The 57,671-nt window shown below is 69.9% G+C and carries 32 protein-coding genes, 5 tRNA genes and 1 pseudogene (1 of these 38 only partly in view); 20 read left to right on the top strand and 18 right to left on the bottom strand.

Annotated features, from left to right (window positions below; genetic code table 11):
* Nucleotides 1-2,744: the 5' portion of a polymorphic toxin-type HINT domain-containing protein gene (locus AC5JJ2_RS01950; protein ID WP_495856278.1), read on the bottom strand. 11,866 nt of this gene lie to the left of the window's left edge; 2,744 of the gene's 14,610 nt are visible here — the first part of the coding sequence; the start codon lies at nucleotides 2,742-2,744; the stop codon falls past the left edge of the window.
* A gap of 236 nt (nucleotides 2,745-2,980) precedes the next feature.
* Here AC5JJ2_RS01950 and AC5JJ2_RS01945 point away from each other — a divergent pair, with 236 nt between their 5' ends.
* The 3 genes from AC5JJ2_RS01945 to AC5JJ2_RS01935 are packed head-to-tail and all read left to right on the top strand — an operon-like array spanning nucleotide 2,981 to nucleotide 9,663.
* The gene (locus tag AC5JJ2_RS01945; RefSeq protein WP_495856277.1) at nucleotides 2,981-6,481 is read left to right on the top strand and encodes a glycosyltransferase; all 3,501 of its coding nucleotides are present in this window, start codon (nucleotides 2,981-2,983) and stop codon (nucleotides 6,479-6,481) included.
* A 22-nt stretch (nucleotides 6,482-6,503) separates the two neighbouring features.
* Nucleotides 6,504-9,215, top strand: a complete 2,712-nt coding sequence (locus AC5JJ2_RS01940) for a class I SAM-dependent methyltransferase (protein WP_495856276.1) — start codon at nucleotides 6,504-6,506, stop codon at nucleotides 9,213-9,215.
* A gap of 4 nt (nucleotides 9,216-9,219) precedes the next feature.
* Complete coding sequence (locus tag AC5JJ2_RS01935; RefSeq protein ID WP_495856275.1) at nucleotides 9,220-9,663, top strand: hypothetical protein; 444 nt, start codon at nucleotides 9,220-9,222, stop codon at nucleotides 9,661-9,663.
* Between the two features lie 122 nt (nucleotides 9,664-9,785).
* Here the strand turns inward: AC5JJ2_RS01935 and AC5JJ2_RS01930 are convergent, their stop codons facing one another.
* Both AC5JJ2_RS01930 and AC5JJ2_RS01925 read right to left on the bottom strand, forming a co-directional pair.
* Entirely contained in the window at nucleotides 9,786-11,042 is a 1,257-nt protein-coding gene (locus tag AC5JJ2_RS01930; protein WP_495856274.1) for a DUF1552 domain-containing protein, read from the bottom strand.
* A 41-nt stretch (nucleotides 11,043-11,083) separates the two neighbouring features.
* The gene (locus AC5JJ2_RS01925) at nucleotides 11,084-13,468 is read right to left on the bottom strand and encodes a DUF1592 domain-containing protein (RefSeq protein WP_495856273.1); all 2,385 of its coding nucleotides are present in this window, start codon (nucleotides 13,466-13,468) and stop codon (nucleotides 11,084-11,086) included.
* 238 nt (nucleotides 13,469-13,706) lie between these two features.
* On the opposite strand from AC5JJ2_RS01925, the gene AC5JJ2_RS01920 reads away from it, so the two are divergent.
* Nucleotides 13,707-17,537 (top strand): serine/threonine-protein kinase, encoded by a 3,831-nt coding sequence (locus AC5JJ2_RS01920; RefSeq protein ID WP_495856272.1) that lies wholly within the window; start codon nucleotides 13,707-13,709, stop codon nucleotides 17,535-17,537.
* 64 nt (nucleotides 17,538-17,601) lie between these two features.
* On the opposite strand, the gene AC5JJ2_RS01915 is transcribed toward AC5JJ2_RS01920, so the two are convergent.
* The 3 genes and pseudogenes from AC5JJ2_RS01915 to AC5JJ2_RS01905 form a co-directional block, all read right to left on the bottom strand.
* On the bottom strand, nucleotides 17,602-18,387 hold the full coding sequence (locus tag AC5JJ2_RS01915; protein ID WP_495856271.1) for an SDR family NAD(P)-dependent oxidoreductase: 786 nt from the start codon (nucleotides 18,385-18,387) through the stop codon (nucleotides 17,602-17,604).
* Between the two features lie 18 nt (nucleotides 18,388-18,405).
* Nucleotides 18,406-19,203, bottom strand: a complete 798-nt coding sequence (locus AC5JJ2_RS01910; RefSeq protein ID WP_495856285.1) for an SDR family NAD(P)-dependent oxidoreductase — start codon at nucleotides 19,201-19,203, stop codon at nucleotides 18,406-18,408.
* Nucleotides 19,204-19,353: 150 nt separating this feature from the next.
* A pseudogene (locus AC5JJ2_RS01905) lies at nucleotides 19,354-19,677 on the bottom strand (protein kinase domain-containing protein); the annotation flags it as partial.
* On the opposite strand from AC5JJ2_RS01905, the gene AC5JJ2_RS01900 reads away from it, so the two are divergent.
* A complete protein-coding gene (locus tag AC5JJ2_RS01900) occupies nucleotides 19,676-21,142 on the top strand; it encodes a DUF1501 domain-containing protein (protein WP_495856270.1) in 1,467 nt (488 codons plus the stop codon). The pseudogene AC5JJ2_RS01905 and the gene AC5JJ2_RS01900 sit on opposite strands and share 2 nt — an antisense overlap.
* A gap of 105 nt (nucleotides 21,143-21,247) precedes the next feature.
* On the opposite strand, the gene AC5JJ2_RS01895 is transcribed toward AC5JJ2_RS01900, so the two are convergent.
* The 5 genes from AC5JJ2_RS01895 to AC5JJ2_RS01875 all read right to left on the bottom strand — a co-directional run bounded on the left by AC5JJ2_RS01895 (nucleotide 21,248) and on the right by AC5JJ2_RS01875 (nucleotide 27,143).
* Nucleotides 21,248-21,793 carry an FHA domain-containing protein gene (locus tag AC5JJ2_RS01895; RefSeq protein ID WP_495856269.1) on the bottom strand — a complete coding sequence of 182 codons (546 nt, stop codon included), beginning with the start codon at nucleotides 21,791-21,793 and terminating at the stop codon, nucleotides 21,248-21,250.
* A gap of 141 nt (nucleotides 21,794-21,934) precedes the next feature.
* Nucleotides 21,935-22,585, bottom strand: coding sequence for a hypothetical protein (locus AC5JJ2_RS01890; RefSeq protein WP_495856268.1), 651 nt, complete (start codon nucleotides 22,583-22,585; stop codon nucleotides 21,935-21,937).
* Nucleotides 22,582-23,742: a hypothetical protein gene (locus AC5JJ2_RS01885; RefSeq protein WP_495856267.1), complete on the bottom strand. Its 1,161-nt coding sequence runs from the start codon at nucleotides 23,740-23,742 to the stop codon at nucleotides 22,582-22,584. The genes AC5JJ2_RS01890 and AC5JJ2_RS01885 overlap by 4 nt, the downstream gene beginning before the upstream one ends.
* 21 nt (nucleotides 23,743-23,763) lie before the next feature.
* On the bottom strand, nucleotides 23,764-25,647 hold the full coding sequence (locus AC5JJ2_RS01880) for a hypothetical protein (protein ID WP_495856266.1): 1,884 nt from the start codon (nucleotides 25,645-25,647) through the stop codon (nucleotides 23,764-23,766).
* Nucleotides 25,644-27,143: a hypothetical protein gene (locus AC5JJ2_RS01875; protein WP_495856265.1), complete on the bottom strand. Its 1,500-nt coding sequence runs from the start codon at nucleotides 27,141-27,143 to the stop codon at nucleotides 25,644-25,646. The genes AC5JJ2_RS01880 and AC5JJ2_RS01875 overlap by 4 nt, the downstream gene beginning before the upstream one ends.
* A 480-nt stretch (nucleotides 27,144-27,623) precedes the next feature.
* Here AC5JJ2_RS01875 and AC5JJ2_RS01870 point away from each other — a divergent pair.
* From AC5JJ2_RS01870 to AC5JJ2_RS01820, 11 genes are all read left to right on the top strand, one after another.
* Nucleotides 27,624-27,697, top strand: a tRNA-Leu gene (locus tag AC5JJ2_RS01870).
* Between the two features lie 91 nt (nucleotides 27,698-27,788).
* Nucleotides 27,789-27,859 (top strand) — tRNA-Ala (locus tag AC5JJ2_RS01865).
* Nucleotides 27,860-27,868: 9 nt separating this feature from the next.
* Nucleotides 27,869-27,957 (top strand) — tRNA-Ser (locus AC5JJ2_RS01860).
* 5 nt (nucleotides 27,958-27,962) lie between these two features.
* Nucleotides 27,963-28,036: transfer RNA gene (locus tag AC5JJ2_RS01855), tRNA-Arg, on the top strand.
* Between the two features lie 4 nt (nucleotides 28,037-28,040).
* A tRNA-Val gene (locus AC5JJ2_RS01850) sits at nucleotides 28,041-28,113 on the top strand.
* A gap of 140 nt (nucleotides 28,114-28,253) precedes the next feature.
* Entirely contained in the window at nucleotides 28,254-28,415 is a 162-nt protein-coding gene (locus AC5JJ2_RS01845) for a hypothetical protein (RefSeq protein WP_495856264.1), read from the top strand.
* A gap of 159 nt (nucleotides 28,416-28,574) precedes the next feature.
* On the top strand, nucleotides 28,575-28,883 hold the full coding sequence (locus AC5JJ2_RS01840) for a hypothetical protein (RefSeq protein WP_495856263.1): 309 nt from the start codon (nucleotides 28,575-28,577) through the stop codon (nucleotides 28,881-28,883).
* A gap of 240 nt (nucleotides 28,884-29,123) precedes the next feature.
* Nucleotides 29,124-29,771 carry a hypothetical protein gene (locus AC5JJ2_RS01835; RefSeq protein WP_495856262.1) on the top strand — a complete coding sequence of 216 codons (648 nt, stop codon included), beginning with the start codon at nucleotides 29,124-29,126 and terminating at the stop codon, nucleotides 29,769-29,771.
* A gap of 84 nt (nucleotides 29,772-29,855) precedes the next feature.
* On the top strand, nucleotides 29,856-30,590 hold the full coding sequence (locus AC5JJ2_RS01830; protein ID WP_495856261.1) for a hypothetical protein: 735 nt from the start codon (nucleotides 29,856-29,858) through the stop codon (nucleotides 30,588-30,590).
* Between the two features lie 9 nt (nucleotides 30,591-30,599).
* Entirely contained in the window at nucleotides 30,600-30,917 is a 318-nt protein-coding gene (locus tag AC5JJ2_RS01825; protein WP_495856260.1) for a hypothetical protein, read from the top strand.
* On the top strand, nucleotides 30,914-31,303 hold the full coding sequence (locus AC5JJ2_RS01820) for a hypothetical protein (RefSeq protein ID WP_495856259.1): 390 nt from the start codon (nucleotides 30,914-30,916) through the stop codon (nucleotides 31,301-31,303). The genes AC5JJ2_RS01825 and AC5JJ2_RS01820 overlap by 4 nt, the downstream gene beginning before the upstream one ends.
* A 113-nt stretch (nucleotides 31,304-31,416) precedes the next feature.
* Here AC5JJ2_RS01820 and AC5JJ2_RS01815 read toward each other — a convergent pair whose 3' ends face one another.
* The 5 genes from AC5JJ2_RS01815 to AC5JJ2_RS01795 form a co-directional block, all read right to left on the bottom strand.
* A complete protein-coding gene (locus AC5JJ2_RS01815; RefSeq protein ID WP_495856258.1) occupies nucleotides 31,417-32,385 on the bottom strand; it encodes a hypothetical protein in 969 nt (322 codons plus the stop codon).
* Between the two features lie 369 nt (nucleotides 32,386-32,754).
* The gene (locus AC5JJ2_RS01810) at nucleotides 32,755-33,657 is read right to left on the bottom strand and encodes a DUF1559 family PulG-like putative transporter (protein WP_495856257.1); all 903 of its coding nucleotides are present in this window, start codon (nucleotides 33,655-33,657) and stop codon (nucleotides 32,755-32,757) included.
* The gene (locus AC5JJ2_RS01805; RefSeq protein WP_495856256.1) at nucleotides 33,654-34,751 is read right to left on the bottom strand and encodes a hypothetical protein; all 1,098 of its coding nucleotides are present in this window, start codon (nucleotides 34,749-34,751) and stop codon (nucleotides 33,654-33,656) included. The genes AC5JJ2_RS01810 and AC5JJ2_RS01805 overlap by 4 nt, the downstream gene beginning before the upstream one ends.
* A gap of 11 nt (nucleotides 34,752-34,762) precedes the next feature.
* Nucleotides 34,763-35,719 (bottom strand): hypothetical protein, encoded by a 957-nt coding sequence (locus AC5JJ2_RS01800; protein ID WP_495856255.1) that lies wholly within the window; start codon nucleotides 35,717-35,719, stop codon nucleotides 34,763-34,765.
* Nucleotides 35,720-37,070: 1,351 nt separating this feature from the next.
* Entirely contained in the window at nucleotides 37,071-44,381 is a 7,311-nt protein-coding gene (locus tag AC5JJ2_RS01795; protein ID WP_495856254.1) for an SdrD B-like domain-containing protein, read from the bottom strand.
* Between the two features lie 706 nt (nucleotides 44,382-45,087).
* Between AC5JJ2_RS01795 and AC5JJ2_RS01790 the strand changes: the two genes are divergently transcribed.
* The gene (locus AC5JJ2_RS01790; RefSeq protein WP_495856253.1) at nucleotides 45,088-45,801 is read left to right on the top strand and encodes a response regulator transcription factor; all 714 of its coding nucleotides are present in this window, start codon (nucleotides 45,088-45,090) and stop codon (nucleotides 45,799-45,801) included.
* Between the two features lie 104 nt (nucleotides 45,802-45,905).
* Here AC5JJ2_RS01790 and nusG read toward each other — a convergent pair whose 3' ends face one another.
* Nucleotides 45,906-46,493, bottom strand: coding sequence for a transcription termination/antitermination protein NusG (nusG, locus tag AC5JJ2_RS01785; RefSeq protein ID WP_495856252.1), 588 nt, complete (start codon nucleotides 46,491-46,493; stop codon nucleotides 45,906-45,908).
* Between the two features lie 225 nt (nucleotides 46,494-46,718).
* Here nusG and AC5JJ2_RS01780 point away from each other — a divergent pair, with 225 nt between their 5' ends.
* A complete protein-coding gene (locus tag AC5JJ2_RS01780) occupies nucleotides 46,719-47,765 on the top strand; it encodes a polysaccharide biosynthesis/export family protein (RefSeq protein WP_495856251.1) in 1,047 nt (348 codons plus the stop codon).
* A 79-nt stretch (nucleotides 47,766-47,844) separates the two neighbouring features.
* Nucleotides 47,845-48,303 (top strand): hypothetical protein, encoded by a 459-nt coding sequence (locus AC5JJ2_RS01775; protein ID WP_495856250.1) that lies wholly within the window; start codon nucleotides 47,845-47,847, stop codon nucleotides 48,301-48,303.
* Nucleotides 48,304-48,508: 205 nt separating this feature from the next.
* Here AC5JJ2_RS01775 and AC5JJ2_RS01770 read toward each other — a convergent pair whose 3' ends face one another.
* A complete protein-coding gene (locus tag AC5JJ2_RS01770; RefSeq protein ID WP_495856249.1) occupies nucleotides 48,509-52,762 on the bottom strand; it encodes a tetratricopeptide repeat protein in 4,254 nt (1,417 codons plus the stop codon).
* Between the two features lie 710 nt (nucleotides 52,763-53,472).
* Between AC5JJ2_RS01770 and AC5JJ2_RS01765 the strand changes: the two genes are divergently transcribed.
* Nucleotides 53,473-57,552 (top strand): G8 domain-containing protein, encoded by a 4,080-nt coding sequence (locus AC5JJ2_RS01765; RefSeq protein ID WP_495856248.1) that lies wholly within the window; start codon nucleotides 53,473-53,475, stop codon nucleotides 57,550-57,552.
* Nucleotides 57,553-57,671: the final 119 nt, after the last annotated feature.

The following is a 57,671-nucleotide window of genomic DNA, read 5'->3' as shown; positions in this document are numbered from 1 at the left end:
CCGGACCCGCTGCCGGACCCGATCGTCGTGTTGGTCGAACTGCCGGTCCCGCTGCCGGTCCCGCTGCCGGTCCCCGAACTCGTACCGGAGCCCGTGCCGGACCCCGTTCCCGAACTCGTGCCGGACCCGGTCCCGGACCCGCTGCCGGTCCCGGACCCGGAGTCGCAATCGCAGTAGCAGTAGTACCAGGGGTACCAGTACCACGGGACGTAATGCTTCGTGACTTCAATCGAGATGGTGACGGACGCGGAGATGTTGATGTGGCTGGACTGCGGGTACAGGTCGTAGCTGGCGGCCGTGTACGTGCCGTAGGGGTAGCCGGAGTAGTACGGGTAGCCGTAGTAGTTCTCGTTGCCCCGCTCCCAGATCGTGACGGTCGCGTTCCACGTCTTGCTCGTCGATTCCGGCGGGTTGGAGATCGGCATGTACGGGCTGCCGTAGACGGTGAAGTACCCGTCCTCGCCCTTCGTGACGTACGCCCCGCCGACCCGCCCGTCGCCCCAGTCGATGAACCCGGTGAAGTCGCCGGCCTGGGAGTCGACGTCCGCGTCCTTGAACTGCGTGACCGGGACGCTCGTCCAGTACCCGTAGGACGACCCGGCGTACCACCCCCAGTACCCGCCGTACCACCCGCCCCAGTAGTACGCCGTGTACGGGTCGTAGACCCACACGTCCCACTTGTACTCGGCCCCGGACTTGAAGTCGCCGGCCGTCTCCGCCGTCAGCGGCACGCCCTCGACGAGCACCTTCCCGAACCCGGAATCCTTGTCCTCGGCGATCGACACCACGTCGAGCTTCGGCAGGAACGCCCCCTCTTCCGGGTACTTGTACGCGGCCGTGACGGTGAACTTCGCCGTCTTCCCCTCCACCCCGTCGGCCACGATGGTCAGGTCGTTGGCCGGGTTGTTGTCCTTGTCGTTCGTCACGTAGCTGACGCCGTTGCCCCAGTTCAGGGTGGCGTTGAAGTCGGCCGGCGTGGCCGTCGGGTTGTTCACGGTGAACCCGCCCACCACGGTCGTCGGCAGCGGCTGGTTCTCCCCGGCGAGGAGGTCTTCCTTCACCGTGGCGGTGATGTCGCCGACGCGAACCGTCGTGTTCGTGGTGGCGATCGTCTTCTGGACGAACTCCGGCCCGTACTCCAGCGTCGCCTTCACCGGCAGCGGGGTGTTGTACCCGTTCTCGTACGTCACCTTCGTGAACGTGTGCTTGCCGGTGACGACGTAGTGCCCGGCCCCGAAGTCCTCGATCTCGAGTTGCTCGTTGGAGGACGACGTGCCGTCGCCCCAGTCCACGGTGACCTTCATCTCCTCGATCGGCCGGCCGAGGGTGTTCTCGTCGATGAACCGGGCGATCACGCCGTCGAACTCGACGCCGCGGCGGGCGTCGATCGTCACGTCCCGCGGGTCCTCGTTGATGTGCGGCTGGGACACGAGCGCGAGCGTCGTCCACTCCCACAGCTTGCCCTCGTCCGTGTCGAGCAGCTTCACGCCGACGGTGTAGCTCTTCGTGTCCGCGTACCGGTGCGTCCCCTTGATCTCGAACAGGCCGTTCTGGCCGACGACCTCGCCGACCGTGGTCTTGTCGTCGCCCCAGTTAATTTCGGCCTTGAAGATGCCGGCCCGCTCGAACGCGTTGGCGTTCTGGAACCGGGCGACGACGCCCTCCCAGTGCTCGCCGGCGACCGGCTCGAACGACCCGTTCGGCTCCGGGGCGACCGGGGCGTTGCCGACGAGCACCTGGTTGCCGGTGACGACGATCTCTTCCTGGACGGTGCCGCCCTCCGACCGGGCGACGATCGCCGCCTGCGGGAACCGGCCGGCGTCCTTGTAGGCGTGCGACCCGGTGACCTGGAACGTCGGCCGGCCGTTGACCGGCGACCCGGCCACGACCTGCCCGGCGGACGACTCGCCGTCGCCCCAGTGGATGACGGCCGTGAAGTTCCCCGCCGTGTCCGTGTTGAACGGGGCCTTGAACCCGTTGATGACGAAGTCGTACTGCTTCCCCTCGTACCGGCCGGTGTTGTCCACCGGGACGGCGTTCGAGTCGATCGGGGCGAACGCCCCGGCACCGAACGCGCCGGCCTGCGGCTCGTACCCGCCGGCCGGGCTTTGCGGCCCCGGCCCGGCCGCCGCCGTGCCGAGGAACGACTGGTCGGTGAGCGGGGCGTCCGGCCCGGCCGACAACGGCGCGGGCGCGAGGAACGTCGTCCCGACGGCGGCCGCCCCGGCCACCTCCACCCCGCCGCCGCTGCCGCCGCCGCCGAGGTCGAACCCGGCGTCGTCGCCGACGAACGAGAACAGCCCGGCGTACCGGAAGTCGTCCTCGTCCGACCGCCGCGGGTCGCCGAACTCGTACGCGGCCCCGCGGGGCGTCCCGCGGACCGGCGGCGCGAGCGGCACGGCGTCCGGCCCCGCCGGCGAACCGTCCTCCCCGAGCGCGACGCCGTCGGTCGCCGTTGCCGCCGCCCGCGGGTCCGCCGGCGGGGTCGTCCAGAGCGTCGCGAGCGGGTCGAACCCGATCACCCCCGCCCCGAACCCGCTCGCCGCGATCGCGCTAAGGCTGTCGCTGGCGGCCCCCCGCATTTCCATTTCCGTCGCCGCCAGCCGCGGCCCCTTCGTCGGCTTGCCGGGCAGTCGTCGGGTCCGGCGGGCCGAGAGGTAGCCGGCCGTGAGATAGTCGAGGGCGTCGAAGATGGCATAGAACGGACGACCGACCGTGCCCGAGATGAGGCGGAAGCGCGTCATGCTGCACCTACGAGGGGTAGGAAGTGCTGGCGAACAGATGGGCGACGGTCTGATTGAGCGAGTCAGCGGCGACGATCCTAACTTCGCCAAATCCCCTCGTCAAGCGAAGAGATGGGATTTTTCTGAGATTAACGAATTTTTAGTTTTTTCCGTTTTTTTGCTGGCATCCCCGTGCGGCATTTTGCATTCTGTCAACCAATCCACGTCGCCCTCCCGATCCCGAGCACGGCCGGATCATGTCGAACATCCTGTTCGGCCCCGCGAGTAAGTCATTCACGGAACGTTACTTATACCGCGACCGCGGTAACGCCAACGTCCGCACGTTCGGCCCCGAGGGGTGCGATCATGCCCCCCCGCCGGGTGCCACGTGGTCCGCGGTCGCCGCCGAGTTTCCGCCGGGCTGGACGCCCGAATTGCTCGTACTGTGGCTGCCTTACACATCCGTCCCGCTGTCGGACTGGGTCTGGTCGGCCCCGGTCCCGGTCGTCTGTCTGGCCGGCGACTGGAACTTGTGCTGGCACTCGTTCCGGCAAATGATCCCCTTGTGCGATACAGCCCTTACCGACGAGCCGGGGCGGGCCGCCTTCCGGCGGGCCGGATTCGACCACGTTCACGCCGCGAACCTGCACGGGCTTGGCCGCGAGTTCTTCGACGAGTGGGACGAGGAATCGCCCGGCCGGGACATCGACGTGCTGTTCGTCGGGAGCATGAACCCGGCCGTCCACCGGGACCGGGTGCGGTGGCTCGGCCGCGTCGCCCGGCTCGCCGACCGGCACGCGGTCACGATCGCGACGGAGACGTTCGGCCGCGACTACCGCGACCTGCTCCGGCGGGCGAAGGTCGTGTTCAACCGGTCGGTCCGCGGGGAGTGCAACCAGCGGGCGTTCGAGGCCGCGGCGTGCGGGGCGGTCGTGCTCCAAGAGGCCGAGAACCGGGCCGTCGCGAACTACCTCGCGGCGGGGGCGGAGTACGTGCCGTACACCGGCGAGAACTTCGAGGAATGCGTCCGCGCGGTACTCGCCGACGACGGGCGGCGGGCGGCGACGGCGGCGGCGGCACGGGGGCGGGTGAAGAACTACTCGTTTGAAGCCTTACTCCGCGACGGGCTGGCGCGGCTCGACCCGGCGGAGTTGCAGGCCCGGATGCGGCGGCGGCTCGACGCGGCGGCCCGGCCGTCGCTCGTCGGGCGGGCGTGGCAGCGGGTGAACCTGTCGGGGGCCGACGCCGACCCGGTGCTCTCCGCCGACCTGGCGGCGACCCCGGCCGGCGACCCGTTCCTCGGGTTGCTGGCGGAGGAACGGGCGGTCGCGGAGCCGGCCCTGCGGCGGGCGGCGGCGGTCAACCGGGTGTCCGCCCTCACGCTCGCGGAGGCGCTCGCCCGCACCGACCCGGCGGCCGCGATTCGCGAAGTGGAACACGTTCTCGACGACCTCGATCTCTCGCCGCTGACGGCCTCCGAACTCGACACCCCGGCCGGCGCGCGGCGGTTCGACACGTACCGCGTCGAGTGGGAGGCGGCCGCGTGGCGGCCGGCCGACGAGGCGGGGGAAAAGGCCCGGCTGCTCCGCTGGCGGGCGTTCACGCTACTCGCGGAACTGACCGGCGACGTGACCCACTTCCACGAGGCGGCCGCGGCGCGGCCCGACCTGCCGGGGACGCGGGCGGCGCTCGGGTGCTCGCTGGCGCGGGCCGGGCGGCTGCGGGAGGCGATCCCGCACCTCCGCGAGGCGTGCCGGCTCGACCCGTTCGACGGCCCGGCGGCGCGGGCGTACTGGGCGGCCCTGACGGACGCCGGCGAGGCCGTCGCGGCCGGCCGGTTCCTCCGCGACCGGCAGTTGCTCCGCCGCGCCGCCCCCGGCCTGGTCGGCGACGAAGCCCCCGACCCGCCCTCGGTCGGCGACGAGCTGGCGTCCGTCGTCGTCCTCTGCTGCAACGCCGCGGACGTGTCCCGCGTGTGCCTCGACAGCGTGTTGGCCCACACGCGGCCGCCGTTCGAGGTGGTCGTCGTGGACAACGGCAGCACGGACGCGACGCCGGACCTGCTGGCGGAAGTCGCGACGCGGCCCGGCCCGGTTCGCGTGCGGGTGATCCGCAACGCGGAGAACCGCGGGTTCGCCGCCGGCGTGAACCAGGCGCTCGCGGCGGCGGCCGGCGCGTGGGTCGTGCTGCTGAACAACGACGTGGTCGTCACCCCGCGGTGGCTCGACCGGCTGATCGCGCCGCTGGTCGGGCCGGGCGACCGGCCGGCGGTCGTCGGCCCGGTGACGACCGCCGCCCCGGCCCCGCAGCACGTCCCGGCCCCGTACCACGACCTCCGCGACCTGGACGCGTTCGCGCACCGGCACTGGCTGACCGTCGGCCGGCGGTGCCGGGTCGTGCCGCGGCTGACCGGGTTCTGCCTCGTCGCGGCCCGCGAGACCGTGGACCGCCTCGGCCCGATGGACGAGCGGTTCGGCGTCGGCTTCTTCGAGGACGACGACTGGTGCGCCCGCGCCCGGACCCTCGGCCTGCGGATGGCCGTCCACGAGGGGGTGTTCGTCCACCACTTCGGCGGCCGGACGTTCGCGGCGCTCGGGCTGAACGCCGACGAACTGCTCGACCGGAACTTCGCCCTGTTCCGCGAGAAGTGGGGCGAGGCGGAGGCCGCGCCGTACGTCCGGCTCGCGGCCCCGCCGGCCCGCGTCTCGCTGACGATGATCGTCAAGGACGAGGAACGCAACCTCCGCGACTGCCTCGCCGGCCTCGCGCCGCTGTTCCACGAGATCGTCGTCGTGGACACCGGCTCGGCGGACGGCACGAAGGCACTGGCCGCGGAGTTGGGCGCGAGGGTGTTCGACTTCCCCTGGGTGGACGACTTCGCCGCCGCCCGGAACGCCGCCCTCGACCGGGCGACCGGGGACTATGCGTTCTGGCTGGACGCCGACGACCGGCTCGACGCCGAGAACCGGGAGAAGCTCGCCCGGCTGTTCGCGACCCTCGGCGGGCGGAACGAGGCGCACGTCATGAAGTGCCGCTGCCTGCCGGACCGGCCGGGCGGCGGGGTGACGGTCGTGGACCACGTCCGGCTGTTCCCGCTCCGGCCGGGCGTGCGGTGGGAGTTCCGCGTCCACGAGCAAATCCTGCCGGCGCTCCGCGCGGCCGGGACGGACGTGCGGTGGGCGGACGTGGCCATCGACCACGTCGGGTACACCGACCCGGCGGTGCGGGGGCGGAAGCTGGAGCGGGACACGCGGTTGCTGCTCCGGGAGTTGGAGGAGCGGCCGGGCCACCCGTTCCCGCTGTTCAACCTCGGGTCGGTCCACCTGGAGCGGGGGCGGCCGGCGGACGCGCTGCCGTGCCTGCGGGCGAGCCTGGCGGCGTCGGAGGTGCGGGACTCGATCGTGCGGAAGCTGTACGCCCTGATCGCGCAGTGCCACGCCCGGCTCGGGGACCGGGCGGCGGCGCGGGCGGCCGTCCGCGAGGGCCGCGGGCATTACCCGGCGGACGCCGAGTTGCTGTACCTCGACGGGTCGCTCGCGCTCGACGCCGGGGACCCGGCCGCGGCGGAACGGGCGTTCGGCGAACTCCTCGCCGGCCGCGACGAGGAGCACTTCGGCAGCACGGACGGCGACCTGCGGGGCGACCGCGCCCGGCAAGGGCTGGCGGCCGCCCGCGCCGCGGTCGCGGCCGCCGACCGGCCGGCCGAACCCGCGGCCGAGCCGGACGAGTTGGCGTTCTCGATCCCCGTCGACCGTTGACCACACCCCGAGGCGGCATCCCATGAGCGCGTCGTGCGTCATCTTGGTTCCCGTGAACGGCTCCCCGGTGCCGGAGTGCGAGGAGGGCCTCCGCGAGTTGGAGCGCCGCGGCTACCGCGTCTGGCGGGTCCGCGGGTACTCGGCCATCGACGCCGCCCGCTGCCAGATGGCCACCGACGCGCTGGCGCAGAACTTCGACGAGCTGTTCTGGATCGACTCCGACATCGTGTTCGACCCGAACGACGTGGACCGCCTCCGCCGGCACGACCTGCCGTTCGTCTGCGGGCTGTACGCCAAGAAGGGGTCGCGGCAGTTCGCCGCCTCGTTCCTGCCCGGCACGGAGCAGCTGCTGCTCGGCAAGGACGGCCGGCTGGCCGAAATCCAGGGGTGCGGGTTCGGGTTCACCCTCACCCGCCGGGTCGTGTACGAGACGATGCAGCGGGACCTGCAACTGCCGGTGTGCAACGAGAAGTTCGGGAAGAAGCTCGTGCCGTACTTCTGGCCGACGATCGCCGCCGACGGGCCTGGGACGCACTGGTACCTGTCGGAAGACCTGGCGTTCTGCGCCCGCGCCCGGCACGTCGGGTTCCCGGTCGTCGCGGACCTCGGCGTGCGGCTGTGGCACGTCGGGTCGTACAAGTACGGGTGGGAGGACGCCGGGAGCGAGAAGGAGCGGTACGAGAGCTACCGGTTCAACCTGCCGAAGGCGACCGCGCCGCCGGCGCTCGAGTACCCGCGGCTGGTGACCGGCCCGGCCGTCGGGCCGCCGCAACCGATCCCGGCCGCCCCGGCCGGCAACCAGTTGCTCGCCCCGCCGCGGGGGGCTATGCCGCCCCCGCCGCCGGCCGCCAAGTGGCCGCGGACCGCCCTCCGCGGCCCGGCCGCGCCGCTGCCGGAGGGATTCCCGCGATTCCGCGCCTACGTCGTCACCTACGCGGCCAACCTGGAGAGCGCCACCCTGACGATGGCCGACTTCGAGCAGTCCGACTGGGGGGAGCCGGCCACGCTATTCGTCCAGCCGGAGGACTGGCCGGTCGGCCTCGACTCGGCGGCGCGGAACTACAAGCGGGCGCTGCAGGCGGCGGCGGACGACGGGTGCGACTTCGCCCTCATCCTGGAGGACGACGTGCGGGTGAACCGCCACGTCCGGCGGAACCTGTCCGCCATCCCGCTGGTCCAACGCGACCAGTGCGATTACTTGAGCCTGTACATCCCCGACCTCGTCGCCGCCCCGTGGGAGCGGGCCGAGCCGCACCTCGGCTACCGGCTGGCCCGGCCGCTGTACTCCGGCCCGAACCGCATGTGGGCGAAGCACCGGCTGTGGGGCAGCCAGGGCTACCTGCTCTCCCGCCGGTTCGTCCTCAAGGCGCTGGAGCGGTGGGACCGGCTGAAGAACGGGCTGGACACGCGGGTCATCTCCGTCTGCTCCGAGCTGAAGCTGCCGATGTGGTACACGGACCCGTGCCTCGTCCAGCACCGGCCGCTCCGCTCGGCCCACGCGACGCCGACGGCCCACGCCCCGGACTTCCGGCCGGACCACGTGCTCGACGTGCGGCCCGGCTACCAACCGCCGGAGGAAGTCCCCGGCTGGCTGACCCACGCCGAAGGGGGGCTGCTGTGGGAGGTGGCGAACGGCCGCCACGTCCTGGAACTCGGCACGGCCGGCGGGCGGGCGACGGTGTGCCTCGCGCAGCAGGCGGCGAGCGTCCTCAGCCTCGACACGGCCGAGCAGACGGAGGCGGCCGAGTGGGTCCGGCGGTACGGCGTGGCCGACAAGGTGACGTTCGCCGCCGGGAACGTCGGCGTGATCTGCGACGGGCTGCGGCAGACGTTCGACCTGATCCTGATCGACCTGGAACACGACGCCAAGAGCGTGACCGCGGACATCGAGCGGGCGCTGCCGCTGCTCCGGCCGGACGGGCTGCTCGCGTTCCACGACTACCCGGACCCGGCGTGGCCGGACGTGCGGCGGGTGGCGGACGACTACGCCGCCCGGTGCGGGTGGGAGCGGGTCCGGCAGGCCGACTACCTCGGCGTGTTCCGCGTCCCGGACCCGACCCGCCGGCCGCCGCCGGCCGGCCCGACGGACGCCGACGTGTACGAGTACTTCCGCCCGCGGTGGACGCCGGCCGAACTCGACCGCGGCCGGCAACTGCTCGCCGCCGTCGGGGCCGTCCTCGCGGAGATCGACGCGCCGTGGTTCCTGTACGGCGGCACGCTCCTCGGCCACGCGATCGACGGCACGGTCCTGCCGTGGGACGACGACCTGGACGTCATCACCGTCGGCCCGTTCGACCCGGACCGGGTCCGGTCCGCCGCCGCCCGCCACGGGCTGCGGACGACGCCGCACCCGCACCCCGGCTACCTGAAGCTGTTCTTCGCGAACGACCCGCCGGTCGCGGGCAAGCCGTGGGCGTTCCCGTTCCTCGACCTCTGCCACGGGGCCGCGCGGGACGGGCAGTTCGTCCACAAGTCGGTCTGGGGGGGGGCCGAGGACGCCTTCCCCATCGCGGCCGTGTTGCCGGTGCGGTCCGAGTCGTTCGCCGGCGTGCCGGCGGGCGTGCCGGCCGACGCGGCGGCCGTCTGCCGGGCGAAGTACGGCCCGGACTGCCTGACCTCCGCCGTGCCGCCGAGCTGGGACCACCGGGCCGAGCGGCCGACCAACTACCCGGCCGTCCGGGTTCCGCTGGACCGCATCCGGGCCGTCGTCGCGGCCGTCTCGTCTAAGGGGTAACGCCATGCCGGTCGAAGTGAGCGCCGAGCACGGCGTGCGGGTGACGACGCCGGACGGGTGGCAGCGCGGGGCGGCGGCGAACCCGGCCGTCGTCCTCGCGGTGGTCCGGCCGGACCGGCCCGACGAGTTCCAGCCGAACGTGCAGCTCGTCCGCCACCCGCGGACGCCGCTGACGCCGGAGGAGTACGTCACGCTGTCCCGGCTGGAGGCGAAGCGGCTGTCCGGCCGGGCCGACCTCGCCGCCGACGGGCCGCCCGCGGCCGGGACCGCCGCGTGGGTACTCGAGTACGAGACCGACCGGCTCGCGGGCCGCAGCCTGCGGTTCCGGCAGCACGTCCACTTCCTGGGCGACGACGCGTTCGTCCTTACCGCGACCGCCCCGCCGCAGGCGTTCGAGCGGCTAAGGGCCGAGATCGAGGTCGTGCTCTCGTCGTTCGAGCGCGCCTAGTTCGAGTCCCGCCGTCACCGTTGGGACGAAGGGACGCCGGGAGACATCCGACTCGTGCCTGGTCTTGCGGCGACATCCCCGTTTCCCGCCGCGACCCGGCTGGTCCGTGGGGCTACCGCGTCTCACCCGGCTTCTTCCAACCCGGTCAGGGTCCCGGTGCTGCTACCGAACTTGTCCACCTCCAACCCGAGCCGTTGGAGCATCGACACGTAGAGGTTGCACAGCGGCGGGTTGGCCTTCGGGTCGAACGCGAGGTGGCGGCCGTGCTTGAACCCGCCCCCGGCGAGCAACACCGGCAGGTTCTTCACGCCGTGCGTGCTGGCGTCGGCGAGGTTGCTGCCGAAGAACACCGTCGTCCGGTCGAGCAGGGAGACGCCGTCTTCCTTTGTGTTCTTCAGGAGCTTGAGGAAGTCCCGGAGGGTCTTCATCTTCTCCGTCTCGAGCTTCTTGAGTTGCCCGATCTTGGTCGGGTCCTTCCCGTGGTGCGACAGGTCGTGGTGGCCGAGTGACACGCCGGGGATCGGCGGCACGCCGCTCGTGCCGAGCAGTTGCAGCGTGACCAGCCGCGACGAGTCCGTCTGGAGCGCGAGGTGGATGAGGTCGAACCACACCCGCGTCTTGGCGATCAGGTCGGTCGCGTTCGCCACGTTCTGCGGCGGCTTGGCGTCCACCTTCGGCTTCGGCCTCTTCGCCCACGCCTCGTCCTGCGCCAGCCGCTGTTCCAGCTCGCGGACGCTGGTGAAGTACTCGTCGAGCTTGTCGCGGTCCCGGGCCCCCGCGGCGGCGCGGGCGTCCTTCGCCTGGTCGCGGACCGCGTCGAGGATGCTCCGGCCGTCCTGGAGCCGCCGCGCCTGCGCCTCGACCTCGTCCGGCCGCCCCGCGATGAACAGCCGGGCGAACACGGCCGCCGGCCAGGACTCGGTGGGCACGGGCGCGCCGCTCTTCGTCCACGCCAGGCCGAACCCCTCGCACGAGAGCGGCAGGCTGGCGTACCGGGTCCGGCCGCGGAGGAAGTCGGCCGCGAACTGGTCGAGGGAGACGCTGTTCTTGAACCCGGCCCGCTGCTCCGGGTGCGGCGCGCCGGTCAGGAAGCTGTAGTTGGAGTCGTGGCTCGGGCCGACGTCGGGGTGCGACAACCCCGAGATGACCGTGAAGTCCTCGCGGAAATCCTTGACGACCTCCAGGTACGGCGAGAGCGCGTAATCCGCCCCCGCCTTCTCCGGGAAGAACGCGGCCGGGTGCAGCCCCAGCGGCGTGTTGATGCACACCATCCGCCGCGGCGGCTTCGCGGCCGGCCCGCCTGCCGCCCGCGATTCGAGCAGCGGGAGGGCCAGCGAGACCGCGCCGGCGCGGAGGAAGGTTCGGCGGGAAAGGTTCATCGGGGACTCGTGGTTGGTGTTGGGCGTCGCGGACCCGAACGCTACTTGGTTTGAAACGGCCGGCTCCGCACGACCTCGTGGACCAGCGTGCGGAACCCGTATTTCCGTTCGCGCAGCGTCCGCACGATCGCCTCGATCTCGGCCCCATCCGACGCCTCCGGCGCGGCACCGGTCGCGTAGGTGAGCAGCTTCCCGGCCAGCGCGCGGGCGAGCCGGTCCTTGTCCTTCAGCAGCAGGTGCTTGAACTCGTCGATGTTCGCGAACTTCGACCCGTCGGGCAGTGCGTTCGACGGATCGATCCTCGCTCCCATGCGGTACGGCATCCGGCGGCCGTTCACGACCACGTCCTTTCGGTCGCCGGTCCCGGTGGTGCGGTACTGCTCGCGCCACCCGCCGATCACGTCGAAGCTCTCCAGCGCGAAGCCGGGCGGGTCGATCGCGGCGTGACACGCGGCGCACGCCGCGGCCTGCCGGTGCTTGGCCAGTTGCTCGCGGATCGTCGTGGCCCCGCGGATGTCCGGCTCGACGGCCGGCACGTCGGCGGGCGGCTTCGGCGGGGGCGCGCCCAGGATGCGGTCCATGACCCACACGCCGCGGGTGACGGGCGACGTGGTCGTGCCGTTGGCGGTCACCTTCAGCACGCCCGCCATCGTCAGCACCCCGCCGCGGTGGCTGCCCTCCGGCAGCGCCACCTTGCGGAACGCGAACCCGTCCGGCCCGGGCAGGCCGTAATGCCGCGCGAGCCGCGCGTTGAGCATCGTGAAGTCCGAGGCCACGAAGTTCGTCAGGCTCAGGTCGTCCTTCAGCACCTCCGCGAAGAACAGTTCCGCCTCGCGGATCATCGACACCTTCAGCAGGTGGTCGAATTCCGGGTAGAGCAGGTGGCTCGGCTCGGTGGCGTCGATCTCGCGGAGGCCGAGCCACTGCCCGACGAAGTTCTCGGCGAACGCCCCTGCCTTCGGGTCCTTCAGCATCCGCTCGACCTGCCCGCGGAGCGTTTCCGGGTGCGACAGGGTGCCGCCCTCGGCCACCGCCAGCAGCTCGTCGTCGGGCATCGTGCTCCACAAAAAGTACGACAGCCGCGACGCCAGCGCGAAGTCGTCGAGCTTGCCGGGCTGCTCCCGGAGGAACAGGAAGTCGGGCGACACCAGGATCGCCGTGAGGCCGACCCGCACGGCCTTCTCGAACGACTGGCCGGCGGCGAGCTTTGCCTTCACGAGCCCGAGGAACGGCTTCACGTCCGCGTCGGTCACGCGGCGGCGGAAGGCCCGGCGGGCGAAGTCTCGCAGAACCTTCTCGGCGTCCGCCTCGGGGTCGGCGGAGGCCACCTCGACCCGCTTGCCGTTGTTGAAGACCGGGACGGGTTTCTGCGCGCGGTCGCCGAAGAGGCGGCGGTGGCTTTCGGGCGGCCACGTCTCGTTCAACGGCCCCTCGATCTCGACGGACTGCACCGCCAGCCCCGGCCCCGCGTACTTGTCGGCACCGACCTTGTGGACGGCCTGCGCGGTCGCCAGCCCGTACGGAAGAATGTGGATGGTCGTCCGCGGTTCCATGAACGCGACGAACTCGGTGACGGTGGGCTTCCCGGCTGGGGCGTCGTAGTACCCGATCAGCCCGCGGGTCCCCGCCATCTGCTTCCCGGTCACGGCCACGCAGTACGTGACCGGCTTGTCGCCGCTCTGGACCGCGGCGGCGGTGATGCGGAAGCGGTACCGGCCGCGGTCCGGCGGGTAGAACTGGTAGACGTGGACCGCGTTCCACGCCGACGAACTGAAGAGCGTGACGGCGTCGCCTTGAACGCGGTACACGTTCTCGGTCGTCGTCTTCACGTGGTGCTGGTCCTTGAGGCTGTACCGCTTCTCGGTCGCCGGCGGCCGCGGGCCGTTCGCGACGGCGAGGCCGAGTGCGGCGTCGGCCGCCTCCAGGTACTTCTCCATGAGGAACGAGGAGACGTGCAGCCCCTCGCCGCCGGTGTCGAACCCGTTCGCCGCCGCGTCCGCGGGGAGCAGCTCCTGAAAGTCCGCGTCGATGCCGAGCAGGTCGCGGACGGTGTTCTGGTACTCGACGCGGTTGAGCCGCCGCAGGACCGCCCGGCCGTTGGCGAGCCGGGCGGCCCCGGCCTTCGCATCCACCCACCCGGCGAGCGCCCGAACGTCCTTCTCCGCCGGCCGCGGCTTCCCCTCCGGCGGCATCTCGCCCGCCGCCAACCGCTTCCGCACCGCGAGCCAGCGGGCCCGGTTCGCCGCGTCGTCGAAGTCGGCGGACAGTTTTTCCAGGCCGAAGTCCCCCTTCGGCTTCTCGCCGGCGTGGCACCCCTGACAGTGCGTGGTCAGGAACGTGCGGAACGGGATGTCAGGCCCTTGGGCCGGCGGGGCGGCGGGCTGCGTCAGGAGGAGGGGGGTGAGGGCGAAGAGGAGGGCCGTCATGGAACCGAGTTCCCAGGCAGGGGGGGCGGCGGGCCGGGCAGGGGTAACCACCAGTATGACATCCCGCGGCCCGCGCCGATAGCACGATCATCCGGCGGCGGCGGCCGGGGCGCGGTCGGCCGGTGATGATCCGGCGTCGCGGGCCGATATACTCAAAGCAAACGCTTCTCCACCCGGGCGGCCGCCGCGGACGTGCCGCACCGGGCGTTCGGACGTGGCCCGCCGGCAGGACTTCGGGATGTCAGACCAGACCCGGCCCGGGAACGGGTCGGCGAGTTCGGCCGACGAAGACCACGAGGGGTTGATCCGCCGGTTCGAGCAGGACTGGGCCGACGGCCGGCCCCCGGTCCTGGACGACTACCTCCTCGCGGCCGGGCCGGCCGGCCCCGGCCTGCTCGTCGAACTCGCGCACATCGACCTCGAGTTCCGGATCAAGACCGAGCGGCACGCGAAGGCGGCCGACTACCTCACCCGCTACCCCGCGCTGGCGGCCGACCCGGAATCGGCGGCCGACCTGATCGCCACCGAGTACGAGCTGTCCCGGCGGCACGACCCGGCCCTGTCGTTCGAGGCGGTCGCGGCCGCGTACCCCGCGTACCGGGAGCAGCTCGCCCGCCTCCGGCTCCGGCTGACCCGGACGCTCGGGCCGCCCGGCCGGCCGCGGCCGGCGGCGGCCGCCGACCTGCCGACGGCGGCCGGGTACGCGGTCGTCGCCCGGCTCGGGGGCGGCGGCATGGGCGTCGTGTACAAGGCCCGCGACGAGCGGCTCGGCCGGGTCGTCGCCCTCAAGTTCCTCCCCGTCGAGTACGCCCGCGACCCGGACCGGCTGGCCCTGTTCCACCGCGAGGCCCGGACCGCGTCGGCCCTCAACCACCCGCACATCTGCACCGTCCACGACCTCGGCGACCAGGACGGCCGGCCGTTCATCGTCATGGAGTTCATCGACGGCCACACGCTCCGCGGCGTCCTCGCCGAGCGGCCGCCGGTCGAGACCGTCGCCCGGTTGATCGGCCAGGCCGCCCGCGCGCTGGCGGTCGCCCACGCGGCCGGCGTCGTCCACCGGGACGTGAAGCCCGAGAACCTGATGGTACGGCCGGACGGGTACTTGAAGGTGCTCGACTTCGGCCTCGCCCGGCGGCTGCCGGGGTCCGCCCTGCCGGACGGCTCGACGGCCGCGCGCAACGACTCGCAGGCCATCGTCGGGACGGTCCCGTACATGTCGCCGGAGCAGGCCCGCAGCCAGCCGCCCGGCCCGGCGTCGGACGTGTTCTCGCTCGGCGTCGTGCTGTACGAGGCGGTCACCGGCCGCCACCCGTTCCCGGCCGACAACCCGCTCGACGTGCTCAACGCGATCGTGGAAGACCACCCGGTCCCGGCGGCCCGGCTCGACCCGCGGGTCCCGCCGGCGCTGGACGCGCTGATCGGCCGGATGATGGCGAAGGACGCGGCCGACCGGCCGTCCGCCGCCGAGGTGGACGCGGCCCTGTCCGGGCTGGCGGCCGGGCTGCCGGCGACCGCCCCGCCACCGCCGCCACCGCCACGGCCGACGGTCGGGCGGGCGGAGGAACGGGCGGCGCTCGCGGCGGCGTTCGCGGCGGCCGCGGCCGGGACCGGGAGCCTGGTCTGCGTGGCCGGCGAGCCGGGGATCGGGAAGACGACGCTGGTGGAAGAGTTCCTGGCCGACATCGCCGCCGGGGGGCCGCACGTCGCCCGCGGCCGGTGCTCCGAGCGATTGGCCGACGCCGAGGCGTACCTGCCGGTGCTGGAAGCCCTCGACGCCCTCGTCCGCGGGCCGAGCGGGCCGGCCGCCGCCCGCTACCTGCGGACCCTCGCCCCGACGTGGGCGGCCGAACTCGGCCCGACCGCGTGGGCGGACGGCGCGTCCCCGGCCGCGTCCCAGACCCGGCTCAAGCGGGAGCTGGTCGTGTTCCTCCAGGAGCTGTGCCGGCGAACGCCGGTCGTCCTGTTCCTCGACGACGTTCACTGGGCCGACGTGCCGACGGCCGACCTCGTGGCGTACCTCGGCCGGCACGCCCCCGGCCTGCGGCTGCTCGTGGTCGTCACGTACCGGCGGGACGAGCTGCTGGACGCGAACCACCCGTTCCTGGCCGCCGTCCGGGACCTCCAGGGCCGCGGCGCGTGCCGGGAGATCGAGCCGGACCTGCTCGGCCCGGCGGACGTGGCGCGGTATCTGGACCTGGCCTTCCCCGGCCACGCCTTCCCGCCGGCGTTCGCCGCCGCCGTCCACGCCCGGACCGGGGGCAACCCGCTGTTCGCGACCGACCTGCTCCGCTACCTCCGGGACCGCGGCGCGATCGCCCGGCGGGACGACCGGTGGACACTCGTTCAAGAAGTCCCGGCGGCGGTGGCGGAGATGCCGGAGTCGGTCCGCGGGCTGGTCGGCCGGAAGCTCGACCAACTCGACGCGGCCGACCACCGGCTGCTGGCGGCGGCGAGCGCGCAGGGGGCGGAGTTCGACTCGGCGGCCGTCGCCCGCGCCCTCGGGGACGACCCGGCGGACGCGGAGGACCGGCTGCAGCGGCTCGACCAGGTCCACGGGCTGGTCCGGCTCGTCCGCGAGGACGAGTTCCCGGACCGCACGCTGTCCCGGCGGTACGAGTTCGTCCACGCCCTGTACCACGACGCGCTGCTCGCCCGGCTGCCGCCGGCCCGCCGGGCTGCCCTCAGCCGGGCGGTGGCGGACGCGCTGCACGCCCTGCACGGCGGGCAGCCGGGGTCGGCGGCGGCCGAGGTGGCGGTGCTGTACGAGGCCGGGCGGGAGTTCGGCCGGGCCGCCGACCTGTTCCACGCGGCCGCCCGGAACGCGGCCCGCGTGTTCGCCCACCGGGAGGCGGTGCAGCTGGCCCGCCGCGGCCTCGGGCTGCTCCGCGGGATGCCGGACGCGCCGGAGAGGGCGGCCCGCGAGTTCCGCCTGCAGATGGCGCTCGGGCTTCAACTTCAAGTGACCGACGGGTTCGCCGCGGCGGAAGTGGAAGGGGCGTACACGCGGGCACGGGAACTGTGGGAGCAGGCCCCGGCCGACGGGCCGCTGTTCCCGATCCTGTGGGGGCTGTGGCTCTTCTACAAGGTGCGGTCCGACCTCGGCCGGGCGCACCTGCTGGCGGGCGAACTGCTGGCGCTGGCCGAGCAGTCCGGCGATCCCGCGCTGGTCCTCCAGGCCCGGCAGGCCGGGGCCGTGGTCGCCCTCTGCCGGGGCGAGCCGGCCGCGACCCACCGGCACGCGGAGGAGGCGGCGAAGCTGTACGACCCGGCCCGCCACCGGACGCTCACGTTCGAGTTCGGCCAGGACCCCGGCGTCGCGTGCCTGGCGTTCGGGGCGGTCGCGCAGTGGCTGCTCGGCGAGCCGAAGGAGGCGGCGGCCCGCAGCCGGGACGCGGTCCGGCTGGCCCGCGAGGGGTCGCAGCCGAGTACGCTGGCCCTGGCCCTGCACTTCGCGGCCGTGCTGCACCAGTTCCGGGGCGACGCGACCGCCGTCCGGGAGATCGCCGCGGAGGCGCTGGCGGTGTCGATCGAGCACCGGTTCGCGTTCTGGCAGGCCGGGGCGACGGTCCTCCTCGGGTGGGCGACGGCCGCCGCCGGCGGGCCGGACGGCGAGGCCGTCCTCGAGCAGGGGCTGGCCGCGTGGCGGGAGACGGGGAGCGAGACCTACGTGGCGTACTACCTGACGCTGCTGGCGGACGCCCGCGCCCGGCTCGGCCGGCCGGACGCCGCCCTGGCCGCGCTCGACGAGGCCGAGCGAGCCGGCCGCGCGAACGGGGAGGGGCTGGCCGAGCCGGAGGTGTATCGGCTCCGCGGGGAGCTGCTGGCGGACCGGGCGGCGGTTCCGGCGGAGGAAGCCCTGCGGGCGGCGGTGGCGGCCGCCCGCACCCAGCAGGCCCTCTCGCTCGAGCTGCGGGCCGCGGTGTCCCTCGGCCGGGCGCTGGCCGGCTGGGGCCGGGGCGAGGAGGCCCGCGCGTTCCTGTCCGTGGCCACGGCCCGGACCGCCGGCCTCCGGGACACGCCGGAGATGCACGCGGCGCTGGCCGTACTCCGGGCCGCCGGGCCGTGATTCGTCCGGCTGAATCCTGGGGCGGGACGGCGACCCGTCGAACCGCCCCCGAACTTCAGACGCGTCACTGCGCCGTCCACCCGCCGTCGAGGTACAGCGTCTGGCCGGTCATGAACGAACTCGCGGCCGACGCCAGGAACAGCGCCGGGCCGCGAATCTCGTCCAGCTCGCCCCAGCGGCCCATCGGGATTTTCGCCACGAACTCGGCGTACTTCTTCGGGTCGTCGAGCAGGGGCCGGTTCATCTCCGTCGCGAACGGGCCGGGGCACAGGGCGTTCACCGTCACCCCGCGGGCCGCCCACTCCAGCGCCAGCGTCCGCGTCAGGCCGAGCAGCCCGGCCTTCGCCGACGCGTAGGGCGTGCGGTGCGCGATCCCGATCGCGGACAGGATCGAGCCGAAGTGGATGACCCGGCCCCACCCGCGGTCCGCCATCGGCGGCCCGAACTGCTGCGCGAGCAGGAACGGGGCCTTCAGGTTCGCGTCGATGACCGTGTCCCAGTCGGCCGCCGTCAGCTCGGCGACGGGGCCGCGGATGTTCACCCCGGCGCTGTTCGCGACGATGTCGATGTCGCCGACCTCGGCGGCCGTGCGGTCGCGCAGCTCGGCCACCTCGTTCGCCCTCGTCACGTCGGCGGCGAACGCGAACGTCGCCGCCCCGGTGTCGGCGGCGATCTCCTCCGCCACGGCCTTGCACGCGTCGAGCCGGCGGCTCACGACCACGACCCGCGCGCCGGCCGCGGCGTAGGTCTCCGCGACCACGCGGCCCAGCCCCTGCGAGCCGCCGGTGATCAGGGCCGTCCGCCCGTCGAGCCGGAACGCCGCGAACACGCCCTCCCGCACGTCGGCCATGATGAACCCCCCGTTGCGCTACCAGTGCATGACGAACCCGCCGTCCACGTTGATCGTTTGCCCCGTCACCTGCGCGGCCCGGTCGGACGACAGGAACGCGATCATCGCCGCGATGTCCGCCGGCGACTGCCACCGGCCGAGCGGCACGACGGCCTTGATCTTCCGGTCCGCCCACTCCTCGTAGCTCAACCGGTCGGCGGCCGGGGCCTGGTCGTGCCACGCCCGCCAGACGGACCGGTTCAGCGGCGTCTGCACCATGCCGGGGCAGACGGTGTTGACGCGGACGTTGTGCCGGGCCAGGTCCTTCGCCATGCACTGGGCGAAGTTGATGTTCGCGGCCTTCGCGGCGCTGTACGGCGGGTCCGTCTGCGACCCGATCTGCCCGGCGACGGACGCGAGGAACACGAACGTCCCGCGGCCGGCCGCGACCATCGCCGGGGCCGCCGCGTGCGCGACGTTCACCATGCCCATGACGTTGATGTCCAGCGATTGCCGCCAGTCGCCCGGTTCGAGGTTCGTGAACGGGAACCCGAACTTCCCGGACCCGGCCGCGGCGCAGTGGACGACGTGCTCGACGGTCGGCGACTCGTCGAACGCCGCCCGCACGGCCGCGAAGTCCGTGACATCCACGCGGAGGCCGGCGGCCCGAACGCCGTGGAGCTTCGCGACCTCGGCGGCCGCGTCGGCGACGGCCGCGGACAGGTCCCACAGCACGACGTGGCAGCCCTCGGCGGCGAACGCCTCGGCGGCCGCCCGGCCGATGCCGCTCGCGCCGCCGGTAATCAGGGCCGTGTGCCCGGCGAGGTTCAGGTCCATCGCGTCCGGCTCCGTGGAGGTTCTCAGCGCAAGGCCGTGGTCGGATTCGACAGTTCCGGGGGCGCGTCCGGGGCTTCGCAAAGCCTCAGCCCCGGCCACCCGACAGGTTACCCCTAACACCGGCCACCTGCTAGAACCCGCACGATCAGTATCTTGCCGGGACCCAAAGTCGGCGACCTTCGGCTCGCCCGCCGGCGTGAAGAGGACGTTCGCCGGCTTCAGGTCGCGGTGGACGATGCCGTTCTCGCTTGGGTAGGCCACGGCCGCGAACTGCCCCCCGAGGGCGGCCGCCTGTTGGGGCGGGAGCGGGCGGCGGGCTCCTCGGCTACCGGCTCCGCGGCGGCCCGTGACCGCCCACGAAACGCACCCCACAGGGCCGGCAGCGGTTACCGGGTTGACCGTCGGCCCCGGCGTAAAGTACGATACTCTTCCCACCACCCGCGGCCCCGCGCCCCCATCCCCACGGCCCCACATGCTCCGCGTCCTCGGTTCCCGCAAGCGGTTCTGCGACGGGCTGACCCGCCGGGACCTCCTGCACGTCGGGGCGCTCGCGCCGCTCGGGCTGACGCTCGCCAATCGCGCCCCCGCGGCGGCCCCGCCGGGCCTGGGCGGGTTCGGGTCGGCGAAGCGGTGTATCCTGCTTTACCTCTGGGGGTCGCCCAGCCAGATCGACACGCTCGACCCGAAGCCGGACGCCCCGGCCGAAATCCGCGGCGCGCTCGGGTCGATCCCGACCGCACTCCCCGGCGTACGGGTCGGCGAGGTGCTGCCGCGGACCGCCAGGATGCTGGACAAGGTCACCGTGCTGCGGTCGCTCGGCCACCAAAGCCCGATCCACGGGACGGCGTTCGCGCTCACCGGCGTCCCGGCGACCGACCTGCCGCTGGAGGGCAACGTCCGCGACTCCCGGCACTGGCCGTTCGTCGGGTCGGTCGTGGACCACCTCGCCGCCCGCGGCGACCCGCGGCCGCCGGCCGTCCCGCGGAACTACTGGCTGCCGTTCCCGTTCGGGTCGAAGCGGGGGCCGTCCCGGCCCGGCCCGTACGCCGCGTTCCTGGGGCCGACGCACGACCCGGTGTGGGCCGGGTTCCGCGCGACCGGGACGCGGGACATCCTCCGCGACTCCGGCGACCCGAAGACGCCGACGCGGACGGTCGCCGACCCCTACGCCGGCATCCGGCCGACCGACCGGTTCGAGGCGGCCGCCCCGGACGACACGGTCACGCTCGACCGGTTCGACGGCCGGGCGTCGCTGCTCGACCAGCTGGAAGCGGCCCGGCCGGCGCTCGACGCGGGGGGAACTTACGACCGGCAGCGGGCGGCGGCGCGGGCCGTCCTCGCGTCCGGCAAGCTCCGGGACGCGCTCGACGTGCAGCGGGAGCCGGCGAAGCTCCGCGAGCGGTACGGGATGACGCTGTTCGGCCAGTCGTGCCTCGCCGCCCGCCGGGTGCTGGAGGCCGGCGGCACGTTCGCGACCGTCTGCTGGGACGAGTACGGGCTGGTGAACACCGGGTGGGACACGCACGTCCACCAGACGCCGCGGCTGAAGGACGAACTCGGGCCGGGGTTCGACGCGGCGTTCACCGCGCTCCTGGACGACCTGGCCGCCCGCGGTATGCTGGCGGACACGGCCGTCGTGGTGCTGAGCGAGCACGGCCGCACGCCGCGGGTGCAGAACGTGGCCGGCGGCGGCCGCGACCACTGGGCGCGGGCCTACTCGGCGATGTTCGCCGGGGCCGGGTTCGCGGCCGGCCGGGTCGTCGGCCGGACCGACCGCATCGGCGGGGACGTGACCGAGGTTCCGTTTTCGCCGAAGGACGTGGTGGCGACCGTGTTCCACGTCCTCGGCGTCGGCCCGGAAACCGAAATCCGCGACCGGCTCGGCCGCCCTTACCCGGCCGCCGGCCCCGGCCGCGTGCGGCCCGAGCTGCTCGCGTGAACCCGCCGCGGCCCCGACTGGGGGCGTCAGCGTGTGATTGTTCCCTTCGCCGCTCCCGAAGACGCTTCCTGTCGGTTCGAGGGCGTCCGTTCTTCGGGGCGGCCGTCACTCGGAGAACCGGGGCGTCCGGAGGGCGGCCGCGAGGAGCTCCGGCCGCGAGTGGACGCCGAGGGACTGGTAAATCCGCCGGACGTGGTTGTGGACGGTGTGCCGGCTCGACCCGAGGCGGTGCGCGATCTGCTTCTCCGCGTGCCCCTCCAGGAGCAGCCGGAAGACCCGCCGCTCGGCCGGGGTCAGCGCCTCGGGACCCGCCCGCCCGGCCGTCTCCCAACTGCACGTCGACGGCTCCTCCAGGATCGCCGCCAGCCGCTCGTGGACGCACGGGACGTGGCCGAAGTCGATCCGGACGCCGTGCCCGACGGCCGACCGGGCCACCCGCGCGTCGTCGATGAACGTCCCGTTCCGGCTCCCCTCGTCCACCAGCGTCGTCCCCTCCGCCCCGACCAGCAGCGTGGCGTGGACGCGGGAGACGGCCGGGTCCGGCAGGTACACGTCGCACGCCGGCGACCGGCCGACCGTGAACCGGCCGACCTTGAGGTAGAAGATCGCCCCCGGCGCGGCCGTGAGGACGAGTCGCACGACGGGCGACATGCGGTCGGCTCGCCGAGGGTGGGGATGTCAGGGTGAACGCCGTCACACTGTAACACATCCCCGCCGCGGATCAAGCCGCGACAACCCGGGCACGACTGACCTTCGTACCCGCGTCCGCAAGTGCCGGCCGGCCCGCGGCCCCTACCGCCAGATCAGCCGGACGGCCGCCGCCGTCACCGCCGCCGCCGTCACGACCCAGCCCAGGCCGTAGCTGATCGGCGTCTTCACCACCGAGTAGAACCACACGGCCGCGGCGAACGTCGCGACGGCGAACAGCAGGTGCGTGAACCACTGGAGGTAGCGGAACGCGCCCCCCCGGCTGGCCTGCTGGCCGCGGACGACGCTGACGGCGACCTCGACGCCCCAGGCGACGAGCAGGGCGTAGTTCGCGGCCGCCACCACCGGCGTCTGGCGGCGGGCGATCTGGGCGAAGTCCCACTCGAACCAGACGCCGACGGCCAGGTACGCGTGGGCGGCGTAGGCGGCGAACCCGAACGCCCAGAACAGTTGCCAGTACCGGTAGACGGCCGGCGGGGCCGTCCCCAGGTCGTACAGCAGGAACAGCACGAGCGCCGGCAGCGCGAACGCCAGCGCCAGCCACGCCGAGTACACGACCCGGGCGAACGTCAGGTTCCCGGCCAGCCGGCTGGTCAGGCTCGGGTTGGTCTCCAGCAGCGACGGGATCGGCACCTGCCCGGCCTCGGCCGCCAGGTTGCCGGCGGTCAGCAGCAGCGCGAACGGGACGAACACGTTGACGAACGGCCGGTACCGCTCGTAGGCGGGCGGGTTCATGCCGCGGCCCTCCCGTCCGGGAGCAAGCGGGGCGGGCCTTCGAGCACCTCGACGGTCGTCGTCGGCCGCCCGGTCAGCCGCTCGATGTACGCCTGCCACTCCTTCAGCCGCTTCTGGTCCGCCGGGTCATGCCGGTCGGCGCTCGCGACCCACACGGTCGAGACGTACGGGAACGTCTCCCGCAGGTACGCGAACACGTCGACGAAGTGGAGCAGCTTCTTCTCCTGCTGGGCGGCCGGCGGGGCCTCCGGCGGGACGCTTTGCATCCGGGCGTGCGCCTTCGGCCCCTCCGTCTCCGGCGGGATCGGCAGGTGGACGTTCAGGTCGTCGATGATGAGGCAGAACACCTCCGCCTTGTACGCCACGGCCATCTCGCAGTGCTTCCGCATCCGCTCCGGGTCTTCCAGGATTTTCACCGCCGAGATCATGTACGCCCCCTTGCGGCGGGCGACGTACTCGCACCCCATCGACACGGCCATGCCGCTGCGGATGATCGGCCGGCCGCCGACCACGAGGTAGTGCCGCTGGTCCCGCGTGTCCTTCGTGTGGGCCGCGACCGCGTCCTGGAACGCCCGCAGCTCCGCCTGCGAATCCGCGGTGAGGACGGCGTCGGGGTCCGGGTACTTGATGAGCCGGACGAAGTTGAACGGCATCCGCGAGAAGTCGAACATCCGCTTCCGCGGGACCCAGACGCCGAACGCGAGGTAGAGCGCGATCCCCCCGCCGAGGACGGCCGTGGCCGCCCGCCACGCCCAGACGTGCTCGGTCAGCCCGAGGGTCACGACGGCCGCCACCATGCCCAGGCCCCAGTAGAAGTCGTCGGTCACCCAGTCCAGGATCAGCTCCCGGTGATCGACCTTGAACGCCGCACTGCCCCGCCACGTGTCCAGCCCGTAATCGACCGCGTCCTTGACCACCGGGGCGATCAGGATGAGGCCCATCGTCCACGGCGGCCAGCCCCATTCCTGGACCTTGAGCACCCACACGACGCCGACGAAGAAGCCCATCGTCGCGTGCGACATCTGGTTCGCCAGCCACGCGTACTCGGCCGTGTACGCGACGGTCGCGTCCGAGCCGAACGCATTCCGAAAGAAGCCGCGGGCGATCTGCCCCAGGGTGGCGAACAACCCCGGCGTCGGGTCTGGGGTCACGGTCATGGGAGGGCCTCCGGTGCGGGGTCAAATTCCCTTCAGGTATTCGAGCAGGGCCTTCAGCTCCGCGACCTGGGCGGGGGTCGGGGTCCGCTCCTCCCGCGGCCGCCGCCGCTGCTCGTCGGTCAGCTTGTCGTCCGCGGCCCACGCCCCCCACGGGGGGTAGTGGTGGCCCTTGTTCGAGTTCCCGCGGACGGCCGTGTCGAACAGGAAGTAGTAGTGCTTGTCGTGCGGGACCGGGTTCTTGTGGTCCACCCCGGCCGGGACGGGCGGGGAGTGGAAGCCGACCCGCTCGGGGTCGTAGGCGTTGCGGCCGCGGTAGAACCTCGCCCGCCGGGGCTCGAGGCCGATCAGCTCGGCGAGCGTCAGGACGCTGGCGTTGTGCAGGTACGGGCCGCGGAGGAACGCCCCGCTGATCGGCCCGTTGTAGTACCCGTCGGGTGCCCGCAGGTCGGCGGCCGTGAACGTGGCCAGCGGGTGGTCCTTGCGGAAGTCGGCGGCGAACGGCGGCTCGCCGTCGGCCGGCCGCCGGAACTTGTCGGCCACGACCCGCGGGATGTCCCGCTTGTGCCGGAACTGGATCCGCTCCGGGTCGGTCCGGAGGCGGGCGATCGGCGTGACGTGCCCGAACAGGTCGGGGTGCTCGGCCGTCGTGGCCGGCCCCCACGCGCCGGCCGCGTCCCGCGGGGCGTGGCACGCCCCGCACGTCTGGTCGAGCGCGCCGCCGCCCCACATCCACTCGTTCGCCCCGCGCGGCCCGCCGTGGCAGTGGTAGCACTCCCGCCGATAGACGCCGGCCCCGACGCCGGCCAGCTCCTTCTGCGCCGCCGTCCGGGCGAACGCCGGGAGCACGTCGTCCCACCGCGGGACCGGCGGGTTACGGGTGAACTCGGCCGCCGCCTTGATGTGCGCCGCGATGGCCGGCTGGGCGAGGTTGTTGACGTTCGCCCCGGCCGTCGAGGCGGCCAGCGAGCTGCGGGCGATCAGGTCCCGGACGCTGCCGTCGAACTGCGCCCACGGGCCGTGGTACTTGTGGTCCTGGTGGAACACGACGGGGATCTTCGAGAACCCCTGGTCCATGCTGTGGTCGTTCGCCGACCACCCCGGCCGCTCCAGGTGGATGCGGACGAGGCTGCGGAACGGCTGCGTCCGGGCCGGGCCGGCCATCATGTACCGCGGGTCGAACAGCTGCGGCGGGTCGTACGGGGCGTCCACCACCTTCTGGTACGCCGTGGTCTCGCCCCGCGCGGCCGCCAGCCAGAGGGCGGTGAACAGGCTCTGCGCCGTCGTCATCTCGTCCAATTTTTTCGCCTTCCGCGCGGCGGCGACGGCGGCGACCGACAGGACGTAGTCGGACGCCGGGTCGTCGGGCGTCACCCGCTTCACCAGCACCTTGCGGATCGCCTCGGAGAAGGCGAGCAGGTTCATCGTCGGGTTGCCGACGCCGGGGAGCACCTTGCCGGGCTTGTCCGGGTCCGTCTGAATCTCGGCCGCGTGGCACGCGGCGCACGACAGGCCGACGAACTCGACCGGCGACCCGGCCCCGCTCCCCGGCCGGTGGTACGACTTCACGAACCCGACCGGCAGGTCGCCGGCCCGCCGGATGAACCCGTACTGCTCGACCCAGTCGCCGGCGGCCGGCGGGGGCTTGCGGAACGCGGCGAAGTACGCCTCCAGCGGCCGGAACTCCTCCGGGAAAAGGTCCGGCAGTACCTCGAACGCGACGACCGGGGCCAGCTCCGTGCCGATGCTCCCGTTCACGAACGCGTCCTCCGGGTCGGCCTTCGGGACGTTCCGGGCCGCCCACTGCCGCTCGCCGACGACGAGGACGAGGGTGACGACGAGCGCGGCCGCGGCCACGACGAGGGCCAGGGCGCGGAGGATGCGGACGGCCGGGTGGGACGGGGTCATGGCGGGGTGACTCCATTCGGCGGGCGCGGGTCGCGGATTTCGATCAGCCGGATCGCGTCCGGGCCGACGTTCAACAGCAGCTGGATTTCGCGGAGCCAGGCGTCGCGGCGCTCGACCCAGGCCCGGTACGTGCCCGAGTTCGCGGCCCCCGGGTGGCCGGCCAGCACCCAGATGGTGCTGATGCCGTCCTCGTCGTGCTGCGGCTTGATCGGCCGGGTCTTCCGCCCGAACGACCGGAGGACCTCGACCCGCGACTCGAGTTCGTCCTTCGCCTCCTCGAGAACCTCCGCCGGGGCCGGCGGCTTTTTTTTGGGGTCCGCCGCCGGCGGCGGGGGCGGCGGCGGGCCGGCCGGCATGACCTTCTCCAGCTCCCCGAGGGAGACCTCGACCTTGCTCGGCGATTGCTTGCTCGGCTGTCGTGGGGGCAGCCGCTCGCCGGCCGCTTCTTGCAAAACGTCCACGGGGATGTCGGCCTTCTGGTCCGTGGAGTTTCGCGCAACGTTCCGGTAATACCGGAGGCTCTTGGTCGGCGCGACGCGGGACGGCAGCTTCGTCGCCACGTCCAGGTCGTCGATGATGACGCACTCCAACAGATCGACCTGCGCCCGCTCCAGGACGGCGGGGTGTTCCAGGACGCCGACGGCCGTGAGGTAGCGGACCCGCGTGCCGGCGAGGTCGTTCGCGTACTTCGCGTCCGCCCGGAGCTTGAACGCGTACTCGCACCCCATGCTGACGGCGAGCTTCGAGCGGAGTTCCGGCGTGCCGCCGTAGATGACGTAGTGCCGCTGCGGCGGCCGCTTGCCGGGTTCGGCGGCCACGACCTGCTGCCGGAAGTCGGCCTCCAACTGCTCCCACCCGACCTCCGAGGTCGGCCCGAACGCGATCTCGTCGCGGCCGGACAGGACGGCCAGCCGGGTGTAGTTGAACGGCATCCCGGACGCGTCGAACGCCTGCTTCTGGTTCTGCCAGACGGTCCCGGCGTACCCGAGCCAGAACGCGAGGCACGCGGCCAGGCCGACGACCGGCACGACCCGCCGCAGCCGCTTCTCCTCCCGCGTGAACCAGGCCATGATCGCGGCCGCCAGGAACATGCCGGTCCACCAGAAGGAGATGTCCGTCACCGAGTCGAACACGAGGCTCGCCGTGTTCGCCTTCACCGGCGACCCGGCGTGGCCGGCCGCGTCCAGGAGGAGGTCCGCCACCTCCTTCGCCGGGATCGCGGCGAACAGGAGCACGACGTAGAAGTCGGTCGGCAGGCCGACGAGCCGCCGGCGGACCCAGGACACGACGCCGCCGGGCGGGGGCTTCGGGTGCCCCCGGCCGGGATGGATCGCGAGGACCACGAACAGCCAGCAGACGGCCAGGCAGAAGCCCATCATGGCGTGGGCCATCTGGTTCGAGTTCCAGGTGTACTGGGCCGTGTACGGCGTCAGGTCGTCCGACCCGAAGGCCATGCTCACGACGTACTGGAGCGGCGATTGGCGTTCCGCGGCCACGGCAGGCGCTCGGCAGAGGAAGGGCAGTGTAACTGTATCATCCGGCCGCCGCCCGTCGGAACAATGACCTAAAGAGGTCATGCCCCCGCCCGGCCGGGTCGGGTAGAGATTCCCCACCGCCGTCGGGCGGCGGGGTCGGTGGCGAAGATCGACCTGTCCAGCACGGCGAAGGCGACCGGCGGGGCGATCCGGTTCAGCCCGACGGCCGCGGCCGTTCCCGCCTGACGAACTCCCGCCGCGATTCCGCGAACCTCTTCCCGATTTCCGCCCTCTTTCCTGGCAAGTCCGGCGACGGGCCGCGTTCGATCCGCGGCCGGCCGCCGGGACGGATTGCAGACGGGCCGGCGCTCGGTTGGGTCTCATAAGCCCGATGGCTGGGTTCGACTCCCAGGTCTGCAACTCGCGGGGGCGGGTGCCCCGGCCGGCGTCGCGGCGCGACGCCACGGCCGCCCGGTTCGAGTCCGGGCCGCCCTCGAAAACGACTCGGTGCGCGAACGGGAATAGCGGTCAGGTCGAGAGCCTGATGTTTGTGGGTTCGACTCCCACCCGGGTCACTGAACAATGGGGTTGTGGTCCAACGGGACGACGCTCGCCTCGCACGCGGGAAATCGGGGTTCGACTCCCCGCTCCTCCACTGTTGAACACGGGCCTGTGGTCTAACGGGATGACGCCGGCATGGCATGTCGGCAATCCGGGTTCGATCCCCGGCGGGTCCACTGACGAACGGAAGGGAGCCGGACACCGGTTCGCCGGAACACGCTGCTAACGTGTGCCGCCCGCGTGGGCGGTGTGGGTTCGACTCCCACCCCTTCCGCTGATGCCCTGGTGGTGAAACGGATTTATCATTCCACGCTTCGAACGTGGCGTTCCGGGTTCGAATCCTGGCCGGGGTACTTTGATCGCGTGGTCCAGCGGCGACGACGCCTCCCTGACACGGAGGAGAGCGGTGGTTCGAGTCCACCCGCGGTCACTACGTCCTGTTGGTTGCATCACACGAGTCCGTCCGGCTCGTGTCCCTTCCTGCCATCTCCTTGTTCGCCCCGTCCACGGGGCGGCACGGTCCGTGCATTCCCCGACACGCCCGCCCTTCATGTCCCGCAGGAGGCTGCCATGACTGCACGCACCGGGTTGGCCGTTCGCGTTTGGTCCCTCGTCGTCGCCGACGGCCTGAACGACGACCGGCCCGACAACGACACCGCTCACGACTGCACCGTCGGCCCGGACGACGGCACGGCCGTGGTGCCCGCCGTCCCCAAGCAGGAACGTGCGTGACGCGGGAACGGCCGTGCCGAAAAACGTCTCCGATTGTCCTGTCGCGCGAACGCTGAAGATTTCACCGCCGCAGGCGCGATCCTTGCAACGTCGGGGCGGGGCTGAGTCCCCCGCCGGTCGGCCGCTTCGGTCGCCCGGACACCTCTTCGAGGGAATGTGATGCGAGCGATCATGATTTGTGTGCTGGCCCTGTTCGGCCTGGGCACGTTGGCCGACGACGCCTCGGCGCTCGGGAAGCGGGGCCGGAAGCGCGGCCGGGGCAACGACTGCGGGGCGGTCGTCGCCCCGGCCCCGTCGTCGTGCTGCGGGGCCGGTTACGGCCAGCCGATGTACGGCCAGCCGATGTACGGCCAACCCTGGCACGGCCAGCCCGGCGTCCACGGGGGCATGTCGTATCTGCAACCGGGCCAGCCGGTGCAGCCGTCGGTCGCGACGGTCGGCTACCCCGTCTCGATGCCGTCCCGGTGACCCGTCCCGTGCCGCGGGTCGATCGACCCGCGGCACGGAACTGCCCATTCACTTCCCCCGCGCCTTCCCCTCCTTACCCGCGACGCCAGAACCCTTCGAACAAACGACCCCTCGACAACCGCCGAGTCGGCGTTCCCGCGCCGGCCGGTCACCCCGAAGGGAGCCAGGCCGCGAGCGACCGGATTCCGTTGCGGGCGGGCGTGGCGTGTGGGAGGATCGGGGGACGGGAGGGTAGTGGGCATGACGGGGGAAGAGTGGGACGGGATTCGATGGTTCGACGACGCCTTCTCCGTCCTTGCGTCGCAGCCGCACGGGTACGACCGGAAGTTGCGGCTGCTCACGTGCGCCTGCTTCCGGTCGAACTTGTCCCGCTTCCCTTGTCCGGCCGCGGGGGCCGTGATCGACGAGTCGGAGCGGTACGCGGACGACCCCGGCCGATACCACGTGCTCCGAGATGCAGTCGCACGCCTGCGAGTCGCGGGGTGGGACGACCCGCTCCGACTCGTCGTGGTCGCAGCGGTGACCTACTCGGCGAGCTATCGGGACGCCGTGAGCCGGTACCGCTCGTCGATCCAAGAACTCATTAACTTTCTCACCGCCCGACGCGGCCCATTCGCGAGTCGTCACGCTGAGGTCGAGTGGCGTTGGGTCGAGCAGTTCGCCCTCCTGACGTTGCTCCGCGACATATTTGGCAACCCCTTCCGCCCCGTCGCCTTCGACCCCCGGTGGCGAACCCCCACCGCCATCGGCGTGGCCCGACGGATGTACGACGCCCGCGAGTTCAGCGCGATGCCGATCCTCGCCGACGCGTTACAGGACGCGGGCTGCGAGGACGAGACGATCCTGGGCCACTGCCGGGACGCGGGGCAGCTCCACGTCCGCGGGTGATGGGTGTGCGACTTGGTTCTCGGCAAGGCGTGAGGGCGGATGATGACGGAAGCAGAGTGGCTAGTTAGTGAGGACTGGCGGTCAATGCTGTCCCGCTTAGCCGGCACGGTCGGCGAGCGGAAGGGCATTTTGTACGTGTGCGGCGGCCTCCGGACCCTCTGGGCGTTGCTGTACCACGACGGTTCGCGGAACGCGGTCGAGGTGGCGGAGCGGGCTGTGGACGGGGCCGCGACCGAGGACGAGGTGATGGGTGCGAATGCCGGGGCCGAGGGGGCGGGTTACGGCTGCGACTTCGACCCTCGGTTCATTCGGCAGTACATGGCCGGCGGCGACTACTCGCCGGGCGTACGGCGGCTGGTGGAGATGGGCGTGTTCACGGAGGCGGGCCTCCGCGCGGTCGTGTCCGAGGGGGCCGAGGTGATCGGGGACCAGGCGGTGGTCGATCGGCTCAACAACGCGGCCCACATTGCGGAGCACGGGACGGAGACGAATAACCTCGGGTGGTGTGAGGGCGGGGCGAGTAAACACCTCACCCAACACCTGGCTGCCGAACCGGATTGGCCGGGCGGTTGGCTCGTGCGGGAAGTGTTCGGCAACCCGTTCCGCCCCATCGCCTTCCACCCGTCCTGGCTCACGCCCACGGCCGTCGGGATCGCCCGCGGCGTCTACGACGACCGGGCGTTCGACCGGCTGCCGATCCTCGCCGACGCGCTCCAGGACGCCGGGTGCGAGGACGAGCAGGTGCTCGCGCACTGCCGGGGCGGCGGGCCGCACGTGCGGGGGTGCTGGGTCGTGGACGGGGTGCTCGGATTGAAGTGAGGGCCAGACATGCCGTCGTACGGTCGCGGCGAGTACATCGAGAAGCGGGCGAAGTGGGAACTGGTCGCGTGGGTCGTCGTCCTGCCGGTCGTCGGGCTGGCGCTCGTCGCGCTCGGCCTGTACGTCCTGTGGGACCGGTGGCGGGAACTGACGCCGGCCGACGTGCTGCTCCAGGTCGTGTGGACCGTCCTGCTCGGGGTCGTCCTCGGGGTCGGGCTGCCGGCCGTCGCGCGGAAGGAACTGCGGCGGCGGGCCGGGCCGGTCACTACAATCGGCCCCGGCGGGCCGCGTCGGACGGCCCCTGCGAACCCTGGGAGGCGACCATGAAGACCATCATTGCGGCGGCACTGGTGCTCGGGCTTTGCGGCCTCGGGCGGGCGGCGGACAAGGCCGACCTCGTCGGCACGTGGGCGTGCGAGTACTCGATCGGCGACATGAAGCGAACGTCCACGCTGACGCTCAAGAAGGACGGGGACAAGTACGCCGGCACGATGTCGTGGCCGGACCAGAAGGACGTGAAGCTGACGGACGTGGCCGTGAAGGACGGGGAGATCACGTTCTCGGCCGACCGGGCGGTCATGGACCGGACGTTCACCGTCAAGTACAAGTTCAAGGTCGAGGGGGACAAGCTCAAGGGCAAGGGGGCCATCGACGCCGGCGGCGAGACCCGCGAGTTCGACATCGAGGGGAAGCGGGAGAAGAAGGACAAGTAACGGCCGCCCCGCCCGAAACGCAAGAGGGCCGGTCGTCACGACCGGCCCTTCCCATTTCTGACCTCTGACCTCTGACCTCTGACTTCTGACCTCTGACCTCTGACCTCTGACACTCACCCCGACCGGCGGCCCCAGCCCTGCGGGCCGGACCCGGACTGGCTGCCGTGGCCGGGCTTCTGCAACACCTCTTGCGCCCGCCGCTGGAACTTCTGCATCTGCTCCCGGAGCGTCGCGTCGCCCCGCTGCATGATCTCCAGCTCGTGCTGAATCTCGGCGCTCAGCCGCTTCAGCTCCGTCTCCTGCCGGGCCATCAGCGCCCGCTCGCGGGCCATCGCCACCTCCATGTCCCGCAGTTGCTTCTCCATCGCCTCCTCGTCCTCCTGCAGTTGCCGGCGGTCGTTCTCCAGCCGCTTCGACTCCTGCGCCAGCCGCGCCGCCTCTTGCTCCAGGTCCTCGGTCCACTCCTCGAGTTCCGTCCGCGTCTTCGGCGTCTTTTGCGGCTCGACGTGGGCGAGCGTCCCGCTGGCGATCTGCTCCTCGATCGAGTGCAGTTGCTCCGTCAGGGCGTCGATCTGCTGCTGCTGGTCGGCGAGCGCCTGGGCGTGCTCCTGCTTGGCCTTCCCGAACGTCTGCTCGTTGTCGCTGGCCTCCTGGAGCAGGTGCTTCATCTCGCCGAGCAGCTGCTTCAGCTCCTTGTTCTCGGCCTTCAGCCGCTGCGTCTCGGCGGACGGCGTGTCGTTCGGGTCCATGCCGTACCCGGGGGCGTAGACCGGGGCCGGGCCGATGCCCATGGCCCCCGCCCGGCGGCCGAACGCCGCCATCTTCGTCTGGAACCCGCTCGGCTCGTCCTCGGGGGCGAGCGGGGCCGGGGTCGTCGTGACGCCGCCCGGCATCCGCAGCTTGCGGAGCATTTGCTCGGTCGAGACCGGGCCGCTGTCCGACCGGTCGGCGTCGTCATCGAATTCCACCGTCCCGGTCGTCCCGTTGAGCGGCGGCGGGGTGGACGAGAGCAAGCGGCGGCGCAACTCGGCGGCGGAAATCGACGGGGACGAATCGGGCGGCAACGAATTCGGGTTCGCCATCCGGGGGAACTCCTTTAAGTCCGCTCTCGTTCATGAGATGCGGCGAATGCAAGCGATCGGGGGCGGAACGGCCGGACCGTGGGCGAGCCGAAAGTTCTGCCGCAACGGAAAGTCTCCGCAAGGAGCGTAGTTCGCCGGGGCATCAAGTCAAGCGAATCGGCGCGGCCGGGGGGATTCTCCGGGTCGGGTGGCGCGGGCGGGGCGAGGGGTCTGAGGTGGGGCAAGAACGTGGTGTCGCTGGCATCCGCGGCCGACCCGCCGGGGTGACGGGCCGAGCGCCACCGCCACCGCCGCCACCGCCACGGGTGGCCCCCCGTGGCGGAATCGCCACTTGGGTTGACGCGACGGGTAGAATGAATATTTGTCCACTTAGTCCGGCAGAGCCGCCGTCTCGCCGCCGGCGCGGGTGGCGAGGGCCGGCATCACGTCCTTGGCGGAGTAGCGGATGAACCGCACGCCGCCGTCGGCGAACGCGAAGTTCGCCCCGCCAGGGTGCAGCGACCAGAAGTGCTCCGTGTCGCAGAAGTTTGTGAGTTGCCCCGGCCCGTACTCGATCGGCCCTTTGCAGCCCGACCGACCGTTGCTCACCATCGACATATATGTAATGCCCGACTCCGAGCCAATGGCGGGACTCCAGCTCGTGTACCAGTTGCCGTCGAGGTACTTGCCCCAGGGCGGCTTCTCGCCGATGAGCAACGTGCCGCTCGTGCCGTCGAGGATTTCCCCGAACCGCACTCCCGTGTCGGCTCGCATGGCCCCCTCGCGGGTCCGGTCTTCGATCATCTTCTGGTAGCTCCCGGCCACGCCGACGTAAGAGCCGTAAGCGGCAGTGAAGCCCTTGTCGTCGGTGATCGGGGCCTGCAACCGCCCGTCGGCCGAGCAGGTGTAAACTTTCACAACGGCGGTTAGCCCGGCGTGGGGCGGGTTGTTGTAGCCGACGTAATCCGCCCGGTGCGAGGCGAGTGTCTGGGCGTGCAAGTTTCCCTGTTCAAGGAACGGCAGGAGATCGACCGGCCAAGTCAGGTGGCAGTTCGGCGAAACCTCGCGGGCCGTGCGGTAGGCCGCGGGCAGGCGGTCGTTCTGGTCGTGGTACATGTGGCAGGCGAGGCCGATCTGCCGGAGATGGTTAGCGCAGACGGTCCGCGCCGCCGCCGCCCGTACGCCCTGGACGGCCGAGAGCAGCAGGCTAATCAGAATACCCATGACCGCGATCACGGTCAGCAACTCGATGAGCGTGAACCCCGGCCTGCGGGTAAACGGCAGGCGCTTCATGGCGACCTCCCTGTTACGAGGAGCGGCACTTCAACACCCTCCGGTTCATCCTCCCCGGCTCGGGCCTGGAACCGCAAACGGATGTTCCGGGTCGAATCGCCCGGCTCGCACGAGACGACGACCCGCACCCGCGCGGGATCATTCGGGGCGGGTTCGATCTTCGTAGCGATCTCTTTCGGCAGGCCATCGGCCGTCACGGTGATCGGTTTCCCATCACGGCGGGCCATGTGGAACTCGGCCGTGTACTCCGCCTTGCCGCCGACGAACCGGGGCAATGAAAGCACGTCCGGCGTGCAGACGTAGGGGCCGATAACTTGCCCGATCACGTCAACCCGATTTGGCGCGCGGGTCTCACCGGTCGCGATCAACTCGAAGTAGCCGTCTATCGGGCCGACGTATCCCGGCTTCGGACGAACCCTCGCGACGGCGATCATATTCCCCGCCGTCTCGTGAACTTGCGGTTCGTGGACACCGGCTTGCGGCGACACGAGTTCCACCGAGAACCGGTCGATATGGGAGACGCGAACGGCCTCGATCCGTCGATCTTTCGCACCGTTGGCGTAGATGAACACATCCCGAACTTCCGTCGATCCTTGAACGATATCCCCAACGATGGCGTCTGAGGGTATGGTGTAGACGCCGCCAAGGACTTGGCTAATGTGGACTTCAAAGCTACCCTCAGGCTGCTTGGGATCATTCGACGCGAACACAATTGCCACTTGCTGGCTCGTTCCTGGTTTCGCGCCGACGGCGATGCGAACCACCACTTCGAATCGAGAATGCGGCGGAATTCGGAGTTGCTCGATTCGCTGGAACTTGCCATCCCGCTCCACTTCGACTCCGGCGCATGAGCAGGATGTTTTGAACGGCCCGACTACTAGTTCGCCGCGCCCGTCGTTCGCCAATACGACTCTGGCAATTGCCGTCGCTCCGAATTTGTGCGGTCCGAGGTCCAAAGTGGATGGATAGTGCAGCGCGGGTGGTTGCATAGAATTGGCTCGCACCAGCGAGAACGTGGTCAGCCCCACAGCAATCGCCGCAAGAATCGCGAGGATTCGTCCCAGCCAGTCGATGCGATCATTTGCGATGTCCACGTTCAGGCTCTCTATACTTCGCTGGTGTTGCCCGATGCTCGTCTGCGACGCAGCCAGAGGGCAGCCATGCAAATTACGAACATCAAAAGTGAGCCGTAAAGCAGATACTGATTGAGCGTCCATGGTTCGGATGCGGTCGGCTGACCTGTGAGAACATCACTCCGTTCGGGCGGTAACGTAACCGTTATTCGTTGTTTGGTTGACCCGACGCCCTTCCAATCTGGCCCAACAGGCCCGGATGTCCCGCGAGTTAAGTCTTGCAATTCGGTGCCAAGCGGAATAGATGGAAGTACAAAGATCGACTCAGGGATCCTTTGATTTACTTGGATATCGGTCAACTCAAGCGTGTTATGTCGAATAACTTCGTTGTCTCGATACGCCTTTGTGTCATTCTTGACTGGAACAATGACTCCGGCAGTCACTTCGAGAAATTCAACGACTTCGACGATAACTCGATCGTTCGGATGGGTTATCTCATAATATTCAAATTTACAAATAAGATAGTTGCGGCCGATGTCGTGCCACACTTTGCGGACAATCGTGCGTTCGTATTTATTTTTATGCTGGTACTCAATTAGAATGCAATCTCTTCCACCAATAGATACTCGACTCAATTTTGCCAACTTCTCGATTTGGTCGAGAACTTTGTCGTAGTTACATCGACTAGTATCGGGATCGTAATGGTCGATAAGCATCGCGAGCCACACGTCACCTGGATAGGACATTTTGGCTTCAGATTCGAGAAACGCACCGTACTGAATTCTTTTATCCACCCAAAGGCGGGTGACGGATCGGGCTTGTCCATTTTGTAGAAGCAAATCGACCGTGCTAATGCCTTCGTTGCCATCCTTGATCGACACAGCATTACCGTTCCGGGCGTACTTTCCACTCGCCAGAACTTGTTTAATGGGCATCGTTTGTCGCATTACATATGCGCAACTGAATTGACGAATCGACTGGCGGGCCATGCGATGGGCTATCCGTACTTGTTCAAACAATTTATCGTTATCGCTCGACCAACAAGCGTCGGCACTGGTAAGTGCGAGTATGATAGTGAAAATTATAGTTTTAATCATCTTAAGGCCTTGTCGGCTCAATGTTATCGAATTTGGGTGGTTGAACTCAAATTGAGAGATACTCAACGCTGCTTGGGCGAGATTGGTAATTCTACTTGCACAAAACATGGGTCATCAAACAGTTGTTACCCGTGGCTCGCCAACGCAGTAACCGGTACAATTTTTGTTAGTCCCGTATTTTTTAGCATCATCGGTGCAGGTACTTGATGCTGACACGCTAAAACATGTGCTATAATTTTGAGGAAGTGTGTTTCCTCGGCACTGGCTAGTAACGTTGCAGGTACCATTCTGCTGTTGCAGAGCATTGCAGTCTCCGAAGGTACCGCAAGCAGAATTTTGATAAGTAGTCCCAGTCGCGGGTGGCGACGTGTAAGCCGCGAACACTCCGATAGCTGCCGCGAATGAGAACATTCCGACCAGACGTTGAGTTGTCCGACTCATAGCATCCCTCCTGTTGAAGAGTCACCAAACTGACCGCCGACCGACAAGGCCGCCGGTTACTTCACGTCGGCGGAGAGCCGAATCGTGAATGCCTTCCGCGGGGTTGGCTCGGCTGTGGTAGCCTCGGCCGAGAGCAACAACCCGCCGGTATAAGTGGGGTCTTTTTGAAAGTCGAGAACAAGGGTTCCGGCCACGGACTGATTGGCCGCGACCCGCTTCTCGGGGAGGATCACGTGCAAGCAATCGCAACTGGTCACGACAGGCCCGAGTTCGACGGGCGATTCACTCGGGTTGTGCAACCGGAAGGGCAACTCGAACCGCTCGCCGTGGCCGATACTACCAACCGGATAAGAGGACGACGGGGGAGCGAAAAGGGTGACAGTCAACGGGGCAAGCCCCGGATTTGGTGGTGAGGGCGGGTCAGTTCGTGGTTGGCAAGCCGACCCGAGTAACGCAAAGGGGACCAACGTTAACAACTGCCAGCGAGCGGGGCCACTCCTAGCTGCTCGCTGCTTGCGGTTAAAGTGGACACGGGATACCTCGGGAGAGGCCGTGTTGGGCGAGCAAGCAGATGGTATCTTCTTGACAGGCAGCCTGTCAACAAAATTTCTGACGATTTCTTGATATTATTCGCCGACACCGTTTCGTAACTATTCGCCGCGCGGCCGTTCGTGTGCATTTCTCGACCCCGTTGGCGTTTACGTCAATTATCGTCCACACCGTCCGCACCACGACGACCGCCAACGAAAAGCGGCCGACGGGAAGTCCCGTCGGCCGCAGGGTTGTCACGTCGCGAATCGGGTCAGATGCCGCCCTCGCCGTTGATGCCGACGAACACCCACAGGGCCTTCGTCTTGATCGCCGAGCTGTACCCGGACCACAGCACACCGCCGCTGGCCCGCGCGTTCGTCGCCTGCAGGATTTGCCACACCGTCAGGATGCTGTCGTCCTGCACCCCGAACGCCGCCCCGCTCGTGCCGATGTTGAAGTAGTCGTTCTTCACGCCGGTCGTGCTGACGTTGAACCCGTAGGACGCGGCGTAGCTGCCGCCCGCCCAGTCCGTGTCCGTCACGTACACGGCGAACACCGTCGCCAGCACGTTCGCCTGCAGCTGCTTCGTCGAGTCGGCGGCCAGCGCCTTCATGTAGTCGGCGACCTCCCAGTTCTTCTTCCCGGCCATGTTGTTCGACCCCGTGCCGGAGCCGTACACGTTCGGGAAGTTCGACGCCAGCCAGTTGCCGAGGGCCGTGCTGTTCACGCTGCCGTTCATCTTCTTGATGAGCGCCTGGCCGACGGTCCCCTTCCAGAAGTTGACCGTCGCCGTGTCCCCGTCCATGACGAGGTTGCCCTTGAAGTTGCCGACGTTCACGCTCGACACGGACTGGCCGCTGGTGACGTTCATGTCCGCGTCGTCGGTCGTGCGGACCCACCCGGACTGGCAGACTTCGCGAATCTGGATCGCCCCCGGCGTGATCCCGGAGATGCTGTAGTACCCGCTCGAGTCCGTCAGGTCCGACGGCTCGTTCGTGTCCCACACCTCGTCGCCGTCCAGGTCCACGAAGATCCGCCAGTTGGACAGGCCCTTCTCGTCGTCGGCCGTGCCCAGGCAGTTGTCCAGGCCGTCCTTGTCCCACTCGCCGTCGGCGTTCTTGTCGTCGTACTTGTACCCGCTGACGGTCGCCTTCTGGTAGTTGCCGAAGTTCTCGTTCGTCTCGTTCTCCCCGGCCGTCAGGGTCACCGTGCCGGGGGCCTTGCTCTGGAACCACCCGGCCTTGAGGACCTCCCGCACGCTGTAGCTGCCGGCCGGGACGTTGTTGAACCGGTAGAACCCGTTCGCGTCCGTCACGGTGGCCAGCTCGCCGGCGTCCTTGACGTTGTTGTTGTTGGCGTCCACGTAGATCGTCCAGTCCTTGAGGCCCGGCTCGCCGGCGTCCCACACGCCGTCCGCGTCCTTGTCCAGCCACTTGTACCCGCTGATCGTGCCGGGGTTCGTGCCGCAGGCGTGCTCGCCGCCGTTGTCCGCGCTCTCCAGCCGGCCCTGCGGCGTGTAGAAGATGTTGCTGCCGGCCGGCCCGAGCTTGTCGATCGCGTCGCCGCACACCAGGTCCACCTGGTAGAAGCAGTTCGGCACGCGGATCGTCAGCGAGTGCGTGCCCGGCCCGAACTCGCCCTGCGCGAGGTCGTCGATCCGCTGCAGGTGGGCCGTGTTCGCGTTGAAGTACGGCTCCGGCGCGGTGTAGCTGACGAACGACACCAGGTGCGTCTGCCCGGCCGGCACGTTCACCTTGAACGTCGCGGTGATGAGGTCGCCCTCCCGCGTGTTGCCCCGCAGGTCGGTGACCGTCCGCGTCGTCCCGTCCGTGCTGACGATGGTGAACGACAGGTTCGTGATCGTGTCTTCCTCGCACTTCTCCGCGTTCGCGAAGTCGTACCCGCCGAGCACCTGGCCGGACGCGATGGTGATCGCGTAGTAGTCGGCCGTCGCCGGGCCGGTCCGGACGTACCCGGCCGGGACGACCTCGCGGACGATGTACGTCCCCGGCGTCAGCCCGGTGAACTGGTAGCCGCCGTCCGCGGCCGTGACCGTGGCGTGCTCGCCGGCGTCCTTCACCCCGTCGTTGTCGGCGTCGATGTAGATCGTGACGCCGGCCATCGGCGTGTCGGCCGGGCTGTGCGTCCCGGCGACGAGGTTCAGCCCGTTCCCGCTCGCGTCCAGGAACTTCTTCCCCTTGATCGTGCCGTCCTTGTCCGTGATCCCGAACCAGTTGGCCGGGTCGTTGTCCGTGACCGCCGGGCCGCCGCCGACCGGCGTGCCGGTGACGGTCGCGTTGTTCGTGTGCTGGCCTTCCGTCACGACGATCGGGCCGTAGGTGTACTTCCACGCCTCGCCCACGTCGAGCACGTTGTCCTTGTCCGCGTCGCCGACGTTGAACCCGCCGGCCAGCACCGGGGTCGGGTTGAAGTCGTCGCTCGGGTCGTTCGGCGTCTGGTTGTCGTCCGTGACGACGACGTTCGCCAGCGGCGTCGCGCCGGGGTTGGTGACGACGAACGTGAACAGCACGTACTCGCCGGTCTGCAGCACCAGGCCCGTCGGGGCGTCGGCGTCGCTGCCGGGGTTACCGGGCGTCGGGTCGGTGACCGACCCGGTGTCGGACGACAGGTCGGCCCCGCGCTCGTTCTCCGCGGCCAGCTCGTTCTTGATCGACTCGACCAGGCTCGGGTTCGCGTAGGCGGACTGCACCTTCGCGATCACCTGGGCGGTCGTGAACTTGTACTCGACCGTCGGGTGGGCCGAGTTCAACAAGGCCGCGACCGCGTGCCGGCCGAGGGCGTTGAACCCGCCGCCGCCGGTCTGCAGGGCTTGCAGCAGCGTCGGGTTGTCCGGGTCGGAGACGCCGAACACCGTGTTGAAGCTGTTCGCCGGCGCGTACCCGGTCGGCCCCCACGTCGGGAAGTGGTGCGTCTGCTTCCAGTAGCCGGGGGTCAGCCCCTCGCCGCCGGTGACCGTCACCTCCTTGACGTACTTCTCGATGTTGATCTTCGCCGTCGGGTTCTTGTAGTGGCTGAGGTCCGAGTCCGGGTCCGCGTTCGGGGCGGTGACCGTCGCCTTGTTCTCGTAAGTCCCCGGCTGGACCTTCTTGACCGTCAGCTTCTCGATCTTGAACCGGTCCTCCGGCGACGTGTCGGTCGTGTCCGCGGCGATGACGAGGACGTTCCCGGCCACGTTCCCGGCGTTCAGGTCGGCGAGCCGCGCCCCGGTCAGCGTCGTCAGGTTGACCTCGGTGAACCCGAGGCCGGCCAGGACGGCGTCGCTGAGGACGGTGTGGTTGTTGAAGGCGTCCGGCAGCGTGCCGATCCAGACGGTCAGGTCGCTGTCGTTGACGACGTACCCGAGGAACGCGGAATCGACGACGACGGTCTCGGAGAACTCGAACAGGACGTAGTTGTCGCGGCCGACGTTATCGACCGTGTGCGTGTCGTTCGCGCCGGTCCCCTCGATGCCGTCGGTCACGCCGAGGCCGCCGGCGTACGCGCCGAGGTAGGCGGTTTCCCACGCCCCGGTCGCCTTGTCGCGGCTGAACGCGGACACGTTCACGCCGACGCCGCCGACGGTATAGTTGCGGATGTTGCCGACCGCGCCGCTGGTCGCGGAGCTGCCGGAGAAGTCCACGGTGCTCGCCCCGCCCGGCGTCGCCAGGTTCTGGACGATCCCGCTGGCCGTGTACGTCCACTCCTCGCCCGGTTCGAGCAAGTTGTCCGCGTCGCCGGTGAGGTAGGCCGCGAACGTGATCTTCCCGTTCGCGATCGACAGGTCGTCGCTCGTGGCGGCCGTGCCGTTGTCGTCCACGAGCGTGATGTCGGCCTTGTCGAACGGGACGGTCCCGGTGTTCTTCACCTTGTACGTCCAGGTGACGACCGTGCCGGGCGTGAGGACCGGCACGCCGGGGCCGTTCGCCGCGTCCTCGTTGTCGTAGTCCGAATCGACCGGGTTGCCGTTCGGCGACCCGTCGGTCGTCTTCTCCACGTCGATCCGCGGCGTCAGCCCGAAGTAGTTGTCCGGGTTGTCGTCCGTGACCGGGATGTTGCTGATGCTCCCCTTGCCGGCCACGACGGCGTTGTTCGTGTACTGCCCGGCGACGGCCAGCCCGCCGGCCGCCGTGTACGTCCACGTCTCCGTCGGGTCGAGCAGCTTGTTGCCGTTCGCGTCGCCGCTGACGTAGGTGGGGAAGAAGTCGTCGGAGGTAACGCCCGGCGTGCCGGCGTCGTCCACGACGACGACGTTCGCGATCGGCTCGTTCGCGCCGACGGCGGTGACGGTGTACGTCCACGTGATCGGCGTGCCGACCGGCACGAGCAGGCCGGGGGCGGTGTCGTTGTCCGTGCTGTTCGTGAGCTTGACGATGTTGATCGTCGGCGTCGCCCCGAAGTGGTGGTCGAGGTCGGTGTCCGTGACGGTGTTGGTCCCGTCGTTCTTGTCCTTGCCGGTGACGGTCGCGTAGTTGACGTACTGCCCGGCCGTGGCGATCCGGGCGGCCGTCAGCGTCGCGGACGCGCCGGACGCGAGGTTCGCGATCGTACCGACGACGAAGTCGTCGGCCGTGTTCCCCTGCGTGCCGTTGTCATCGACGACCTCCACGTCCGTGAGCGGGGCGTTGCCGGTGTTCGTGACGATGTACGTGAACGTGACCGTGCTGCCGACCGGCACGACCGGCCCGGTCGGGTTGTTGTTGTCCGTGCCGTTGGTCAGCTTCACCAGCTCGATGGCGATCGTGTAGTACCCGGCGTCCACGGTCAGGTTGGTCTCGCCGGACGCGAGCGTGTACGTCCCGGTCATGCCGGTGGCGACGAGCGCGTCGCTGTCCTTCGCGTCGTTCGCCCCCACGTCGGTCGGCGAGCGGAACAGGCCGGGGAGCGTCGGGAACTGGACGGAGTACGTGCCGGGGGTGAGGCCGGGGAACAGGTACAGGCCGTTCGCGTCGGTCGTCGTCGTGGCGATGACCGCGCCGCCGGCGTCCTTCAGGTTGACCGTGACGTTCGGGATGCCGAGTTCGCCGGCGTCCTGGACGCCGTTGGCGTTCTTGTCGCTCCACACGAAGTCGCCGAGGGCGGCGAGCTTGTAGTACCCGAAGTCGCGGGTGAGGTCCTCGGTCCCGCCGGGGAGGAAGGCGGTGGTCGTCGGGGACTCGTTGCTATCCACGTCGGTGCCGAACGGGACGGGCACGAACGCGGCGGTCGGCGACGCCTTGTCGTACCCGGTCGGCAGGGCGGTTTGGATTTTGACCGTGTACGCGCCCGGCTTGAGGCCGTCGAACAGGTACAGGCCGTCCGCGTCCGTGGTGTCCGTCCCGACAAGGTTGTCGTTGGCGTCGTACAGTTTCAGCTCGACGCCGCCGATGCCCGGCTCGCCGGCGTCCTGCCGGCCGTTGGCGTTCACGTCGTGCCAGACGAAGTTGCCGACCCGGACGGTCTTGTAGAACCCGAAGTCGAGGGTGAGGTCTTGCGACCCGCCGGGCAGGGCGGCCGGCGTGGTGCCGGTCGGCGACGGGTTGCTGTCCAGGGCCGGGTTGCCGCCCGCGCCCGTGGGGCTGGCGAGGTAGCCGACCAGCGCGCCGGCCCCGGCGAAGTTACCCGCATCGACCGCGACGGTGTACGTGCCGGGGACGAGGTTGTCGAACAGGTAGCCGCCGTTCCCGGCCGTCGTGGTCTTGAGGGTGACGGCCGCCCCCGCCCCGGTCGTGCCGGTGAGCGTGAGGGTGACGCCGTTGATGCCGGGCTCGCCGCCGTCTTGGATGCCGTTGGCGTTCGTGTCGTCCCACACGAAGTCGCCGACCTTGACGAGCTGGTAGTACCCGGCGTCCACGGTCAGGTCCGTCTGCCCGGACACGAGGGTGTAGTTGCCGGTGACGCCGAGGGTGAGGTCGTCGGCGTCGCTGTCGGTGGCGTCGTTGCCGACGTTCGCCCCCGTGCGGACGAAGCCGGGGAGGGTCGGGAACGACACCTGGTACGTGCCGGGGACGAGGTCCGGGAACAGGTACTTCCCGTCGGCGTCGGTCGTCGTGGTCCCGGTGACGAAGTTCCCCTGGCCGTCCGTGCCGGTGAGGTTGACCGGCACGCCGGGGATGCCGGGCTCGCCGCCGTCCTGCTGGCCGTTGGCGTTCAGGTCGTTCCAGACGAAGTCGCCGAGGGCGGCGAACTGGTAGAACCCGAAGTCGAGCGTCCGGTCTTCCGCACCGCTCGGCAGGAACGCCGGGGTCGTTCCGGTCGGCGTCGGGTTGCTGTCCTTGGCGGTGTTGCCGCCGGCCAGCGGGATCGTCGCGATGTACCCGCCGCCGGGGTTCGTGACCGCGACGGTGTACGTGCCGGGGGCGAGGTTGTCGAACAGGTACAGGCCGTCGGCGTCGGTGGTCGTGTTCTTGGCGACGGGGTTGCCGTTCACGTCAGTCCCGGTCAAGTCCAACCGCACCCCCGCGATGCCGGGTTCGCCGGCGTCCTGGTCGCCGTCGGCGTTCAGGTCGTCCCAGACGAAATCGCCGACCCGCACCGGCAGGTAGCCGAAGTAGTTGTCCGGGTTGTCGTCGGTGACCGGGATGTTGCTCGTGTTCCCGGCCCCGGTGACGACGGCGTTGTTCGTGTACTGCCCGGCGACGGCGATCCCGCCGGTCTTCGAGTAGGTCCACGTCTCGGTCGGGTCGAGCAAGTTATCGTTGTTCGCGTCGCCGCCGAGGAAGGTGGGGGCGAAGTCGTCGGCCGCGTTCCCCGGCGTGCCGTTGTCGTCGGTGACGACGACGTTCTTGACCGGCTCGTTGCCGGGGTTGGTCACGGCGTACGTCCACGCGACCGGGCCGCCGACCGGGACGAACAGGCCGGGGGCGGTATCGTTGTCCGTGCCGTTGGTGAGCTTGACGATGTTGATCTTCGGCTTCGGCGGGGCGGTCACGTCCGTGAACGCGTTGAACCCGAGGCTGCCCGCGCCGTTGAGCACGAGCGTCGCCTGCACGAAAATCGAGTACGGCGTCGCGTTCCGGTTGAACGACGTGCTGATCGTGGAATTGTAGGCCCCCGGCGCGAACGGCCCGGCCGGGCCGGGGGTGACGCTGCCCGCCGGGATGGTCGTGGTCGGCGTGTCGAACGGCGAGAGGTTGTCCGGGTTCGCGTGGCTTTGGAACGTCACGCTGCTGCCGGCCTGCGCGCTCAACGTCCCGCCGATCTGGGTCTGGAGCGTCAGCGGGTTGGAATCGACCGACGGGACGTTGTAGTCCGTGTCCGCGGCCGTCATGAGGAGCGTGCCGCCGGCCGTCGAGGACATCGAGAACGTGTTGAAGTCCATCTCCCCGGCGTTCGTGTTCGGCGTCAACGGCTTGGTCTGCACGGCCGTGACGTTGAAGTTGAACGTCCCGTAGGAGCCGATGAATTGCACGTTCCCGAGGACCGGGCTGCCGTCGCCGGGGCCGTTGTCAACGAGCGTCAGCGGCGCGAACCCGGCTTGTTCGAGCCGCAGCATGAACGCCGGGTTCCACCGGTCCTCCAGCCGTTCGACGTGCAGCCGGCGGGCCGGCGTCGGCTTCCGAGGGGTGCGGAATTTCTTGAGCGCGGATTTCCAGTTGGGCGTCATGGCGAGGAATCCTGGTGGATGGGAGGAAGAATGGAAAACGAGCGGTTCGCACGAATGCCGGCGAACGGCCCGCTCGATAACTCGGGGAGGTCGTTTTCGAGGCCGCAGGTTCCGGCCGCGTCGCGGCCGGCCGGCTCGAACTCACAAACGTGCGCCTCGTCGTCCAGCCGTTGTCGGGTCGCCTCGCGTCGAATCCGGTTGTCACTACCGTGCGTAATACGCACGCCCTACTTTTGCCGTCCTTGCTCAACATGCGGGCGGTCGCGAATCAGCTGTGCCTACTACGAAGACACTCCGACCATGAGATAGGCGATAATTTAATCCGATTGTAGCAATTTTCCAGTACAGCAATACCGGCAAGACGTGTAAGTAATATGATCGTTCACAGCGTCAGGAAATTGCTTACGCAGAATTTTCATCCAGAGTCGGAAATTTCTTACAAAGAATTAGGAACTTTCCTGGACTTCGACTCGTTTAAAACTGTACGCATTGGTCCGATTGGTCGGTTATTTCTGCCGATCCCGCCTTTTGGACGGCTCGGGCCTCTGATAGGTTTTACCGTCCCTCACCCTCCGGAGGTGGTTCTCTCCCGCGATTGCAAGGCGTGCCCGACCCCCGATTGGATTCCCCTCGGTCCCGGCCCGCCGGATTTTGGATTCTCTCCCGTGACGTTCATCGTGCGAAAACTCCAGGAGAATTGCCCACCATGCCCACGACCGCGACCCTCGAACGTGACCCTGCCCGCGTCAAGTCCCCGGAAGCCGCCCACCGCGTCGCCCGCGTCCTGATCGTCGATGACCACCCGGCCACCCGCGACGGCCTCGCCGGCCGGCTCGTGCTCGAGCCGGACATGGACCCCTGCGGCGAGGCGGCCGACCTGCCGGAAGCCATCAAACTCGTTGCCGAACTCGAACCGGATGTCATTATCGTGGACCTCGGCTTGAAGCGGGGCGACGGCCTCGACCTCATCAGCCGGCTGCGGGACCGCGGCTGCACGGCGAAGATACTCGTCTGGTCCTGGCGGAGCGAGTCCCTGTACGCCGAGCGGTCCCTGCGGGCCGGGGCGTCCGGGTACATCAGCAAGGACGAGGCGACCTCGAACATCGTCGGCGCGATCCGCCGCATCCTCTCGGGCGAGGTGTTCCTCAGCCCGCACATGATGAACACCATTGTCCGCCGCAACGTCGCCGGCCTCGACCGGGACGTGAACCCGGACTCGCTGGAGGAGCTGTCGAACCGCGAGTTGGAGGTGTTCCAACTGACCGGCCAGGGCCTCGACACGACGAAGGTGGCCGACCGGCTGCGGGTCAGCCCGAAGACGGTCGAGACGTACAAGGCCCGGATCAAGGAGAAGTTGGGGCTGGAGTCGGGCGGCGAGATGCTCTTCCGCGCCATGCGGTGGGTGATCGAGAACCAGTGACGGTTCGACGTTCGGGTGCGGAAAAGGGGTCGGGAGTCTTTTCGCGGCGAAAAGACTCCCGACCCCTTTTCCGCACCCGAACGTTCACGATGCCGCACGCAGGTTTAATTCGCCCGGACCGCGGCCGTGTCGCCCGCCGCCTCGCCGGCCTCGTCCGGGGCGACCATCCACTCCTCGATCTCGACCGCCACGCCCTGCTTGAGCATCTGCACCTCCACGAACACCGTCACCCGGTTCCCGCGGCGGAGCACCTTCCCCCGAATCCCGGCCAGCGGGCCGTGGACGATCTTGATCGGCGCGCCCGGAACCAACGGCGTCTCCGGGCCGAAGGGCGACTCGCACGTCATCACCCGGTACACCGCCTCCAGCTCCCCGCGGAGGTGCGCCGTCGCCGGGATGCAGTTCGCGATCTGGTTCGTCCCCAGGGCCGTGCCGCGGTCGTCCTCCGTGCCGCGGAGGAACATGTACCCGGCGAACAGCGGCAGGTGCGACGTGAGGACGCGGCCGCCCGCCCGCCGCTTGTTCTCGTAGGTCGGCAGGAAGAACGGGACCTGGTGGGCGAACAAGGACCGGGCGATCGCCTTCTCGGCCCGCGGCTTGGTGTGCAGCACCCACCACTTCACGCCCGCCGGGTCCGCCGCGGCGAACAGGTCGGTCGGGAAGTGGCACGGTTCCGGCGGGAGCAACGGCATCGGTACGTCCTCAACACCCAAAATCGGTCCGGGAACTCCACTTTCCCGGAACACGGGATTCTAGCACGCGTTCCCGCCGGCCGCGTCGCCCGGCCCGGCCCCGGACTTGAGCGAACGTCGGGAGATTCCGGAAATCGGCCGGCAAACTGTAACGATTAAAGTCGTCGTGCCGCGGATTCCGAATGGAGAAACACGTCTTGCTCCCGCCGGATTCAGGAGTCACGAATGACCACCCTTGCCACGCGGACCACCGGGTTCCTCGCGCTCTTGGTCGCGGCCGCCGCCGGGTGTACGCACGCCCCGCACCGCCCGATTCCTTCATTTCCGATGCCGCGGGAGCTGGAAAAGGTCGGCCACCCGACGTACCGGGTCGAGCCGCCGGACATCCTGGAGATCAACTCGCTCCAGACGATCCCGCTGCCGCCGTACAAGATTCGGCCGCTGGACACGCTGGCGATCCGCGTTCCGGAGGCGGCCATCCTGGACGCGACCAACCCGATCGAGGGGCTGTACCCGGTTGACCCGGAGGGGGCGGTGAGCCTCGGCGACGTGTACGGGAAGGTGACGGTCCTGGGGATGACGCTGCCGGAGGCGAAGGCGGCGGTGAAGAAGGTCGTCGAGCAGAAGCTGAAGGAGCCGAAGGTAGACGTGGAGCTGGCCGACAGCCGGGCGACGCAGCAGATCCGCGGCCGCCACCTGATCCGGCCGGACGGCACGATCAGCCTCGGCGAGTACGGCAGCGTGTTCGTCACCGGGATGACGATCGAGGAGACGAAGAAGGCGATCGAGGACCACCTGCGGCAGTTCCTCAAGGACCCGGCGGTGACGGTGGACGTGCTCGCGTACAACAGCAAGGTCTATTACGTCATCATGGACGGCGGCGGGAGCGGGCAGCAGCTCTACCGGCTCCCGGCGACCGGCAACGAGACGGTGCTGGACGCGCTCTGCCAGGTGAGCGGCCTCGGCCCGGTGTCCGACCCGCGGCGGATCTGGATTTCCCGCCCCGGCACGGACGGGAACGAGTCGGTCCTGCCGATCGACTGGCAGGGGCTGACGCAGCTCGGCCAGGTGCGGACGAACTACCAGGTGCTGCCCGGCGACCGCATCTTCGTGCAGGCGTACCCGCTCGTCTCGTTCGACACGCAGTTGGCCCGCGTCATCACCCCGATCGAACGGCTGTTCGGCGTGACGCTGCTCGGCAACGGAACGGTGCGGGCCTTCCGGAATCAAGGCGGCAACCAAGGCGGGTTCGGCGGCGGGTTCGGGTTCTAACCCACCCCGCGGGGTTCGCGGGCGGGGCGATCCGTGTTAGGATGACGGTCCCGCCCGTGTCCATTCCAGGAGATGACTCGTGCGATACATCCTTGCGTCCCTGGCGGCCGCGGCCCTGTGCGGGGCGGTTGCCGCCCAGGCCCCGAACCGGCCGTTCGGCCCGGCGGCGCGGCCGACGTACAGCCCGTACCTGAACCTGCTCCGGGGCGGGAACTCGACGACGTTCAACTACTACGGGCTGGTCCGCCCGGAGCAGGACGCCCGGCGGGCCGCGCAGAACTTGCAGGGGCAAATCTTCCAGAACCGGCAGAGCATCGAGAACCAGGCCGCCGCGACGACGGAGCTGCCGGGGACGGGGGACAAAACGGTGGGCTTCCTGAACACCGGCGGGTACTTCATGAACCTCAGCCCGCAGGGGACGACCGGCGGGGCCGGCGGGGCCGGGTTCGGCACGCTCGGCGGCGCGACCGGCGGTCGGCCGGGCACGGCCGGGGGCGGCCGGGCCGCACCGCCGCCGCCGCGGGCCGGTCGGCGGTAGCGAAACGGCGAGTACTGGGTACCGGGTACCGGGTACTCAGTACCCAGTCGGTCGGCTCGAAAGCGACCCTGGCCGGTTAACGCCACGGCCGCGGCGGGGGGGGGACACCCCTCCCCCCGCCGCGGCCGTCGTCGTCCCAACGCCCCACTTCCGCCCGGCACGCGCCCAACTTCTCCAGTACGCGACCCCGTTCCCCTGCGCGGGTCTACTTCCCCTGCACGAGCTTGGTCAGCGCGTCGTAGTCGGCCCACTCGAGCTTGTGCAGGTCCTTCTTCGACAGCTCCAACTCGCGGGCCTTCCGCATCGCCCGCATCGCCTCGGCCAGGTTCCCCTGCTTGTGGTACGCCTGTGCGAGGTGGAAGTAGAGTTCCGGCCGTGCCCCGGAGGCGATGGCGTGCGTGAGGTCGGTGACCGCCTGTTGCGGGTCGCCGGTCGCCAGCCGGACGACGCCTTGCGTGTCGATCAGGTTCGCGTCCGGCCCGCGGACGGCGATCGCCTTGCCCACGAACTCCAGCGCCTCGTCCCGCTTCTTCTCGTGGAGGGCGAGCAGCCACGCGACGTTGTTCAGCGCCAGCGTGTTCGCCGGGTTGGTCTGCAGGATGTCCCGGTACATCCGGATCGCGTCCGCGTACTGGCCCTGGGCGTCCCGGAGGTCGGCGAACGACACCGGGATGTCCTTGGACATCGGCTTCGCCTGGCGGGCCCGTTGGATGATCTCCTCCGCCTGCGCGAAGTGGGCGGCCGTCGGCTCCCCGAGCCGGACGACGGCGACGGCCACGCGGGCGACCACGTCCGGGTCGATCTTGGCGACCGCGTCCGCGCACAGCTTCAGCGCCTCGTCCACCTTGTTCTGGTGGCGGGCCAGGAACTCCGCCAGTATCAGGGCGGCCGCCGGCGTCTTCGGCTCGACGGCCGCCACGTACTCGCGGATCAACCCCTCGGCCTCGGCCGTCGCCTTCAACTCGGCCAGCAGCAGCCCGACCCGGCGGAACACGTCCGGGTCCTTGCGCTTGGCGAAGTCGTCCCGCGCGTACCCCTTGAGCTTGGCCGCGGCCTCGGCCGGCCGGCCGCGGGCGGCGTCGATCCGGGCCTGCAGCTCCAGGATCAACAGGCCGGCGTCCTTCTCCCGCCCCTTGAGCCTCTCCAGCCACTTCTCGGCCGCGGGCACCTCGTCGTGCTGCAACAGGCTGCGGGCGTAGTGGTAGACGTACAGCGGGTTGTCGGTCGCCTTCTTGGACAACAGCGACACGAACCGGTCGCTCGCCTTCGCCCACTCGCCGTCGGACTCCAGCAACCGGGCCAGCAGGAACTCCTCACCCGGCGACGGCGGCATGCGGACGAACATCGCCTCCAGGTCCTTGATCGCCTGCCGGCGGCCGCCCGGCCGGTTGGCCTGGACGAGCGCCCGGACGCGGAGGTCGGTCGGGTCGTTCGGGGTTTCCAGCAGGTTCGCCTCGAGCAGGGCGAGGGCCTTCTCGCCGCGGGCGTAGTCGCCGCCGGCGGCGAGCGTCACGGCGAGCATCCGCCGCGCCCACCGGCGGTTGGCCGGGTCGGCGGACTGGAGTTGTTGAAGGATCGGCTCGGCCTTCGCGGCCTCCCCGCCGTTCAGGTAGAACGTCGCCAGGTTCCGCCGGGCCTCCGGCCGCTCGCCGGTCTCCTTCACGGCCAGCAGGTAGTGCTTCTCGGCCTCGGCCCGGTCTTTGACCACCTCGTAGCAGGTCGCCAGGGCGGTCGCCTTCTTGTCGGCCGGCAGGGCCGTGGTCGCGTTCCCGATCTCCGCCTTGGCGTCGGCGGCGCGGTCGGCCCGGGCCAGGAAGAAGACGAGCGACACCCACGCCTCCGGGGCGGCCGGGGCGAGGGCGACGGCCCGGCGGTGGGCCGCCTCGGCGTCCGCCGGGCGGCCCAGGGACGCGAGCAGCCCGCCGCGGACGAGGTGGTTGCGGTAGTCGGTCGAGTCCTTCGGCAGCGACCGCTCCACCCGGGCGAGCAGGTCCTCCCGCGACTCGCCGAGGTTCGCCGCGGTCAAGGCGTCGAGCCGGTCGATCGCGTCCGTCTGGGCCGCCGTCTTCCGCCGCAGCCCGTCGAGCAGCTGCCGGGCGTCGTCGTACCGCCGGCGGGCGAGCAGCAGGTTCGCGGTATTCGCCACCACGTTTTCCCGCTGGGCCCCGGCCTGGATGGCCCGCGTGTAGTGCTGGATGGCGTCGTCGATCCTCCCCTCGGCCTCGTCGATCTCGCCCTCGAGCAGGGCCGGCAGGTACCACTCCGGCCGCCGCTTCACGACCTCGGCCAGCCGGGTGCGGGCGTGCCGGAGGGTCTCGGGCTTCGCGTCGCCGCGGTACTGTTGCCAGGCGGCCCACGCCTCGACGAACCGCCACGTCGCGCCGTCCTCGCCCTCGGCCTCGGCCATCTTCTTGGCGAGGTCGCCGAGTTCCGGCACGTTCCCCTTCGGCAGGAGCAGCTCGAACAACTGGAACAGCAACCCGAGGTCGCGGGGCTTGCGGGCCAGGACCGGCCGCAGCACCCGCTCGGCGTCCGCCGGGGCGCTCGCGTACCGGTACGCCCCGACCAGCCCGACCGCGAGCCGGTCCCGGTCCGCCTCGGGGAACGCGTCGGCCCCTTGTTCGAGCTGCCGCAGGGCGGGCAGGTCGAACGGCGGCTTGCGGAGGAGCAGGTTGGCCCGCGCCAGCCGGAGGCCGACCTGGTCGTCCACGACCGGTTGGGCCTGGTCGAGTAGGGCCAGCCCGTCCTTCACGTCCGGCTTCGCGGACGCGAGGTACGCCCACGCCCGGTAGTCCTTCGGGTCCTTCGCCCGCAGGGCTTCCAGCATCTTCAGCGCCTCGTCGTACTTTTCCTTCCGCCCGGAGAAGGCCGCGGACTGGGCGGCGACCTGTGCGGCGAGGAGCTGGTACTCGGTCGTCTCCTTGAGCCGCGGCGGGGCCTTCGCGAGGGCGGCCTCGGCCCCGGCCGGGTCCCGCCGCGCCAGCTCGAGCCGCGCGACGACCAGCGCGAACTGGCCGCTCCGCGGGATGAGCGACTCGTAAACGTCGCGGGCTTGATCGGTCTTGCCGGTGGCCGCCAGCGCCTGGGCGTGGGCCGCCCGTGCCATCACGTCCGTCGGGTCGGTCTTCAGCGCCAGCTCGGTCGCCTTCAGCTGTAGGTCCGGCTTGCCGAGCCGGGCGTAGCAGTCGGCCAGCAGCAGTTCCGTCCGCCCGGCCATGACCGGGGTGCGGGCGAAGCTCGTCCGGCAGCGGAGCAGCTTCTCCTCCGCCTTGACCGCCAGCCCGTCGGCCAGGAACAGCCGGGCCTCCAGGTAGTCGATGAACTCGGTATCGACGCTCTCCCCCTTGAGCCGGTCCGTCAGCTTCCGGGCCTCAACGGCCTCGTTCGCGTCCAGGAGCAGCTCGGCGACCGGGAACGTGAATCTCGACTGGGCCGTCAGCTTCGGGACGATCCGTTGCACGAACGCGACGGCCTCGGCCCGCTTCCCGCGGGCGAGTTCCAGCCGGGCGGACAGCATGTAAAACTCGACCTCGTCCGGGTACGCCTTGAGGCCGGCCTCCAGCGCCTGCCGGGCGGCCGCGTCGTTCCGCTCGGCCATGGCCAGGTCGGCGGTCACGAGGAGCACGTCCTTGTCGCCGTGCGCCAACTCCGCGGGGAGGGCGGCGAGGTTCCGGCGGGCGGTCTCGAGCTGCCCTTGCCCCTTGTAGTACCCGACGGCCGCCAGCCGGACCCGCGTGGACGCCGGGTTCGCCCGGAGCATCTCCTCGATCGCCTTGTCGGCCTCGGCGGCCTTCCCGTTCCGGCGGCGGACCCGCGCCAGCTCCTGGTACGGCTCGACCCGCGCCGGGTCGATGGCCGCCGCCTTCGCGTACATCTTCTCCGCCTCGTCCGCCCGCCCGAGCCGCTCGTCGCAGTATCCGAGGAGGACGAACAACTCCCCCTCCTGCGGCTGGTCCTTGACCGCCGCCTCCAGGTGGACCTTCGCCTCGCCGAACTGGGCGATCTCCATGGCGAGTTCGGCCGCCCGCCGGCGGAGGTTCATCTGGTCGGCCGCGGTCGCCGCGAGGTGGGGGTTCTCGGCCTTCTGGTCCCGCTCGGCGGCGAGGGCCGGGTCGTCGCGGAGCGCCTGCTCGACGCCGGGGTGGTCGCGGAACAGCTTCTCGATGGCGAGGTACGCCTGCTCCTTTTCCTTGTAGTGCTTGGCCCGCCCCCCGAGGATCGCCACGAACCGCGCCCGCGCCGCCGCGTCCTCCGGCCGGAGCGTCAGGTAGTGGTTGAGGTACTTCATCGCGGCCGGCACGTCCGGCTTCTCGCCCAGCTGCGCCTTCTTGGCCTGGGCGAGCAAGTACCCGGCGTTCCGCTTGACCTGGTAGCCGTGCAGGACGTTCGACGTGACCGCGACGACCGCCAGGATGGCGACCATCACCCCGAGGAATCGAAAGTTGATCTGGCGATTCATGGCCGCCTCCCGAGTACCGCGCGGTGTCGAACAATTCGACGGGGACGCATCGCCCCCTGGGCGCGTCGCCGTTCCGATGGGAGTAAATTACCTGGGTTCGCAACCGGTTTCTTGTCAGGCGATCCGCTACAGTTCCTGTAAGTTCGCACTATTCCGGGGGCGGCTGAAATCGCCGTGCAGATAAAGTGAATCCGATCTCATCGTTTTCCGCTGTGGTTGAACGGCTTCGGCGTTTACCTAGCACAACGGTGTAAATTTCCGGATTCAGAATTCGGGGGAAACTTCCCGGTTTTGTCCCCCGTCTGAACTGCAGTTCTGGAGTGTCGAATAACCCGATTGTGTCGGTTGCTTCGGCTTGACCGGTCAGGAAGGCTGATCTATTCCATGCAACAGAGATGGTCGGAACGTCGAGTGCCCTCCTGTCTCACTCCCGGTCCGAAGCGAGCCGCCGTACCCTCAAGCGGTTCCATCCATAGGTCTGACCCAATTGGTCTCCCGCCGATTGCGAATGACCGGTTTCTCGGCGGTATTGGTCGCCCGATCCACGGGCCTTTCTCGAACTTGTTGCTATTGCGAACGATCCGTCCGTAATCGACCAACGTTGACCGGCCGTGTTGACCACGGCCGGCGGTGTGGTTTTGTCCGCTTGTGTTGGTTAGCGGTTGCGGAACGGCCGGTCGCGGTAGGAATTGTTGTGGAGTGACTGCACCATGTCGAACCGTGCCCGCATTGCGAAGTTGTTCCGGACGTTCGGCCTTCAGAATCAAACCAACTCGGCCGCCCGAACCCCCCGGTCACTCCTGTTGGAAGCGCTCGAAGCCCGCGAAGTTCCCGCGACCGCCAATCTTTTAAGCACCGACGCCGCGACCCAGGGCAACTGGCAAGGGCAGTATGGTGATGACGGTCAGGCCCTCGCCGGGGCGACGCCGGCGACCCCCGGCTACGTGCAATTCGCGATCGGCGGCCAATCGACGACGACCTGGATGCCGACCACGTCGGACGCCCGCGCCCTGACGCTACCGGGCAGCGACGCCCGCACGGCCCAGGCGTGGACCGGCAAGACGCTGACGTTCGACCTGAAGGTGACGGACGGCAAGACGCACGCCGTCGCGCTGCACGCGGTGGACTTCGACGGCAAGGGCCGCACCCAGCGGGTGGAGGTCCGGGACGCCGACAACGGGATGAAGCTGCTCAGCAGCCGGGTCGTGTCCGGGTTCACCGGCGGCCAGTACCTGAACTACTCGGTCGCCGGGAGCGTGCAGTTCCGGGTGACGGCCCTGTCCGGCCCGGGCGCGGCCGTCAGCGGCGTGTTCTTCGACACCCCGGCCCGCCAGCCGCAGGACCCGGCCGCCCTGGCCGGCGTCGTGTTCGACAAGACGACCGGCCCGAACTGGCAAGGCGTCTACGGCCGGGAGGGGCAGGTCCTGCCGGCCGGCCCGGCGACCTACCCGGCGTACGCGCAGGTGACCGCCCCGGCGTGGGCCGGGCCGACGGTGACGATGGACGTGAACCTGACGGACGGGAAGAAGCACAAGGTGTCCGTGTACGCGGTGGACGAGGGGAACCTGGGCCGCCGCCAGCGGGTGGAGCTGATCGACGCCGTGTCGAACCGGGTGTTGAGCAGCCAGGTGATGTCCAACTTCGGCAACGGGCAAATCCTCAGCTACACCGTCTCCGGGAGCGTGCGGCTCCGGGTGACGGCGGTGTCCGGCCCGGACGCGACGGTGGCGGGCCTGTTCTTCGATCAGACCTCGACGAAGCCGACGAAGCCGACGAAGCCGAGTAAGGACCCGGTCAGCCCGCCGGCGATCCCGCCGGTGGTCGTCAGCCCGCCGGTCTCGCCGCCGGTTAGCCCGCCGGTGAGTCCGCCGGTGTCGCCGCCGGTGTCGCCGCCGGTTAGCCCCCCAGTCAGCCCGCCGGTGTCCAATCCTGCCACCGCCACGTTCCTGGGCTATGACGTCAAGACGGTCGGCAATTGGAAGGGCGTGTACGGCCAAGAAGGTTTCAGCTTAGTTACCGAGTCGCCCCAGTTGCCTAGTTCCGCCGAGGTGACAGTATCGGACGCATCGACGTGGGTGCTTAATCAGCCAATTACTGACACCCGCGCACTTTTGACGGCCGACGGTCAAGGCCGCGTCTCGGCGGGCTGGATCGGCGCGGCCATAACGATCGACGTGAAGTTCACCGACGGTAAAGCCCACGTGGTGAGCCTTTACGCCCTCGACTTGAACGGCAATCAGCGAGTTCAGACGGTCGAAGCGTTAGACGCCACGACCGGTGCGGTCCTCGACACACGCACCGTCTCGGGGTTCGAGTGGGGCACGTATTCGGACTACGTGATTAGCGGTCACATCCGGTTTCGCGTGACGGACGCGTCCGGCGGTAAGGGGGCCGTCATATCTGGCGTCTTTATCGACCCCGAAGCCGCCGTCCTCCCCCCCGCGAACGCCCCCGCCGCCCCGACATCTCCGACCAGTCCGCCGCTCGGGTCGCCGGCGTCGGGTCCCGCCGGTGCGCCCGTCTCGAGCGGTGGGGCCGTCGTCATCACCGACGACTGGATCGTGACCCCTTACGCGGCGATCCCGAACTTCGGCGGCCGCCCGACGATCGTGGCTACCCAGTCGGGGGCGTGGTCGGATCCGACCACTTGGGGCGGCCGATTACCCGTCGCGGGGGACATCGTCGCGATCGGGGCGGGGGTGACGGTGACGCTCGACCACGTCAACGACGCGAAGCTCGACACGGTCGCCGTCCGGGCCGGGGGTACGCTGGCCTTCCGACCGGACGTGAGCACGCGGCTCCGGGTGACCAACCTTGTGGTGCTGCCCGACGGTACGCTGACCGTCGGCACGGCGGCCGCGCCAGTGCTAGCCACCGCCAAGGCCGAAGTCATCATTAACAACGTCCCCTTCGACACCACGAAGGATCCGGAACAGTTCGGGCACGGGTTGATCGCCCTCGGGAACGTCTCCATCCGCGGCGCGGACCGATCGACCGAATGGGTCCGGCTCGCGGCCGAAGCAAAGGCCGGGAGTACGACCCTCACGCTCGAGAGTCCGGTCGCCGGGTGGCGGGTGGGCGACCGCATCCTGCTGCCCGACAGTCGTCAATTGAACAGCGACACTCGGCCCGACACGGGCACGTATGCGTCGCAAGACGAGCGGCCCACCATTGCGGCGATATCGGCCGACGGCCGGACGTTGAGCCTTACGGCCCCGTTAGCCTTCGACCACCTGGGGGCCCGGGACGGCGACGGGAAGTTGGACTTCCTCCCGCACGTGGGGGTTACCACGCACAACGTCTTGGTCCGTTCCGAAAACTCGCTCGGCACCCGCGGGTACACGTACTTCACGATGCGGGCCAACGTGGACATTCAGAACGCGCAGTTCGCCGGCCTCGGCCGATCCCAGATCGCGACCTGGGACAGCACCACGTACGACGCGAACGGGGCGGTCGCGCATGTGGGGTCGAACCAGCGGGGGCGATACTCGGTGACGTTCGATCACTTGCTCGGTCCGACGACGCCCCAGGCGAACGGTTACCAGTTCACGTTCGACGGGAACTCGGTCATCTGCCCGGTGGACCCCATGCCATTCCGGTGGGGGATCGCCCTGACGGACAGCAGCTTCGGGCTCATCCAGAACAACGTCCTGTGGAACTGGGCCGGGGCCGGGATCATGGCCGAGGCGGGGACAGAAGTGCAGAACGTCATCGCCCACAACTTCGTCGTGAACATTACCGGCGCGGGAACGGAACGGGCCCTGGACCGCGGGTGGCGTGACGTGGGCCACGAGGGGTCGGGCCTTTGGTTCCGAGGGCCGGACAACGTCGTCGTGGACAACGTCGTGTCGCACGCTCAGTACGGCTACTCCTATTACATGCACGGGGCCGACGGGATCGCCGTCCCCGCCTTCCAAGGGGCCAACCCGGCGGCCGGCGAGTTCGTCCGGGCGAACGCCACGAACACGCCCGTGCGGGAGTTCGCTCGCAACGAGTCGTACGGGGCCATGCGCGTCGGCGTCACGTTCTGGTCGCTGGGCACCGACTACACGGCCCCGTGGGCGGACGCGCGGGAGAGCGTGGTCAAGGACTTCCGGGCTTGGGGCATCTACTACACCGGGTACTACGGCTACGAGACGAACCGGCTCACGTTCGACGGCTACGTCTTCCGCGGGGACTGGGCGAGCTTGGCCCGGTACGGCACCGGCCCGGCCGGGATTTACTCCGGGGATTATTTCCAGAAGGACTTCCTGGTCAAGAACAGCGACATCCAGGGCGCGAACGGTGGTTGGGCACCCTCGACCCGGTCCGCCGGGTCGCAAACGATCCAAGACAGCTACCTGCGGAATTACACGAACATTACGTTGGAGCACCTCTGGATGGCGGGGGCCAGTGCGGACTATGTGGGGTCGCGGCAGGTCGTCGTCCGGAACGTCCGGTTCGATCAGCTGCCCATTCCGTCCTTCGACAAGCCGCAGGCGAACATTGTGATGCTCGACACGGTCCAAGACGTGGTCAACCTGGTCCAACGGGATCAACTGTTCGTCTACGATTACAACGGACAGGCCGGGAACAACTTCCGCGTTTACTATGCGGGTCAGCACGCCGCGGCGATTGTACCGCAGAGTATTCTCAATACCGACGGCTCGAAGCGCATTTCCGGCGCGCCGGTCGCGGGCCTCACGAACGCCCAGGCGTGGGCCGAATACGGCCTCGCGGTCGCCGGTGAGGTCGCGCCCCTCACCTCGACGGTCCGGCCGCTCATCGCGGGCCTGGTCGCACCGCTGTAACGGCCGTTGCACGCCAGCCAGAAATGGTACCGGGCGTGGGGGGGGGCGGGGGGGGGTCCGCGGCCCCCCCCCCCCCCCCACCCGGCCCCCCAACCCAAGACCCCCCCCCCGGAAAAAGC

The organism is Limnoglobus sp. (genome assembly GCF_059499385.1).
The sequence above is the reverse complement of the archived record's forward strand: the minus strand, read 5'-3'. Positions and strand labels throughout refer to the sequence as shown.

Bases quoted from the DNA above. Each gene is read 5' to 3' on its own strand.
- AC5JJ2_RS01835 (WP_495856262.1), top strand. From the start codon at position 29,124: ATGACGGGGGAAGAGTGGGACGGGATTCGATGGTTCGACGACGCCTTC.
- AC5JJ2_RS01890 (WP_495856268.1), bottom strand. From the start codon at position 22,585: ATGAACCCGCCCGCCTACGAGCGGTACCGGCCGTTCGTCAACGTGTTC.
- AC5JJ2_RS01820 (WP_495856259.1), top strand. From the start codon at position 30,914: ATGAAGACCATCATTGCGGCGGCACTGGTGCTCGGGCTTTGCGGCCTC.
- AC5JJ2_RS01840 (WP_495856263.1), top strand. From the start codon at position 28,575: ATGCGAGCGATCATGATTTGTGTGCTGGCCCTGTTCGGCCTGGGCACG.
- AC5JJ2_RS01880 (WP_495856266.1), bottom strand. From the start codon at position 25,647: ATGACCCCGTCCCACCCGGCCGTCCGCATCCTCCGCGCCCTGGCCCTC.
- AC5JJ2_RS01885 (WP_495856267.1), bottom strand. From the start codon at position 23,742: ATGACCGTGACCCCAGACCCGACGCCGGGGTTGTTCGCCACCCTGGGG.
- nusG (WP_495856252.1), bottom strand. From the start codon at position 46,493: ATGCCGTTGCTCCCGCCGGAACCGTGCCACTTCCCGACCGACCTGTTC.
- AC5JJ2_RS01895 (WP_495856269.1), bottom strand. From the start codon at position 21,793: ATGTCGCCCGTCGTGCGACTCGTCCTCACGGCCGCGCCGGGGGCGATC.
- AC5JJ2_RS01945 (WP_495856277.1), top strand. From the start codon at position 2,981: ATGTCGAACATCCTGTTCGGCCCCGCGAGTAAGTCATTCACGGAACGT.
- AC5JJ2_RS01800 (WP_495856255.1), bottom strand. From the start codon at position 35,719: ATGGCCCGCCAGTCGATTCGTCAATTCAGTTGCGCATATGTAATGCGA.
- AC5JJ2_RS01770 (WP_495856249.1), bottom strand. From the start codon at position 52,762: ATGAATCGCCAGATCAACTTTCGATTCCTCGGGGTGATGGTCGCCATC.
- AC5JJ2_RS01910 (WP_495856285.1), bottom strand. From the start codon at position 19,203: ATGGACCTGAACCTCGCCGGGCACACGGCCCTGATTACCGGCGGCGCG.
- AC5JJ2_RS01815 (WP_495856258.1), bottom strand. From the start codon at position 32,385: ATGGCGAACCCGAATTCGTTGCCGCCCGATTCGTCCCCGTCGATTTCC.
- AC5JJ2_RS01920 (WP_495856272.1), top strand. From the start codon at position 13,707: ATGTCAGACCAGACCCGGCCCGGGAACGGGTCGGCGAGTTCGGCCGAC.
- AC5JJ2_RS01845 (WP_495856264.1), top strand. From the start codon at position 28,254: ATGACTGCACGCACCGGGTTGGCCGTTCGCGTTTGGTCCCTCGTCGTC.
- AC5JJ2_RS01915 (WP_495856271.1), bottom strand. From the start codon at position 18,387: ATGGCCGACGTGCGGGAGGGCGTGTTCGCGGCGTTCCGGCTCGACGGG.
- AC5JJ2_RS01830 (WP_495856261.1), top strand. From the start codon at position 29,856: ATGCTGTCCCGCTTAGCCGGCACGGTCGGCGAGCGGAAGGGCATTTTG.
- AC5JJ2_RS01790 (WP_495856253.1), top strand. From the start codon at position 45,088: ATGCCCACGACCGCGACCCTCGAACGTGACCCTGCCCGCGTCAAGTCC.
- AC5JJ2_RS01925 (WP_495856273.1), bottom strand. From the start codon at position 13,468: ATGACGGCCCTCCTCTTCGCCCTCACCCCCCTCCTCCTGACGCAGCCC.
- AC5JJ2_RS01780 (WP_495856251.1), top strand. From the start codon at position 46,719: ATGACCACCCTTGCCACGCGGACCACCGGGTTCCTCGCGCTCTTGGTC.
- AC5JJ2_RS01765 (WP_495856248.1), top strand. From the start codon at position 53,473: ATGTCGAACCGTGCCCGCATTGCGAAGTTGTTCCGGACGTTCGGCCTT.
- AC5JJ2_RS01795 (WP_495856254.1), bottom strand. From the start codon at position 44,381: ATGACGCCCAACTGGAAATCCGCGCTCAAGAAATTCCGCACCCCTCGG.
- AC5JJ2_RS01940 (WP_495856276.1), top strand. From the start codon at position 6,504: ATGAGCGCGTCGTGCGTCATCTTGGTTCCCGTGAACGGCTCCCCGGTG.
- AC5JJ2_RS01935 (WP_495856275.1), top strand. From the start codon at position 9,220: ATGCCGGTCGAAGTGAGCGCCGAGCACGGCGTGCGGGTGACGACGCCG.
- AC5JJ2_RS01825 (WP_495856260.1), top strand. From the start codon at position 30,600: ATGCCGTCGTACGGTCGCGGCGAGTACATCGAGAAGCGGGCGAAGTGG.
- AC5JJ2_RS01900 (WP_495856270.1), top strand. From the start codon at position 19,676: ATGCTCCGCGTCCTCGGTTCCCGCAAGCGGTTCTGCGACGGGCTGACC.
- AC5JJ2_RS01810 (WP_495856257.1), bottom strand. From the start codon at position 33,657: ATGAAGCGCCTGCCGTTTACCCGCAGGCCGGGGTTCACGCTCATCGAG.
- AC5JJ2_RS01930 (WP_495856274.1), bottom strand. From the start codon at position 11,042: ATGAACCTTTCCCGCCGAACCTTCCTCCGCGCCGGCGCGGTCTCGCTG.